Below are 49,186 nucleotides of genomic sequence, written 5' to 3' on the forward strand. Positions count from 1 at the left end.
CCCCCGCCGACTCGGCGTGGAAGAGGACGTGGACCGCGTACGGGTCGTTCGGGTCGTATCGCAAGCTGGCTCGCACCGGCAATGCAGTCGCGTCGGGCGCGACGAGTCGTAGGGATGTCTCGACCTCGACGGTCGATGGTCGGATAGCGCTCATGTCGTACTCCCCCCGGCACCGCTGCGGAGCATGCCGTGCCCCGCCTCTCTTATGTTGAGGCGATTCCCAGTGTTACGCGTAGTGATTCTGCGATCTCACTCTGTAGTGTTTCTGGGCCCGATTTGCCGTCAACCGAACAACGTGCGCGCGATGTCCGGTTTTCAGAGCGTGACCGGGGTCCTTGACGTGACGTGTGGGTCGTACGTCAATTCATTCGGGTAACGTCCAGTGGTTCGTGGGAGTGACGGGTTATCCAGTGATGGGAACGGAAATTGCGCGACAGTGAGGCGGACGGGTCGGGCGTTACGCCTGATTCCGGACCGCTTGCCTCTCCACCGGGTGACTTCCGGCGTGTCGCTGCGCCGGAGCAGGGCTCCGGGACGGGTATTGGAACCCGGGTACTGGCCCGGGTGCTCGGCTGGCGTGAGCGGCTCTACGCGACCCGCATCGGCCGGTTCGGTGTGAAGATCGTGGTCGCGCTCGCCGGCACGCTGGTCATCGCCGTCGGCGTGGTGCTGTTGCCGTTGCCCGGGCCGGGTTGGCTCGTCATCCTCGGCGGCCTGGCGATCCTGGCCATGGAGTTCCACTGGGCCCGCCGGCTGCTGGTGTTCACCCGCCGGCAGTTGCTGCGCTGGACCAAGCTGGTGCGGGACGGCTCCTGGCTGGTGCGGGTCGTCTCGGTCGGCGGCCTGCTCCTCGTCGTCGGTGCGGCGTTGCTGCTCTCGCTCCAGTTGCTTGCCTGACTTCACGACAGCGATCATGCTGCGGTCCAGGATGAGCCAAGGACATCCGTGCCGGGTGACTCGGTAGACCCGCCGATCTGTGCCGGGATCTGTGCCCGGATCTGAGGACGCTGCCTTAACCGATTGTGCGCGTTTCATGTTGTCTGCGTTTCGTGACGCACTGATTCAGCGCCGGGTGCGCGAGAACGGTACGGTGGGAGTAATCTCGCCCGGTATCGGGGCGTAGTATCCCGCTGAACATCTTGGTTCGTGTCCGAATGATGCGGCACGTGTACGCAATTGGCAGCACCTGAGGAAAGGCCACTCATGGCGAAACGCGTCATCCACGAGCTGATCGACGACATCGACGGCAAGCCCGCTGCCGAGAGCATCGTGTTCGCGCTCGACGGCGTGCAGTACGAGATCGACCTGTCCGCGTCCAACGCGGCGAAGCTGCGCGACGCCGTCGCCCCGTTCGTCGCCGCCGCGACGAAGATCGGGCGTGGTGGCGTGGTCAGCACCGTGCGCGGTCGCGACGTGCGTGGCCGGGGCGTCACCCGCGGCGACCGCGACCAGAACCGTGCCATTCGGGAATGGGCGCAGGCCAAGGGGATCGACGTTTCCGACCGGGGCCGGATCAAGCAGGACGTGGTGGACCGCTACCACGCCGAAGCCGGCCGCTAATTACCACGAGTTGAGAAACCGGTCGATGCAGCGTCGCATTCCGGCGAAACGCGTGATCAAGCAGTGATCGAGTCGCGGCCCAGCTGGGTCGCGGCTCGTTCGCAATCACCGCCGGGAAACGAGGGTGGCACCGCCATGGATGGTGCAGGGCAGCAGCCGCTGCACTGCGGCAGCACTCCCGGCAGCACTCCCGGCACCGCCGCTTTCGATGGCTGCGGTGAGCTGGTCCACCGCCTGCCAGCCCATTTCCCGGCGCGGGATACGCAACCGCGTGATCTCCTCGTCGAGCGGCCCGGCGCCGGCCGGCTCGCCCAGCGCCACCACCGACAGGTCGCCCGGCACCGACCAACCCCGGGCCCGGGCCGCCACGACCAGCGCGACCGCGTCGGCGTGCTCCTCCAGGAACACCGCGGTGAGCCGCTCCCGCTCGATCGCGTCCAGCCAGCCGGACAGTGACCCGGCCGGTGATCCGGACAGTGACTCGGCCGGTGACCCGGACGGTGACCCGGACGGTGGCAGGTGCAGCCGGTCGCCACCCGGCGCGAAGCCGCGGAGCCGGTCGGCGTGCGACTCGGCGGGCCCGCCGGTGCCCAGGTAGCCGATGCGGGTGTGGCCGAGTGCGCCCGCCCGCTCGACCAGCGCCGCCACCGCGGCCGGATAGTCGGCGCCGACGCACGGGACCGGGCCGCCGGCGTCGTCCCGCCGGCCGACGGACACGAACGCGTGCCCCTCGCCGACGAGCCGGACCAGGTCGTCCCGGTCGACCCGGCGGCCGAGCAGGATCGTGCCGTCCGCGATCCCGATCCGGCTGTCCGCGTGGAAGATCCGTCGTTGCTCCGCGTGCGACGTGAACAGCAGCAGGTCGCAGCCGAGCTGCTCGGCCCGCTGCTCGATGCCGACCAGGAACGGGTGGTAGAAGTCCGCGGCGGTGCTGGGGAACACCGGCTCATACGTGAACACGCCCAGGATCCGGTTGCGCCCCGACACGAGCCGCCGGGCCACCGGGTCCGCGACGTAACCGGTGGTGCGGATCGCGTCGAGGACCCGTTGCCGGGTCTCGGGCGCGATCCGCACGTCGTCACCGGTGCGGTTGTTGAGCACCAGCGACACGGTCGCCTGGCTCACCCCCGTCATCCGCGCGATGTCCCGCTGCGTGACTCGTCTGCTCACAGGCGAAGGTGTACCACCCTTTCCACCACGGACGCACGCAACCTTTGCGGCCCGGGTGGGCGGTCAACCCTTGAGGCCCGTATGGGCCAGCCCTTCCACGAACTGGCGCTGCGCGATCACGAACACGACCAGGACCGGCAGGGCGGTCAGCGTCGCGGCCGACAGCTGCACGTCCCACATGGGGCCGCCGTACGCGTCGACGTACTGCGTCAGCGCCTGCGGCAAGGTGAACTTCTCCTTGCTCGACAGGTACACCACCGGCTCCAGGAACAGGTTCCAGCTGTTGAGGAACGTGAAGATGCCGACCGCTCCGAGCGCCGGGCGCGCGAGCGGCAGGGCGATGCGCCGGAACGTCTCGAACCGGCCGAGCCCGTCGACGCGGGCCGCCTCCTCCAGCTCCTTCGGCAGGGTTACGAAGAACTGCCGCATGATGAACGTCGCCAGGACGCTCGGCGCGCCGAAGATCGGCACGAGGATCAGCGGCCAGTGCGTGTCGATCATGCCGAACCGGTTGAACAGCTGGAACAGCGGCACGATCGTCACCTCGCTCGGGATGAGCAGCCCGGTGAGCACGACCACGAACAGGGCGTTCTGCCCGGGGAACCGGATCCTGGCGAACGCGTAGCCGGCCAGGGACGCGACGACCATCGTGCCGACGGTGACGATCGCGGCGATGTACAGGCTGTTCCAGTACTGCTGCGCGAACGGCTGCAGCCGGAACACCTCCCGGTAGGCGCCGAAGTGCCACTCGGAGGGCAGCAGCCGCGGCGGGTAGGCGAAGATCTCGCTGGTCGGCTTGAACGACGAGGTCACCATCCACCACGTCGGGAACACGAACGGGATGCACAGGACGGACAGCAGCCCGTACACGACGAGCTTGAGCTTCCTGCCGTTCCGAGTCTTACTGCTCATGGACGACCCACTTCCGGCGCAGCTGCCACTGCACGAGGGTCAGGGCGAGCACGATGACGAACAGCAGGATGGCCAGGGTCGAGCCGTAGCCGAAGTGATGGAACTGGAACGCCTGCTGGTAGAGGTAGTAGACGAGCACGGTCGTCGAGGTGCCGGGGCCGCCCTGGGTGAGCACGGCGATCTGGGCGAAGACCTGCAGCGAGCCGACCACCGTGATGATCGACGTGAGCAGGATCGTCGGGCTGATCATCGGTACGGTGATGCGCCGGAACCTGGTCCACGCCGACGCGCCGTCCAGCTGGGCCGCCTCGTACAGCTCACCGGGTACCCCCTGCAACGCGGCGAGGAACAGCACCATGTTGAGGCCGACGTTCTTGAACACCTGCACCGCGATCACGGACACCATCGCGGTCGGCCCCGTCCGCAGCCAGTTGGGACCTTCGATCCCGACGGCCTGCAGCAGGCCGTTGACGCCGCCGTTGGACTGCAGCAGGAAGCCCCACACGATCGTCCAGGCGACCAGCGACACGACGACCGGGGAGAAGAACAGCGTGCGGTACACGGCGAGCCCCCGCAGCCGCTGGTTGAGCAGCACCGCGAGCAGCAGCGCCAGGCTCAGGTTGAACACCACGAGGCCGACGGAGAAGATCCCGGTCGCGCGCAGCACCGACGGCAGCGACGGGTCGTCCAGCAGCGCCTGGTAGTTGTCGGCGCCGACGAACTCGAAGCTGTCGGCGAGGACGTTCCACTCGTGCAGGCTGTACCACAGCACCATGCACAGCGGTGCGAAGACGAAGACGGCCGAGCCGGCCAGCTGGGGGGCGATGAACAGCCACCCGGCCAGCCGGTCAGCGGTCTTGGAGCTCAGCCTCATGCCTTCGCCAGTTGCGGGGCGATCTTGGCGCACACGCCGGACAGCACCGCCTTGACGTCGGCCTGCGGCTGCCACAGCGGGTCGAGGCTCGCCCGGACGGTCTGCGACAGCTCCGCGAACCCGGCGTGGCTGGGGCCGACCGCGCCCTTGGCGATCCCGTCGACGACGACCTTCTGCAGCTGGTCGGGCTTGAGCAGCGGGTTGGTCTTGGCCAGGGTCTCCGCGGTCTGCTGCGAGGTGCGCGGCGGCGGGAAGTACGCGGCGAGCTTCGCCGAGTTGGCCGGGCTGGTCATGAAGGCCAGGAACTCCTGCGCCGCGGCGGCGTGCTTACCCTTCTTGAACACCCCGATGCCGGCCTGGCCGAACACCGCGTAGTCGCCGACCTTGCCCTTCGGCAGCGGCACCAGGTCCCAGCCGAACTGGTTCTTCAGCAGCGACGCCCGGCTGATCTGGGTGATCGTCATGGCCGCGTCGCCGGCGAAGAAGTCGGCGCTGACGCCGGGGCCGGGCAGGGCCTTGTCGGTGAAGATGGCCTTGTGCAGGGTCGTCATCGCCTCGACCATCTCGGGTTTGTCGAACCCGCAGGTCTTGCCGTCGGCGCTCCACGCCTGCGCGCCCCAGCCACCCCAGAAGCTGGCCAGGTTCTGCCACGACTTGTAGTCGAAGTCCCGCACGACGAGGCCCGCCTTGCCGGTCGCGGCGTTGACGGCGGACGCGGTCTGCAGCGCCGTGTCCCAGGTCCAGTTCCCCGCCGCGATGAGCTCCGCGGGGGTGGGCTTGCCGGCCTTCTTCACCAGGTCATTGTTGACGAACACGCCGAACGGCGAGGTCGAGAACGGATACGCGTACAGCTTCCCCTGCTGCTGCCAGAGCTTCATCGGGCTGGCGCCGAGGTCCTCGAACTGGTAGCCGGGGGTCTTCTTCAGCGTGTCGTCGAGCGGGACGAGGGCGCCGGAGGAGACGAAGTCGGGGGCGGAGTTCTCCAGGATCCAGGCGAGGTCGGGCTGGTTCCCACCGGCGATCTGGGTGGTGAGGGCCGTGGTGTACGTGTCGAACGGCAGCGAGTCGAACTTGATCTCGGTGACGTTCGGGTGCGCCGCCTTGTACTCGCCGGCGATCTCGTTGAACAGCTTCAGGTGGGCCTCGTTGGCGGTCCAGATCGTCATGCGCAGCGAGACCGGGCCGGTGTCCGTGGGTGCCGGGTCGTCGCCCGAGCCGCACGCGGTCAGGCCGAGCAGAGCTGCGGTGGCGACTGCCAGCGCTGTCTTCATTCGCATGGGGGTCTCCTGTTGGGGGGTGTCGTTCAGGAAGCGGGTGTGTGTTTCAGTACGCGGCGACGTCGGGCCAGGCGAGCTCGACGCCGTCGTTCGTCAGGCGGGACTGGAACGCGGCGAGCAGGGCAGGGTCGGCCCGGACGGCGCGAGGGGTGACGCGCCCGCCCCGGTCGGTCTCATTGAGGCAGTACGCGGCGAGCGCGCCGGCGGCCTCGCCGATGTTCCACTCGACGGGGTGCAGCCGGTAGCAGCCGTTGGTGATGTGGGTCGTGCCGAGGTTCTTCGCCGCCGGCAGCAGGTTCTCGACCCGGCGGGGCAGCAGCGCGCCGAGCGGGATCTGGAACGGGCTGGACGGCACGTCGATGTACGTGTCGCCGCCCGTGGACGGGTGCAGGTCGATGCGGTACATGCCGACACCGACCGAGTCGGGGTAGTTGACGCTGCCCTTGTCGCCGCGCACGGCGTGGGACAGGTCCTGCTCCACGACGGTGTAGTCGGCGAGGATGCGCCGCGACTCGCGGACGTACGGCGCCTGCGCCAGCCCCCATCCCACGCCGCCGGTCCCCGTGACGTCCCCACGCAGGCGCAGCCCGGGAAACCCGGTGCCGCCGTCGGGGCGCGGCGCCTCGGTCTGCAGCCAGTACAGCACCGACATCGACAGCTCCCGCGCCCGCGACAGGTGCTCGGCGGCGTCGGGCACGTCGATGACCGGCGACTCGAAGTAGTCGATCATCGGCCAGTTGACGAGCGTGATGTCGCTGGCGTAGGCACCGGGCGTGAACAGGTTCCTGGCCGCGATCCGCCGGAACGTCCACAGGTTCGCGTCACCGGGGTTGACCCGCTGGTCGGCGAGCACCCGGAGCGGGTCGTCGTCCGGGTTCGGGGTGAAGCTGCGCTCGGAGATCTCCAGGGTCCGCGGGTGCGGGGACCGCCACGACAGCAGCGGGCCGCCCCAGAACGGCGGCGTGTACGCCCGCCAGAACCCGTACGCGTCCGGCCGGTCGATCGTGTGGTCGCCGTCGACGTGGTCGACCGCGAAGCACACCGAGACGGCCTGCATGTTGCCGGGCTGCGCGGTTGCCGGCGCGCTCGGCTCGCCCGTGTCGTCCTGCGACTCGAAGCCCGTCACGTACTCGGTGCCGGTCAGCGGCAGCAGCTCGCCGGTCTCGGTCGCGTCCAGCACGTAGCGCGCCGTGATCGTGGTTTCGCCGCCCTCCCGGTGCCTCCCGGTCACGGCGGTGACCCGGTCCCCGTCCGTCTCGGCGGCGGTCGCCTTCCACGGCTGCAGGACGGTGAGGCGGCCGCTGCCACGGTACGGCTGCAGCATCGCCTCCAGCACCGCCTTCGCGACGGCGGGCTCGTGGCAGAGCCGGCTGACGCCGCCGGCGCCGGGGTTCAGGTGCGTCCAGCGCCGGGCCGCGTCGGTGAGCGGGTAGTAACGCCGGTAGTAGTCGCGGATCCCGTCGCGCAGCGCCCGGTAGCTCGCGGTCACGCCGAACTGCTCGACCCACGTGTGCTCGTCCGGCGGCACCGCCTGGCTGGTGAGCTGGCCACCGAGCCAGTCGTACTCCTCGGTGAGCACGACCGTCCGCCCGGCCCGCAGCGCGGCCAGTGCCGCCGCCACCCCGCCGAGTCCGCCGCCCACGACGAGGACGTCCGCCGCCATTTCCTTCACGTGCGCTCCCTGCTGCTGATATCGCTGCTGGTTCCAAGGGTTTCACCGGGGACGAGTTCGCAGGCCAGCAACGTCTGCCGTGCTGGGCCCGGCTCGAAGCCGCCGCCGACGATTTCGGTGAGGTGGTCGACCGCCTGCCAGCCCATCTCGCGGCGCGGCGTCCGGAACCGGGTCACGTCCAGCGGCGGGGGAGTGGCGCCCGCGCGGGTCGGCTCGCCGAGCACGACGACGGACACGTCGGCGGGGACGTCCCGGCCGTGCCCGCGCAGGATCGCGATCAGTTCGGCCGCGTCCGCCGGCTCCTCCAGGAACAGCGCGGTGACGCCGTCGGCCAGCAGCGGCGGGATCGCGTCCGCGAGCGTGTTCTTCCGGGGCTCGTGGGTCGCGTACACGCCGGCGGCCAGGCACGCGTCGGCGAAGCCACGCAGGCGGTCCAGGTGCGACTCGGCGGGGCCGCCGGTGCCGACGTACGCGAGGCGGCGGTGGCCGAGCCCGACCGCCGCGCCGACCAGCGCGGCGGTCGCCGCCCCGTAGTCGGCGCCGACGTAGGGCACGTCCGGGGAGTCGCGCCGGCCGACGCTGACGAAGGGGTGGTGCTCGGCGACGAGCCGCGCCAGCTCGTCCCGGCCGATCGAGCGGCCCAGCACGATGCAGCCGTCGGCGAGGCGCATCCGGTGCGGGCCGGAGGTGAACAGCAGCAGGTCGCAGCCGAGCTGCTCGGCCCGCTGCTCGATGCCGACCAGGAACGGGTGGTAGAAGTCGGCGGTCGCGCTGGGGAACACCGGCTCGTAGGTGAACACGCCGAGGATCCGGTTGCTGCGGTCGGCGAGCCGCCGCCCGACGACGTCGGCGACGTAGCCGGTGGCGCGGATCGCGTCGAGCACCCGCTGCCGCGTGTCCTGGGCGATCCGCACGCCCTTGCTGTTGCTGCCGTCGGTGTCGTTCAACACCAGCGACACGGTCGCCTGGCTGACGCCGGTCATCCGCGCGATGTCGCGCTGCGTGACTCGACGTCCCACGGGGATCTCCTTGGCTAATGCGTATCAGCAAGCTCTGGGCACGAATCGTGCGCCCGGTCTCGCCGGTCCGTCAAGCCGTGGGAGAAGTTTCGTTACCCGTTCGCGTTACTGACTAATACGCATTAGCCCTGTCTGCTTTCCTCCGTTCAGTGCAGTTTTCCGATCATCTGCGCCAGTCCGATCGGCAGGTCGCGGACGCGGATGCCGGTCGCGTGGTGGACGGCGTTCGCGACCGCGGCCGCCGTGCCGACGATGCCGATCTCGCCGATGCCCTTCACGCCCATCGGGTTGAGGTGCGGGTCCTGCTCGTCCAGCCACGCGACCTCGATCCGCGGCACGTCCGCGCTGACCGCCACGTGGTATGCCGCCAGGTCGCCGGTCACGAAGTCGCCGGTGCGCGAGTCGAGCACGGACCGCTCCAGCAGCGCCCCCGACAGGCCCATCGTCATTCCGCCGATGAACTGCGACCGCGCCGTCGTCGGGTTCACGATCCGTCCGGCGGCGAACACGCCCAGCAGGCGGTCCACCCGTACCTCACCCGTCATTGTCGACACGCGCGCCTGGCAGAACTGCGCGCCGTAGGCGTGCCGGGAGAACTCGGGACGGTCCCGGATCTCCAGGGTCGTGTCGGCCCGGACCGCGACGCCGCCCGTCGGCACCCGGCCGCCGTGGTCGCGTTCGATGCGCTCCCGCAGCAGCCGGCACGCCTTCGTCACCGCCCAGCCCCACGACGCGGTCCCCATCGAACCGCCCGCGACGGTCGCCGGTCCGATCGCCGAGTCACCGACGGTAATCTCCACGTAGGCGATCGGCACGTCCAGGGCGTCCGCAGCGATCTGGCGCAGGACGGTGCGCGCGCCGGTGCCGATGTCGGCGGCGTTGACCTCCACGTCGAAGCGCTGGTCGGCGGTCGCCCGCGCCAGGGCCGTCGACGGCCACGTCAGCGACGGATACGTCGAGGCCGCCACCCCGGTGCCGACCAGCCACTCCCCGTCGCGGCGCACCGCCGGCCGCGGGTCGCGCACCACCCGGCCGGAGGCATCCGTCCAGCCGAAGCGTTCCGCCCCTTCCTGCAGGCATTGCACGAGGTGCCGGCTGGAGAACGGGATCTGCTCCTCGGGGTGCACCGCCGGCTCGTTGTCGATCCGGAGCCGCACCGGATCCCAGTTGCCGGCGGACGCCAGCTCGTCGATCGCGGACTCGAGGGCGAACGATCCCGGACATTCCCCGGGCGCCCGCATCCACACCGGCGTCGGGACGTCCAGCGCCACGACCCGGTGCGTCGTGAGGCGGTTCGGCGCGGCGTACATGTGCCGGGACAGCACCGCGCTCTGCTCGACGAACTCGCTCAGTTGCGAGGTCTGGCTGACCGCGTCGTGGCCGATCGCGAGGAGCCGGCCGTTCGTCGCGGCGCCGAGCCGGACCCGCTGGATCGTCGGCGTGCGGTACCCGGCGACCGCGAACAGCTGCTGCCGGGTCAGCGCCAGCTTCACCGGCCGGCCGACGAGCCGTGCCGCCATCGCGGCCAGGACCACGTTGGGCTTCGGCCCGCCCTTGCTGCCGAACCCGCCGCCGACGTGCTCGTTGATGACCCGGACCGACTGCGGTGGCAGCTCGAACAACCCTGCCAGGGTCTCGGACACCGCGGTCGAGGCCTGTGTCCCGTCGAACACGACGAGGCAGCCACGCTCCCAGAACGCGGTGGTCGCGTGCGGCTCCATCGCGCAGTGGTGCTCCGCCGGCGTGCGGTACGTCGCGTCGACCCGCACCGCGGCGGCGGCGAGCCCGGCGTCGACGTCGCCGATCGCGGACCGCGCCGGGTAGCCGGCGTTGACCTGCACCGGCTGGTACAGCGCCGGATGGTCGATGCGCAGGACCGTGTCCGAGGTCATGCCGTCCTCACGGACCCGCACGAGGTCAGCGCCGGCCCGCGCGGCCTCCGGTGACGTCGCGACGACGACGGCGACGACCTGCCCCCGGTAGGCGATCCGCGCCGACTGCAGCACCATCAGCTCCGGGTCGCCGACGGACTCCAGCCGCTGCGCGTTGCCGTGCCACAGCACCCCGAGGACCCCGTCCTCGGCCAGGGCCCGTGACGTGTCGACGTCGACGACGACCCCGCGGGCCACGGTCGACTGGACCACCCACGCGTACGCGGCACCCGGCACGGGATGGTCGACCGCGTACGGCGCCCGCCCCGTCACCTTGTCCCACGCCTCGATCCGCGGACTCGCGGTCCCGACGCTGCGCTGCGCCGCGTCCTGGACACGGCTCTGTGTTGGCTGGCCCTGTGCTGGCTGGCTCTGTGTTGGCTGGCGCTGTGTGCTGGTCACCAGCTCGCCTCCGTCATCCCGCGCAGGACGCCGACCGTCAGGTTGCGGATCAGCGGCACCTTGTAGCCGTTGTCCCGCAACGGTTTCGCCGCGGCGAGCTCCTCGTCCGCGGCCCGTTCGAAGTTGTCGACCGTCGCCGGCGCGCCCCGCAGCGACCGTTCCGCCGCGTACGCCCGCCACGGCCGGTGCGCCACCGCCCCGTACGCCAGCCGCACGTCCTGCACGACCCCGTCCCGCACGTCGAGCGCGGCGGCGACCGACCCGGCCGCGAACGCGAACGACGACCGGTCCCGCACCTTGCGGTACGTCGACATCCGCGCGATCGGGGTCGCCGGCAGGACCACGGCGGTGATCAACGCGCCCGGCGGCAGGTTCGTGTCCCGCTCGGGCCGGTCGCCGGGCAGCCGGAAGAACTCGTGCACGCTCATGCTCGCCGGGCCGCCCTCGGTGAGCAGCTCGACCCGCGCGTCCACCAGCGCGAGCGCCACCGCCAGGTCCGACGGGTTCGTCGCGACGCACTGTTCCGACGCGCCCAGGATCGCCAGGTCGGTGTGCTCGCCCTCGCGGGCCGCGCAGCCGGCACCCGGCCGCCGCTTGTTGCACGACTTCGTGACGTCGACGAAGTAGCGGCAGCGGGTGCGCTGCAACAGGTTCCCGCCGATCGTGGCCCGGTTGCGCAGCTGCGCCGACGCGCCCGACAGCAGCGCGAGGGCCACCGCCGGGAACCTGGTCCGCAGCACCGGATCGGTGGCGAGGTCACTGTTCGCGGTGAGCGCGCCGACCCGCATCCCGCCGTCCGGCAGCGCCTCGATGTCCCGCAACGGCAGGCCGGTGACGTCGATGAGCAGGTCGGGGGCGGTGACGCCGAGCTTCATCAGGTCCACGATGTTCGTCCCGCCGGCCAGGTACGCCGCTCCGGTGCGCGAGATCGTGGCGACCGCCGAGTCCGCGGCCTCGGCCCGCTGATACGCGAACGGTTTCACCGCGCTGCCACCTCTTGCGCTGCGACCTCTTGACCTGCGACCTCTTGACCTGCGACCTCTTGGATGGCCGCGACGATGTTCACATAGGCGCCGCAGCGGCAGATGTTGCCCGACATCCGTTCCCGGATCTCGTGCTCGTCGAGCTTGGCCTCCTCGGCTGCCGCCTCTTCGAGCATGCCGACCGCGGAGCAGATCTGCCCCGGGGTGCAGTAGCCGCACTGCAGCGCGTCGTGGGCGGCGAACGCCTCCTGCATCGGATGCAGCGACGGGCGCTCGTGCGGCTGCGCCGACCCCTGGGCCGGGCCCTGTGCCGCCCGCTGGGCCGCCATCTGGGTCGACATCTTGGCCGCCGTGCCGCTGCTGAGCCCCTCGACGGTCGTGACCGCCGTATCTCGGCAGGTGACCGCGAGGATCAGGCAGCTGTTCACCCGCCGGCCGTCCAGCAGCACCGTGCACGCGCCGCACTGCCCGTGATCGCAGCCCTTCTTCGTGCCCGGCAGCGCCAGCTGCTCGCGCAGCACGTCGAGCAGCGTCGCCCGGTTGTCGACGCGCAGCTCCTGCGGGTGACCGTTGACGCAGAACATGAGGTCGCTCGTGAACTGTCTCTCCACGGTCTCGTGCTGCCCAACCGCGCCTCGCCCATGCGTGCCGGCGCTCGCCCGCCCCCTGAAGTCACCCGAAGTGTGGGACCGTGGGTCGATGGACGGCGCGGTGACCCGAGACGGCTGCCCCGTCGAGCTGTACACGCTGCTCCCGACGACCGGCGAGCCCGCCATCGTCCACGCGGCGATCCCGCCCGGCGCGGAGATCCTCGAGCTCGGCTGCGGGGCCGGCCGCCTCACCCACCCGCTCATCGACCTCGGTCATCCGGTCACGGCGGTCGACAACTCCGCCGACATGCTGGCCCACGTGAGCGGCCCGGCCTCCGCCCTCGTCACCGTCCTCGCCGACATCGAGACCCTGGACCTCGATCGGCGGTTTCCGGCGGTACTGCTGGCAAGTCACCTCATCAACACCCCCGACGACCGGCTGCGGGGCCGGCTGCTCGCCGCGTGCCGGCGGCACCTCGCGGCGGACGGCCGGGTCCTGATCCAGTGGCTGCCACCGGTCTGGTTCGACCGGGTGTTCGCCGACATGCGCCCGGTCACCGGCCGCATCGGCCGCATCGAGGTGACCGACACCCCGCTGTCCCACGACGGCACCGTCCTGCAGGCGAGGTGCACGTACCGGGTCGCCGACACCACAGGGCCCGCCGGTGGTGCGGCGTCCTCCGGCGGGACGGTCTGGTCGCACCGGTTCGCCACGCGCCGGCTGAGTCGCGCCGACCTGCACGCCGGGCTGGCGGGCGCGGGCCTGCGCTTCGAACGCCACCTCGACGCCGGCCGCCACTGGCTCACGGCAGCGGTGTGAACGGGCTTGACCTCAACAGAGCTTGAGGTTCCAGGCTTGTGTCCATGAAGGCGATCGAGGTGACCCGCTTCGGCGGACCGGAAGTTCTGGAACCAGGCACATTCTCCGACCCCGTCCCCCGCGAGGGCGAGGTCCTCGTCGACGTCGACGCGGCCGACACGCTGTGGCTGGAGACCCTCGTCAGGTCCGGCGACGGCGGCGCGTACTTCCCCGTCACACCGCCGTACCGCCCCGGCGTGGGCGTCGCCGGCACGGTGCTGTCCGGCGGCGGCTCGGGGCGGCGGGTGGTCGCGCGGCTGGGTCACGCGGGCGGCGGGTACGCGACCCGCGTCGCCGTCCCGGAGGCCACCCTGGTCGACATCCCCGACGGTGTCGACGCGCGGACCGCGGCCGCCGTCCTGCACGACGGTGTCACCGCGCTCGCGCTCATGGACGTCGTGAAGGTCGTCGCCGGTGACCGGGTCCTCGTCACCGCCGCCGCGGGCGGCATGGGCGCGCTGCTCGTCCAGGCCGCGAAGGCCGCCGGCGCGACCGTCGTCGCCGCCGCCCGCGGGGCCGCCAAGCTCGACGCGCTGCGCGGACTGGGTTCGCCGGGATCGCTGGGCCCGGACGTCGTGGTCGACTACGGCGCCGGCGACTGGACCGACACGGTGTGGGACGCCGTCGGCGGCGTCGACGTGGTCCTCGACGGTGCGGGCGGCGACTACGGCCGTGCCGCGTTCGACCTCGTCGTCGAAGGCGGCCGGTTCTCCGCGCACGGCACCCCCGCCGGCGGGTTCGCCACCGCCGACCCCGAGGTCGCCCGGTCCCGTGGCATCGCCGCGACCGGCCTCGAATCCGTCCGGCTCGACCCGGACCGGTTCCGCACCTACCTGGGCCGCGCCCTGCGGGACGTGGCCGCGGGCCGGTTCACGCCGCTGATCGGGCAGACGTTCCCGCTCGAACGCGCCGCCGACGCGCACGCCGCGATCGAGTCCCGCACCGCGATCGGCAAGACGGTGCTAACAGTCGCATGAGACGGCCCAGCGCGGCGCGGTGAGCTCGTCGGCCGGGCGCCGGTCGGTTCCGGCCGCCGTCTCGAACGTGAAGCCCTCGCGCACCCAGTACTCGTACCCGCCGAGCATCTCCTGCACCTGATAGCCGAGCTTCGCGAACTCGAGCGCCGCCCGCGTCGCGCCGTTGCAGCCGGGCCCCCAGCAGTACGTGACGACGAGCGTGCCGGGCTGGATCGCCGCCGCGGCGTCGGCGGCGATCTGCGCGGTCGGCAGGTGCACCGCGCCCGGCAGGTGACCCTGCGCCCACGCCTGCGCGCCGCGCGAGTCGACGACGACGTACCCGGGGGTGCGCGCCTCGAGCGCCGCGTGGACGTCACTGACATCGGTCTCGAACCGCAGGCGCTCCGCGAAATGGGCGACGGCGGCGGTGTTCTCAATGGCTGTGGTTGGCATGCGTCCATCGTGGGGCGGGGCAATCCGTCGCGACAGTGGCGTGGATGACACCGTTCGCTAAGATACCGCCATGGTGCCGAACCGCAGCGTGTCCGTCCTCGTGTACCCGGGCATGTCAGCGTTCGAGACCGGCATCGTCACCGAGGTGTTCGGGCTGCCGCGCCCCGAGTTCGAGCGCCCCTGGTATCGGCTGGCCGTGTGTGCGCCGAGCGACGCGCCCGTGCCGATGATCGGCGGTGCGACCCTCACCACGCCGTTCGGGCTGGACGAGTTCGCGGCCGCCGACACCGTCATCGTCCCCGGCGTCGCGAACGTCCACTTCGACCCGCCGCCCGCGGTCCTCGACGCGCTGCGCACCGCGCACGACCGCGGCGCCCGCATCCTGTCGATCTGCTCCGGCGCGTTCGCGCTCGCCGCCGCGGGGCTCCTCGACGGGCGGCGCGCCACGACCCACTGGCGCTACGCGGACCTGTTGCAGCGCAGGTTTCCCGCCGTCCACGTCGACCCCGGCGTCCTCTACCTGGCCGACGGCGACGTGTGGACCAGCGCCGGCAGCGCCGCCGGCCTGGACCTGTGCCTGCACGTCGTGCGGGCCGACCACGGTGCCACGATCGCCAACGCGGTCGCCCGCCGGCTCGTCGTCCAGCCGCACCGCGACGGCGGCCAGGCCCAGTTCATCGAGGCGCCGATGCCCGGCCGGACCGACGACGCGGACGACGGTGGCGACGACCGCATCGCCCGCAGCGTCGACTGGGCGCTCACGCACCTCGCCGAGCCGCTCACCGTCGACGTGCTGGCCCGGCAGGCGCACATGTCGGCACGGACATACCTGCGGCACTTCACCCGCACCACCGGCACCAGCCCGATCCGCTGGCTGATCCGGCAGCGCGTGCAGGCGAGCCTGGCGCTGCTCGAGTCGACCGACACCCCGATCGAACAGATCGCGGCGGCCGTCGGGTTCGAGACGCCGGTGACGTTCCGGCACCACTTCACGAACACGATGCGCACCTCGCCGTCCGCGTACCGGCAGGCCTTCCGCGTCAAGGGGCACTGATAGCCTTACGCGCTGTGCGCCTCTGGTTGACGCTCGTCGGCATCGGTTTCCGGCGATGGTCGACCTACCGCCTGGCGGCGTTCGCCGGGGCGTTCACCAACAGCGTGTTCGGCCTGATCCGCGCCGGTGTCATCACCGCGACCATCGCCGCCGCCGGTGGCACGCTCGGCGGCTACGACGCGCTGACCGGCGTCACCTATGTGTGGCTCGGGCAGGCGCTCATCGGCCCCGTCTACTTCTTCGCGTGGACCGAGCTGGCGCAGCGGATCCGTACCGGCGACGTCGCCGTCGACCTGGCCCGGCCCGTCGATCCGATGCTCGCCCATCTCGCCGCCGATCTCGGTCGGGCCGCGTTCGTGTTCCTGCCCCGCGGGTTGCCGCCGCTGGCCGTCGGCGCCGCCGTGACCGGGCTGGCGCTGCCCGGCGACCCGGGCGCGTACGTCCTCGGCCTGCTCAGCGTCGCGTTCGCGGTCGTCGTGTCGTTCGCGTGCCGGTGGCTGGTCAACCTGACCGCGTTCTGGCTGCTCGACCTGCGCGGCCCGATGACGATGTATCTGCTGGTCACCAACATCCTGTGCGGTCTCGCCGTGCCGGTGCAGTGGTTCCCCGGGTGGCTCGCCGCGGCCGCCGCCGTGACCCCGTTCCCGTCGATGCTGCAGACCCCGATCGACGTGCTCATGGGCCACTCCGCCGGCTGGGACGCGGTGCGGCTGCTCGCCGTGCAGGCCGCATGGGCCGCCGGCCTGCTCGCCGCCGGCCGCCTCATCTTCACGCTCGGCACCCGCAAGCTGGTGATCCAGGGTGGCTGACAATCCCTACGTAGTGCTGGTGCGGCTGCGGATGCGGGCGCAGACGGTGTACCGGGGGTCGTTCGCGATCGAGCTCGTCGCCAGTCTCGGCGCGACGATCAGCGGGTTCCTGGAGATCTACGTCATCTTCGCCAACGTGCCGGCGCTCGGCGGGCTCGACTTCCCCGCGGCGGTGCTGGTGTTCGCGATCGGGCACGTGTCGTTCAGCCTCGCCGATCTCGTCGTCGGGCACCTCGACGCGCTGCCGAACTACCTGCGGTCCGGCACGCTCGACGCGTTCCTGCTGCGGCCGCTGCCGGTGCTCGCCCAGCTGATCACCGCGGAGATCTCGTTGCGGCGGTTCGGGCGTACCGTCGCGGGCTCCGCGCTGGCCGTCGTGGCGCTGGCGCACACCGAGGTGGCATGGTCGCCGGCGAAGGCGGCGCTGCTCGCGGTGACGGTGTGCGCCGGCGCGGCCCTGTTCGCGGCGCTGTTCGTCGGGGCCGCGGCCGTGCAGTTCTGGCTGGTCGAGGGGACCGAGTTCACGGCGTCGTTCGTGTACGGCGGCAGCTACGCCGCGCAGTTCCCGACGAGCGTGTTCGGCACACCGGCGCGGGTGCTGTTCACGTTCGTGGTGCCGGCCGCGTTCGTCGCGTACCTGCCGGTGCTGGCCCTGCTCGACATCCCCGGCGCCGCGCCCGGTGGCCTACCCGCCGGCGTGCTCGGCTGGTGCTCGCCGATCGCCGCCGCGGCGGTCTGGACGGTGGCGCTGCTCGGTTGGCGGGCGGGCCTGCGGCACTACACGGGAGCCGGATCATGAGCAGTGCCAGCATGGCGGACCACATCATCGAGGCGGTCGCGCTGCGGCGGGTGTTCGGGGCGAAGACGGCGGTCGACGGGTTGACGTTCAGCGTGCCGCGGGGCGCCGCGGTCGGATACATCGGTGCGAACGGGGCCGGCAAGTCCACGACGATCAAGATGCTCACCGGCATCCTCAAGCCGACCTCCGGATCGGCGCTGACCTGCGGCCTCGACCCGCTGCGGCACCGGCGGCAGCTGGCGCGGCGGATCGGGGTCGTGTTCGGCCAGCGCAGCCAGCTGTGGTGGGACCTGCCGCTGCGGGACTCGTTCGTGGCGCTGGGCGCGATCCACCGGCTCGGGCGGGACGCGGTGCGGGACCGCACCGACGAGCTCGTCGACCGGCTGGACCTCGGGGAGTTCGTGGACACGCCGGTGCGGCAACTGTCGCTCGGGCAGCGCATCCGCGGTGAGGTCGCGGCGGCGCTGCTGCACGGGCCGGAGCTGCTCATCCTCGACGAGCCGACGATCGGCCTCGATGTGCTCAGCAAGGAGCGGCTGCGGGTGTTCCTGATCGAGCAGCGCTCGCTGCACGGCACGAGCCTGCTGCTCGCGACCCACGACATGGGCGACGTGCGGCGGCTCACCGAACGCATCCTGGTCGTCGACCACGGGCGGCTCGCGTTCGACGGCACCCTGGCCCAGCTGGTCGAGCAGGTCGGCGCCGAACGCCACGTGGTCCTCGACCTCACCGACCCGGCGCCGCCGCTGGACGGCATCCCCGGCACGCGCCTGGTCGGCCATGAGGCCGGCGGGCTGCGGCAGCGGCTGTCGTTCGCGCCGGGGGAGACGACGGTCGCGGCGATCCTGGCCGCCGTGGCGCAGCGCGCGGTGCAGGTCCACGACCTCACCATCGAGGAACCCGACATCGAAGCGGTGGTCCGGCGGCTGTACGCGGGCTAGTACAAATGTCACGGCCGGCGTGCGACGGACGCATCTGCCGGCTCCGGAGCCCGCGCCATACCGTCGAGCCATGGCCACAGTCGAGCTGGACAGGGTGTCGTACACCTACGAGAACGCCTCTGGGAATGCCACTGGGAACAGCGCGGACGGGTTCGCGGTGCGGGACGTGTCGCTGCGGATCGAGCCGGGTCAGGTCGTCGCGATGCTCGGGCCGAACGGTGCCGGCAAGTCCACGACGCTGCTCCTGCTGCTCGGCATGCTGCGGCCACGGACCGGCACCGTCCGGCTGTTCGGCGAGGCCGTGACGGGTGCTGTGAACAAGGCCGTCGCCGGCGGCCGGATCGGTGCCATGCCGCAGGCCGGTGGGGTGCCGCCCCGCTCCAGCGTCCGCGATCTGCTGGAGTTCCTGCACGCGGTGTATCCGCGGCCGATGCCCGTCCGCGAGGCCCTCGCGCTCGCCGACCTGGAAGGGCTCGCCGGGCGCACCGTGGAGCGGCTGTCCGGCGGGCAGCAGCAGCGGCTCCGGTTCGCGATGGCCGTCATCGGCCGGCCCGACCTGCTGATCCTCGACGAACCCACGGCGGCGCTGGACGTCCAGTCCCGGCGCGCGTTCTGGGCCGCGATCCGTGAGTACGCCGCGCACGGCCGCACCGTCCTGTTCTCCACGCACTACCTGGAGGAGGCCGACGACAACGCCGACCGGATCGTGGTGCTCGACCGGGGACGGGTGATCGCCGACGGCACCGCCGTGAGCGTGAAGCAGATGGTCGGCGTCCGGACCGTGAGCGTGGCCGCATCGGATGCACCGCACGCCTTTGACCGCCTGCCCGGCGTCGCCGCGGTCACGCGGCTCGGTGGGCGGGTCGTGCTCACCACCACCGACTCGGACGCGACGGTGCTCGCGCTCGCCGCCGCCGGACTCCTGCGGGACCTCGAGGTCGTCGGCGCGGGCCTGGAGGAAGCGTTCCTGACCCTGACCAACACGGCGCTCACCGATGCGGCGCCGACCCTCGAGAGGATCTGACGTGCGCGCGTATGTGCGGCTGGAGTTGCGGCGGCTGGCCCGGATGCCCGGGCTGCTCATCTTCGCGGTGCTGATGCCGTTGCTGAGCTACCTGCTCTTCACGAACCTGCACGGGCTCACCGGGCAGGACCGGGACGTGGCCGCGACGTACACGATGGTCAGCATGGCCGGGTACGGAGCGATCGGCGCCCTGCTCAACTACGCCTCCGGGGTCGTGGTCGACCGGTCGATCGGGTGGATGCGGCAGCTGCGGCTCACGCCGCTGTCGCCGGTCCGCGTCGTCGTCGGCAAGGGGCTCGCGGCGATGGTGACCGCGATCGTCCCGGTGGTCGCATTGTGCGTCGCCGGGGTGCTCGTGAACGACGTGCGGCTCGGCCCGGTGCAGTGGCTGGCGATCGTGCCGCTGCTGTGGTTCGGGGCGCTGCCGTTCGCGCTGCTCGGCCTCGGCATGGGATACCTGGCGACCGCGCAGACGGTGCAGCCGCTCAACCTGCTGGTGTACCTGGGGATGTCGGTCGTCGGTGGGCTGTGGCTGCCGCTGGACGCGTTGCCCGGCTGGGTCGCGGCGGTCGGCCGGTGGTTGCCGACCCACGCGTACGCCGACATGTCGTGGCAGGTCGCCTTCGGCGGTTCGCCGACGGTCACGGACCTGCTGACGCTCGCCGGCTGGATGGTCGCGTTCACCGGCCTCGCCGTCGTGGGGTTCCGCCGATCGGTCCGCAGCACGGCCAGCTTGTAGGGTGTTGATCATGCCAGGCAAACGCTGGAGGCCGGCGGTGTCCGGGCTGCTCTGGGTCGGTGTGTGGATGTTTCCGCTGCTCGAACCCGCCGGTACGATCCACCGCGGGCCGGCCGGGGTGGTCGCCGGGGTGGGGCTCGGGCTGTTCGCGCTCACGTACACGGTGATCACGACGCTGGGCTTCGACCACCGGGACGACCTGAGCCGGGTCTCGACCGCCGGGTTCGCGGTCGTGGCGGCGCTCGGGGTGGGGCTCGCCGCCGCGTACGGCGAACACTGGCTGACCTTGATGCTGTTCGTCGGGACGTGCGGCATGGCGGTGTACGCGGGCCGGGAACGGGTGCACGTCGCGGCCGCCGTGCTCGCGTCGGTGGTGGCCGTGACGGTGCTGCTCGGACTGCTGCACGGCGCGCTCGAGCAGGCGCTGATCACCGTTGTCGGCACGCTCCTCGCGTCGGGGCTGGCCGGCGCGGTGCGCCAGATGCAGCGGCTGATCCGTGAGCTGCGGCAGACCCGGGACGCCCTCGCGACGGCGGCGGTCGCGGAGGAGCGGCTGCGGTTCTCCCGCGACCTGCACGACCTGCTCGGCCACACGCTGTCGGTGATCGTGGTCAAGGCGGAGGTGGTGCGCCGCATCGCCGAACGGGACCCGTCCGCGGCCGCCGCGCAGGCCGCCGACATCGAGGACATCGGGCGCCGCGCGCTGGTCGAGATCCGGGAGGCGGTCACCGGCTACCGGGAGGCCGGGTTGACCGCCGAACTGACCCGCGCGAAGGGGGTGCTGTCCAGCGCGGGGATCGCCGCGACGGTGCAGCGGACCGCGGACCCGCTGCCGGACGACACCGACCGGCTCCTCGCGTGGGTGCTGCGCGAGGCGACGACGAACGTGGTCCGGCACAGCGGCGCGCAACGCTGCGACATCGAGATCTCCACCACGGACGGCGCGGCGGCGCTGAGCGTGGTCGACAACGGCGCGACCCCTGGCAGCGCGTCCCCGGGCAACGGGCTGCGTGGCCTCACCGAGCGGCTGGGGGCCGCCGGTGGCACCCTCGAAGCCGGCGCCCGCGACGGTGGCGGGTTCGCGCTGGTCGCGAGGCTGCCACTGGGACGGACGTGGTGATGACGATCAGAGTGCTGCTGGCCGAGGATCAGGGCATGATGCGGGGCGCGCTCGCGCTGCTGCTCGGCCTGGAGCCGGATCTCGAGGTGGTCGCGCAGGTCGCGACCGGGGACCAGATCGTCCCCGCCGCCGAACGGGTCCGGCCCGACATCGCGCTGCTCGACATCGAGATGCCGGGCGGCGACGGGATCACCGCGACCGCGCAGCTGCGCCGGCGGCTGCCCGGGTGCCGGGTGCTGATCCTGACGACGTTCGGGCGGCCCGGCTACCTGCGCCGCGCGATGGAGGCCGGCGCGAGCGGCTTCCTGGTGAAGGACGGCCCGGTCGAGGAGCTCGCCGCGGCGGTCCGCCGGATCCACGCCGGTGAACGCGTCGTCGACCCGGCCCTCGCCGCGGCGGCCCTCGCCGCCGGGCCCGACCCGCTCACCGACCGGGAACGCGACGTGCTGCGCGAGTCGGCGGGTGGCGCGACCGTCGCGGACATCGCCGCCAGGCTCCACCTGTCGGAGAGCACCGTGCGCAACTACCTGTCGGCGGCGATCACGAAGACCGGCACCCGCAACCGCATCGAGGCCGTCGGCGTCGCCCAGTCCAACGGCTGGTTATGAGAGCTACGGCAGGATCGCGTCGACGTAGCCGCCGTCGACGCGCACCGCTGCGCCGGTCGTCGCGGACGCGAACGTGGAGCTCAGGTAGACCACGAGATTGGCGATCTCCTCCGGTTCGATCAGCCGCCGCAGCAGCGAGTTGGGGCGGTGCCGGCGCATGAACTCACGCTGCGCCTCGTCCCAGGGCAGGTCGCGGTCGACCAGTGAGTACACGAAGTCCTCGACGCCGCCGGTATGGGTCGGGCCGGCGATGACGGAGTTGACGGTGACGCCGGTGCCGGCGGCGTCCTTCGCGAACCCCCGCGAGACCGCGAGCAGCGCCGTCTTCGACATGCCGTAGTGGATCATTTCGGCGGGGATGGCGACGGCGGAGTCGCTCGCGATGTACTGCACCCGGCCCCACCCGCGCAGTTTCATCCCCGGGAGGTAGGCGCGGGTGAGCCGGACGGCGGTGAGGACGTTCGTCTCGAAGTACGTGCGCCACTCGTCGTCGGTGATCTCCAGGGCCGGCCGGGAGCCGAAGATGCCGAGGTTGTTGACGAGGATGTCGACGTCGGGCAGGGCCTGCAGGGCGGTGCGGGTGCCATCGTCCGTGGTGACGTCGGCGGCGACGGCCACGAACTCGGCGTCCGGCGCCTGCTCCCGCAGCGTGGCCACGGCCCGGCTGACGGATTCGGTGGTGCGGCCGTTGACGCCGACCCGGGCGCCGGCGCGGCCCAGGCCGAGCGCGATCGCGGCGCCGATGCCCTGGGTGGAGCCGGTGACGAGTGCGGTGCGACCGGCAAGCTCGATCTTCACGCCGTCAATCGTGCCACCGTCGGGCCGAGGCGCGAGTGGTGTTGCGGCTGTTGCCAGTGGCGGAGCATCGGGGTGACGTCCCAGCCGAGCTCGCGGCAGCGGTACGCGGCGTCGGTGCACCGGGCCGTCCAGCTCTGTGCCGCCGCGTTCTGTACCCCTGCGTTCTGTGCCCCTGTGTTCTGCGTCGTGAACAGCTCGTCGCGCAGGTCCTGCAGGACGCGGATCGAGTGCTCGAACGCGGGCACCTCGCGGTCGCGGTCGCTCAGCGCGGCCATCCAGTCCACGTCGCGGCCGTCGCAGACGGTGCAGGCGCAGCCGAACAGGTCCGGGTCCGCATGACGGCGGTGGGCCCGGGCGATGGCGCCGATCCGGCGGTACGACAGCGTCGGGCGGAACACCGCTGACGGCGCCGCGGGGCGGAACCCATGGGGCGGCCCGGCGGCCGGGGGAGGGCGCGGCGTCAGGTGGCGCAGGGCGGCGACGGTGCCGACCGCGGCGGCGCGCGCGCCGTGGCACAACGCGCCGAGGGCCGACACGTCGCAGCGCAGCAGCAGCGTCGGCACACCGCAGTCGAGGACCGCCAGGAGCCCCTCGACCACGCCGGGCAGGGCGAACGGGTCGCGGTTGGCCTCCAGCACCAGGGCGACGGGAGCGCCGGCGGCGCGGATGTGGCCGGTCAGGACGGTGCGGTGCAGCCGGTCCTGCAGCCAGATCGGGTGCAGCGGCAGGACGGCGATCGTGTCGGGCAGCATGGCGGCGCGGTGCAGGATGCCGGCGAGCCCGAGTTGGTCGCCGCTGTCGACGTACCCGGAGTCGGTGAGCACCGGCAACCCCAGCTCCCGCTGCCGGCGCAGCCACCGCGGGTTGAACGGGGCGCTCGCGGGCAGTCGCGCCTGCCCGGCGTAGCGGGCCGCGTCGAGCAGCAGCGGTGCCTCGAACCGGCGCTGGCGCAGCAGGTACGCCGCGGTGGCGAGCAGGCCCGCCTCGTCGCGCTGGTACGGCGAGATGACCAGGCCCGCGCCGGGACGCTCGGCGATCGGCGCGCACCGCAGCGCCTGGTTGGCCGAGCAGTGCACCAGCAGCGTGCCGTCTCCCAGCATCCGTCAATCCCGTCACTATTGGTTCATCGAGCGTAACCAATAGTGCGGGATTCACGAACATTCACGTTCGTACGTGTGTGCTATCTGGAAAACTCAGCGCAGCGCCGGGTAGCCGCCCAGGGGGTTGCCCTGCGCCTCGGCGCGCACCGCGGCGGCCGCGGCGGTGACCGAGCCGGCCGTGGCGACCCGGTCGACGATCGCGGCGACGACCTTCGGCGTGGCGAACGACGTGCCGCTCCACGCCGCCCAGCCGCTCGCGAACAGCTCGTGGTTGATGTACGTGCTGACGATGTCCGCGCCGGGTGCGGCGACGCTGACCCACGGCCCGGTGTTGCTCCACTCGCAGATCGCGGTGCCGTCGTGCGCGGCGACGGCGACGACCTGCGCCGCCCACCCGGCAGTGCCTCCGGCCGTGCTGAACGCGGCCGGCCAGAAGGGGCGGTCGGCGATGCCGTTGTTGCCGGCGGCGGCGACCACGACCCGGTCGCCGCCCGACAGGAACGTCTGCAGGGCGGCGGACAGCGCGGCCGGCGGCAGGTCGCCGACCGAGAAGCCACCGAGGGACAGGTTGAGCACGTCGGTGTCGGTGAGGCCGGTGATCGCGACGGCGAGGTCGGCCTCCGTGCACACACCGAAGCTGTCCAGGATCTTCACGATGCGGACCTGCGCGCCGGCGGTGTCCTGCGCGACGACCCCGGCGATGAAGTTCGCGTGGCCCACGTCGGAGTCGAGCATGCCGTCGGCGTCGCCGTCGAGGACGGTCTCGTGGTTCTCGGGCGTCGCCGTGTAGCAGCCGGCCGGCAGCGGGCTGTCCAGCCAGATACCGGTGTCCATGACGACGACGCGCACCGGCGAGGTGGTGCCCGACGCCTCGGCCGGTTTCGAGGGCGTCAGCTTCGCCGGCGGGGCGTCCACCGCGACCGGCGGGCCGAACGGGCCGCCGTGCTCGTGCGGCGTGGACATGAAGACGTGGTTGGGGCCGACGACCGAACCCTGCGGCAGCTGACCCCGCAACCGGCGGACGGCGGCGGAGACGTCGAGGCCGGACGTGCGCAGGCGGCGCAGCCCCGCCGACGGCTCGTCCTCGGCGATCTCACTGGTGCGGTGGCCGAGTCCGGCCAGGGTGCGGTGGGCGATCGCGGTGCCGGAGTCCTGGACCAGGATCTCGTCGGCGACGAACCGCACCGTCCGACCGGCGTGCGTCTCGGTGCGCAACCACGGCAGCCCCGACAGCCGTTCGTCGCGGGTCTGCAGCCACCGTTCGAGACGTTCTCGTGCAACGGACATGCTTGCTCCTCAAGGCGGTCAGCATTGGCCAGTCAGCATCGGCTACTCATCATCAGACGGACCGCTGACATGAGACGCCGCCGGCTGCCCGTGATACACATCGGGGGTGTCCTCCACGGCCGACGAACTGGCGCAGCGGCTGTTACCGATCGTGATGGCCGATCCGGGCAAGGCCAAGGTACTCGCCGACGCGGCCCTGCGGGACGCCCGGCGCGCCGGTGACCGCGCCTCGCAGGCGGTGGCGCTGCGGACGCTGGGCCTGGCCGCGCGCGCCCGGCACGACGCCGCCGACGCCGCCCGGCACCTGCGCGCGTCGATCGCCGTCGCGCGGCGCCACCGGCTGACGCAGTACGAGGCGGAGGCCCGGATGAGCCACGCCCTCATCCTCGACGACCTGGGCCGGCCCACCGCGGCGCTGCGGGAGATCGACCGTGCCATGGCCGACCTGCAGGGGCAGCGCCGCGCCCGGGCGACCATGCAACGGGCCCTGATCCTGCGCCGGCTCGGGTTCGACCAGAAGGCGATGGAGCTGTACCGGGGTGCGCTGCGGGCGTTCCGCCAGTCCGGTGACGAGGTGTGGGAGGCCCGGACCCTGACGAACCGCGGGGTGCTGCACGGGTTCCGGGGCAATCTCCGCCTCGCCGAGGCCGACCTGCGCGCCGCGCAGACGTTGTACAACCGGCTCGGGATGGCGACCGCGGCCGCGCAGGTCGAGCACAACCTGGGCTTCGTCGCGGCGCAGGCGGGCGACGTGCCGACGGCGCTGTCGCGGTACGACCGGGCGCACGACCGGCTGTGGAACACCGGCGTCGACCCGGTCAGCCTGCTGGACCGCGCGGACCTGCTGCTGTCGGTGCGCCTGCTGCCGGAGGCCGACACCGCGATCCGCGCCGCGATCGCGGCCTGCACCGACGGGCATCTCGACTCGGTGCTCGGTCAGGCGCACCTGATGATGGCCCGGCTCGCGGCCGCCCAGTCCAGGGCGACCGAGTCCAGGGCCGCCGCGGCCGCCGCCCGCAAGGTGTTCACGCGGCAGAAGCGCGGCGTGTGGATCGCGCGGGCCAGGGTCGCCGAGCTCGCGGCGGTCGCCGCGTCCGGCCGGGCGCACCGGGGCACGCTGCGGGACCTGCGCACCGCCGGGCAGGCCCTGGTGGCGGCCGGCTGGCCGCAGCCGGGCTGGGAGGCGCTGCTGGACGCCGCCCAGCTCGCCGTCGACCTCGGCGAGTGCGGGACCGCCGCCGAGCTGCTCGACGAGGCCGCCGCCGCGTCGAAGTACGGTCCGGCGCCGCTGCGGGTGCGCTGGTGGCACGTCCGGGCCAGGCTGGAGCTCGCGCGCGGCACCGGCACGGCCGCGGCCACAGCCGCGGCAAGGGCAGCGACAGTGGGGCTGCGGATCGCCGACGAGTACCGGGCCAGCCTCGGCGCGACCGAACTGCGGGTCCGCGGCAGCGTCGAGGCGGCGGCGCTCGCCGGGCTGCGGCTGCGGCTCGCCCTGGACCACGGCGGCCCGCGGGAGGCGCTCACCTGGGCGCAGCGCTGCCGGTCGGCGGCGCTGTCCCTGCCGCCGACGCACCCGTCCAGCGACCCTGTCGTCGCCAGGCATCTCAGCGAGCTGCGCCGCATCACCGGCGAGCTGGCCGCGGCGCCGGCGGGCCCGCAACGCGCCGGGCGGCTCCTGCGCCGGCAACGGTCCCTGGAGGCGGAGATCCGCCGCCGCTCGTGGCGGGTGCCGGGCTCCGGGCCGACCGCGCGGACCGACGTCCCGTTCGCCGACCTCGTCGCCGCGCTCGACGGGCGGGTCCTGCTGGAACTGCTCGCCATCGACGGCGTCCTGCACGCGCTCGTCGTCGGCGGGCACCGGGTGACGCACCGCGTCGTCGGGCCGATCGCGCCCGTGACGACCGAGCTCGAGCACCTGCGGATCGCGCTCAGCGGCCAGATCCTCGGCCACGGCGGCACCAGCGCCGCCCGCGCCGCCCGCGGCGTCGAAACCCTCGACCGGCTGCTGCTCGACCCGGTAGCTGACCTGATCGGCGAACACGGGCCGTTGGTGCTCGTGCCGACGGGGGCGTTGCACGCGATGCCGTGGACGATGCTGCCCCGGCTGCGTGGCCGGTCGATGACCGTCGCGCCGTCGGCCGCGATCTGGTGGCGGGTCGCGACGCAGCCGCGGACGCCCGGGCCCACGGTCCTCGTCGGCGCGCCGTCCGCGGCGCAGGCGACCGCCGAGGTCGAGCAGATCGCCGCCGACCAGAACGCCGGCCGGAACGCCGGCCGGAACGCCGGCCGGAACGCTGTGGGGAGCGCCGCGCCGACGGTGCTCGCCGGTGAGCGCGCCCGGGTGGCGCCCGCGCTCGCCGCGCTCGACGGGGCCGCGATCGGGCACATCGCCTCGCACGGCGAGTTTCGGGTGGACAACCCGCTGTTCTCGTTCCTCATGCTGGCCGACGGCCCGCTGACCGTGTATGACCTGTCGGTCCTGCGCCGCCCGCCCGCACTGCTCGTGCTGTCCGGCTGCGACACGGGACTGGCCGAGGTGCATCCGGGCGACGAGCTGATGGGTCTGGTCTCGGCGCTGCTGAACATGGGCACCGCGACGGTGGTGGCGAGCACGGGGCCGGTCGACGACGGCGCGACGCGGTTGCTGATGCGCGACCTGTACGCGCACCTCGCCGAGGGCCATCCTCCGGCGACGGCGCTCGCGCTGGCACAGTCGGCGGCACACTCGACGGCCCGGTCGGACCCGGCGTTGCGCGCGAGCACCGACAGTTTCGTCTGCTTCGGCGCGGGCTGACGTTTCCGAATCTTTTTCTGATTCGGGTCACGGAATTGTCGGACCCCGGCTCTACGATGTGCCGCATGCGACGCCCGTGGACCCCGCTGACGGCAGCCGTGGTGCTGCTGATGCTCGGTGCGCTCGTCGCGTGGGGCGTCGGCGGCGCCCTCGGGTTGTCGTTCAGCCCGGCGGACGTGCCGGCCGAGCGGGCCGTCGCCGAGCCGTTGACGCCGCTGGTCGCGGCGCCGCGGATCGACACGATCAGCGTCCAGCACGACCCCCGGCTCGCCCTCGCCGCCGCCGCCGTCGCCGACGCGCTCGTCCGGCGCGGCCAGTCCCGCCCCACGATCACCCAGGAGCCTGGCACCGGCCCGGCGTCCGGGGCCGGGCAGCTGCGGGTCGTCGTCGGCGGGGCGCCGTTCGACCCGCCGGCGTATCCGGCCGAGGCGTACCGGCTCCGGGGTGACGGCACGGCGATCGTCGTCGAGGCCGCCGGTGTCAGCGGCGCCGCCGCGGGCCTGTATGCCGTCGCCGACCGGATCCGTTCCGGGACCGCGGTGCTGCCCCAGCCGGGCGCCGGTGACAGCGCAGGCGTCGTCGCGCCGAGGCTGGGTCTGCGGCTCACCGACGTCGGGTCCGTCGGCCGGGAGCCCGACCCGGCCGCGTTCGCGGCGGGCACCGACTACTCGCTCAACACCGACATCGTCGGCAAGGCCCTGCTGCCCGCCGCGCCGTGGGTGGACCGGGCCGCCGTCGACCGGATCGACGGGCAGTTCCGGCAGTTCGTCGAGCACTCGCTCGCGCAGGGCTACAACGGCGTCGTCGTCCCCGGTTTCTTGGAGTACGTGACGTTCTCGCTCGTCGGCGACGGGCACACCGTCTATCCCGAAGGCGACGACCACGTCGCCCGCGCGCGGGCGCTCGTCGCCGCGTTCGGCCCCGTGTTCCGCCACGCCGCCGACCTCGGCATGCGGGTCTACCTGCTCACCGACATGCTGGCCGTGTCGCCGCCGCTGGAACGCTACCTGCAACGGGAGTTCGGCGGCAGCACCGGTGGGGCGAGGCTGTCGGACCCCCGGTTCTGGCAGGTGTACCAGCTGGGTCTCACCGAGTTGTTCGAGGCGATGCCGTTCGTCGCCGGCCTGATGGTCCGCATCGGTGAGGGCGGCGACGTCTACGCCCAGTCCGGCTGGGACTACTCGTCGAAGATCGCGGTCACCAGCGTCGAGGCCGTCCGCGCCATGCTGCGGGCGCTGCTGTCCGTCGCCGGCACCGCGGACAAGGACCTCATCTTCCGCACCTGGAGCGTCGGCGTCGGCGCCGTCGGCGACCTGCACACCAACCCGGAGTCCTACGACGAGGTCCTCGGCGGCATCGACGACCCGCACCTCATCGTGTCGACGAAGTACACGCTCGGCGACTTCTACTCCCACCTGCCGTTCAACGGCACCCTTACCGGTGGCACGCAGCGGCGGATCGTGGAGTTCCAGGCCCGGCGCGAGTTCGAGGGGTTCGGGGCGCTGCCCAACGACCTGACCGGACTGCACCAGCAGGCGCTGCGCCGGTTCCTCGCCGCCAACCCGCACGTCGAGGGCATCTGGACGTGGACGCAGGACGGCGGACCGCTGCGGGCCGGACCGATGACGCTGTACCTGAGGGCCGGGTTCTGGCAGCTGTACGACCTCAACGCGTACACCCTCGGACGGCTCGCGCAGGACCCGGACGCGCCGGCGGCGCAGCTGACCGCGGACTGGGTCAGGCAGACGTTCTCGAACGACCCGGCGACCGTCGCGGCCGTCTGCGAGATGTTCGCGATGTCCCGGGAGGCGGTGACGAAGGGGCTGTACATCGGGGCGTACGCGGACCGTTCCGTGCGTGCCCTCGGCCTCGAACCGCCGCCGATGATGTGGATCTTCGAGTGGGACATCGTCACCGGCGACTCGGCCGCCCTCGACAGCATCTACGCGGTGGTCCGCGATCAGGGCGTCGATGCCGATGCCGCGGTTGATGCCGCGGTGGCTGAGGGGGAGCGGGCGGTGGAGCTCGCCGGCCGCATGCGGGCCGCGGTCGCCGCGACCGACCCCGCCACCTGGCACGACCCGGTGCTGCGGGCGAGACTCATCGACACCCTCGTCTACGAGGCGGACCTGTTCGGCACGCTCGGGGCGTACCGGACCATGGTGCTGCGGCACGTGCAGTGGCTCGACACCGGCGACCGCGCCGCCTACGACGCGTGGCGCCAGGCCGAGAGCCGTTACCTGGCCACCCGCGCCGCGCACGTGACGCGGTACGGCGGGGACGTGGACCTGCCGGCGTACAACTTCACCGCCGCCGACCTGGGCGCCGCCCGCGCCGACCGGGACCTCGCGATGGCGTGGCTGGCCAGGGCGCTGCTCGTGGCCCTCGTCGCGGTGATGGCGACGGGTGCGCTGCGGTCCGGCCGGCGTCGGCTCGGGTTGCGGGCGCTGTGGGTCGGCGCGACGCGGCCGTGGCGGCTCGCGGACCTAAGCAGCACAGGCAGCGGCAGCACAGGCAACGGCAGCACAGGCAGCACAGGCAGCACAGGCAGCGGCAGCAGCGGCAGCACAGGCAGCGCGCCGACGCGCGCCGACCGGGTCGTCGTGATCGCCGTGCCGGCGGTGGCGCTGGTCGCGAGCCGGCTCGTCCACACCTGGTTCGCGGCGCCGGCGCACCTCGTCGTGACGCTCGGCGCGTGGCTGCTGTTCGCCGGCACGGCCAGGCTGCTGATCGGCCGGCGGGACCCGTTCCACCTGTGGGCGGCGATCGGTGGGGTGGCGCTGCTGCGGACCGTGCTGCTCCTCGCCGTCCTCGCCGTGCGCGGGCCGGGGCACTACTGGCTGGAGTTCTGGACCGCGCCGACGGCCAGATCCGGCTACGTCTGCGTGGCGTTCGCGGCGTTCGGCTGGCTGTTCGTGGCCACGGGTCTCGTCCTGCGCGACCGCTACGGGTTGCGCCGCCGCCGGGTGACGGGGGCGCTGCTCGTCGCGGCCGGGGTGCCCCTGGCGCTGCTCGGCGGGCTGGTCGCCGCGATCGGTCTGGAGCGGGCGCTGACGATCTGGAACGACCAGCTGGCGCTGCTGCCGTGGGGGCTGTCACGGATCCTGGGGATCACCGTGTATCTCGGCATCCCGGCCGTCCTGCCCGCCGCCGCAGGGGTCGCCGGGCTGCTGCTCATGGCGCTCGGTGGAGCGTGTTCAGCACCGTCGCCGCGTCGGGCATGGCGGCGAGCTCGGCGCGTACCGCCGCCGCAGCCGTCGCGAACGAGTCCTCCTCCAGCAGCCGGGTGACCCCGTCGGTGACCGTGGCCCCGGTCACCTCGGCCGGGTGCAGGGCCAGGCCGGCGCCCGCGAGCTCGATCGCCTCGGCGTTCATGAACTGGTCGCCGCCCTGCGGCAGCACCAGGTGCGGCAGGCCGTTGGTGAACGCGCCGAACATGATCCCGGCGCCGCCCTGCGACACGACCGCCGCGCAGCGGGGCAGCAGCAGCGTGTGCGGCAGGTACGGGGCGAGCAGCACGTGCGCCGGCTGCCGCCCGAACCCGGCGGGGTCGACGTCCGGTCCGACCGTCGCGACCACGTTCACCGGCAGCGCCGACAGCGCCGACAGCGCCGCGATCGCGGTGTGCAGCACGTTGCGGTTGTCGTGGAACACCGTGCCGAGCGTGACGTGGACCGTCCGCTCGAACGGCAGCGCGTCCACCGCGTCCGGCAGGCGCTCGCCGGGCCCCGGGGTGCCCGCGACCGGCCGCAACGGCACGGCATCCGGCCAGATCCGCTCTGGCGCCGAGCCTGTCGCAGGGCCCGCCACCGAGCCTGCCGCCCGGCGCAGGCTCGGCGGGCACAGCTCCAGGTAGGTCGCCGCACGGTGGTCGCCGCTCGTGCCGAACTGTGCGAACAGGTCGTCGAGGATCGGGCCGAGCGCGCCCCACAGCTGGATCGGCGGCATGATCCCGATGCCGTGCACGACGTGCCGCGCCCCGGTGACGGCGGCGGCGACCGGCCCGGAGAGTTCGGTGTCCTCGGAGACGACGAGGTCCGGCTTCCAGTCCACCGCGAGGGGCACGAGGTCCGCGGCGCGGGAGCGGGCGGTGTCGGCGAAGTACGTGAGCCAGTTCGTCCCGGGACCACCACCCGCCTCGCGGTGCGTCGGCCCGACCGCCCACGTGGTGACGCCGTGCCCGCCCAGCTGCCCGCCCAGCTGCCCAGCCAACCTCCCGACCATGTCGGCGCCGGTGGCCACGACCACGTCATGGCCGGCGGCCCGGGCGGCGAGGACCAGCGGCAGCATCGGATTGACATGACCGAACATCGGGCACGCACTGAAGAGGATCCGCATACCCCGTGCACGCACGCGAGGCGGCAGCGGTTCAGACGTTCAGCGGTTCAGACGTTGCGCGGTTCATGTCGAAATCGCGGCCGGCTGCTCGACGCGTCAGTGAGCGCACGATCCGAGGCGCTCCTGACGACACCGAAGGGCTCCGATCATGACTGTCACCACCAGCACCGCCCCCATCAGCACCGCCCCCACCAGCACCGCCTCCACCAGGCTCGTTGCCGCCGCGGTCCTCGCCGCGCCCGTGTTCACCGTGGCCGCCGTCGTGCAGGCGGCGACGCGCGACGGGTACGACATCACCCGCCACCCCGTCAGCATGCTCGCGCTCGGTGGGCTCGGCTGGGTCCAGACCACCAGCTTCGTGGTGACCGGGCTCCTCAGCGTCGCCGGCGCGGCCGGCGCCCGGCGGGTGCTCCAGGGCGGCCGGGGGCGCACGTGGGGGCCGATCCTGCTCGCGCTGATCGGGGTGGGGTTGCTCATCGCGGCGGTGTTCCGGATGGACGCGAGCGACGGGTTCCCGCTCGGCACTCCGGCCGGTCGCCTGACCACGATGAGCGGCCACATGATCCTGCACAACGTCGGCGGCAGCCTGTCGTTCTTCTCGATGATCGCGCTGTGCTTCGTGCTGGCCGCGAGGTTCGGCAGCGCGGCTCAGGCAGGCCGGCGCGGCTGGGCGGGGTCGGGGCGGGTCGCCGGGGTGCTGTTCGCGCTCGGTCTCGGCTGGGCGATGACCGGCGGTCAGGGCGGCGCGCTCACGCTGTTCCTGGGTGTCGCCGTGGCCTGGAACTGGATCGCCGCCGCCCTCACGGTGCTACAGCGCGGGGCTGGTCACGGCGCGCGGTGAGCGTCCCAGGAGCAGCAGCCCGGCGAACAGCAGGACGGCGGCGACCGGGATCAGGTCGAGGTTCACGCCGATCGCCGCGAACGCCGCCACCACGAGGACCGGGCTCCACACCGGAATCAGCCGCGCGAGCACCAGCAGCACCAGCAGGGCGAGCAGGCCCACCTGGAACAGGGCGGGACCGGCGATCTGCAGGCCGTCGGGCAGCGCGGGGAACGACGGGAACAGGTCCCCGACGATCACCCACAGGAAACAGGCGGCGCCGAACACCCCAGCGGCCGTCGCGGCCAGGGCAACGCCTCGGCGGACGGGTGTGGCGGGTGCCGGGCGCAGGGCCCGGTACCCGTGCACGGTCAGCACCCCCAGCAGCACGAACGATATGAGGAAGCAGACGTGGCCGACGTTCCACAGGGCGCCGTCCTTGTCGTGGTGGCCGTCGCGGCCGTCGATGAGCCGCAGCGTGCCGTAGACGAACAGCAGGACGGGCGCGCCGAGCCGGACCAGCGGGGACGTCAGCGGGGAAGCGGCGGGAGTCACGTGGCGAGTCATACGTGCAGACTCGCAACCGCCGATGCGCACCGGCATCAGGGCGGAGCCCGGACGGCACCCCGATGGGCCGACCCTGAGCGTTCTCTCAGGGTCGGGGGCTAGCCCTGACGCGGCTCCTGATGCAGCGCGACGCGGTCGGCGGCGGCGCGGCCGGAGTCCCAGCCCTCGTCGCTGTCGACGCGGGTGCCGCGGCCGCGCACGGTGCGGGGGAACACGCGCTCCATCGTCTCGCGGACCTGCGCGTCGCGGGCGGCGAGCACCGGGAGCAGATCCTGCGGCGCGGCGGTCGCCGGACCCTCGCCCGGTCCGGCGCCGGCCGCGGCCTCCGCGACCGCGGCCTCGCTCGCCCGGGTGAGCCGCTCGCCGATGCGGACCGCGAACCCGACGAGGAACGACTGGCGGAACGTCTTCAGCCGGGCGCGTCCCGCCTTGCCGTTCGCCTGCACGCCCAGGGGTTCGGCCGCCGACATGGCCCGGTTCGCCTGCACGAGCAGGGACGTGTGGAGCAGGTCGACGGCGTCGATGTCGCTGTCGAAGCCGAACACGGTCGCGAACCCGAGCTCCGGCGACCACACCGCGTGGCAGCGGTTCGCGCGGGCGACGGCGTCGAGGAGGGAGGCCTTCTCGCTCTCATACGGGTGGTCGACGCCGATCCGGCGCGCGAACGGCACGACCGTCGACGGGGCGCCGTCGGCCCCGCTCCGGGCGACGAGCAGCGCCTCGTCGATGCTGTGCCGGGCGACGAGCTCCTGGGCCTTCGCGGTGTAGGTCTCCGCCTCGGCCGGGTACGTCGTCGACTCGGCCTTCGCCAGCAGCGCGCGCACCCGGTCGAGCATCCGCACGTCGACGGCGCCGGCCCGCTTCGAGCCGGACTTCTTCGAGGAGGCGGCGGCCACGGCCGTGCCGGGAACCGGGATCAGCACCTCGATCGCCGGCAGCGTGCGCAGGATGCCGAGCAGCACCAGGACCGTGTCGAGGATCTCGATCCGGTCGACCCGCCACCGGGCCGGCAGCCGGTCGAAGTAGACGTTGTCGGCCGGCCACCAGACGGTGGCGCCGAGCGCGTCGGCCTGGGCCCGCCAGCGGGGGTCGACCGTGGCGGGCCGGAAGCCCCGCAGGTGCGCGGCGACGGCGTCGGTGACGAGCACGGTGTGCGGCACGGTGCCGCGGCGACCGACGACCCGGTGCAGCTCACCGGGCTGCCAGCCACGCTCGAACAGCCGCCTGCAGGCCGACTGCAGGGCGGCGAACAGCGCCGGGTCGACCTCCGCGGCGGGCGCGACGGTCAGCGTGTCGAGGCCACGCTCGTATCCGACGCTGCCGTTGAGCACCGCCCTGATCTGGTCTGCCGCTGAGGCTGTAAGCACTGCGCAAGGCTACCCGCGGCCCACTGATAGGCTCCCGTCGCTGTCCGGCTGGCCCGCACATCAAGCCACGAGTCGAGAAGGTGTCATGGCTTCACGCGTCGTAGTCATCGGATCCGGAATCGGTGGTCTCACCGCGGCGATCGCGTTGCGGGCCGAGGGCCACGAGGTCGAGGTGTACGACCAGGCGACCACGTTCGGCGCGATCGGGGCCGGGGTGTCGCTCGGCGCCAACGGCACCCGGCTCATGGACCGCCTCGGTCTCGGCCCGGCGCTGCGGGAGGTCGGCTCGGACCTGCACCGCATCCAGTTCCACGAGTGGCGCACCGGTGAGCTGTTCTACGAGCACCCGATGGGCGACTGGTACACGGGGCGCTTCGGCGCGCCGTTCCTCGGCCTGCACCGGGCCGACCTGCAGCAGGTGCTCCTGGACGCGTTCGGCAGTGACGGGGTGCGGCTCGGCAGGCGCTGCGTCGCGATCGACGAGACGCCCGACGGCGTCGACGTGACGTTCGCCGACGGCTCCAGCACGCACGCCGACCTGGTGATCGGCGCCGACGGGGTCCGCTCGACCGTCCGGCAGCACGTCGCCGGGCCCGATGAGGCGGTGTTCGCCGGGATGAGCTGTTTCCGCGGTCTCGTCCCGGTCGACAAGGTCCCGGGCGGCGACCGGATGGGGCTGACGTTCTTCCTCGGGCCGGTGAGTCACCTGGTGGTGTATCCGGTGCGGCGCGGCGAGCTCATCAACTTCGTCGCGTACACGCGGGACGAGGCCTGGACCGACGAGTCGTGGTCGGCGAAGGGCGACGCGAGCCAGGCGGTCGCCGCGTTCGAGGGCTTCAACGACACGGTGCTCGCGATGCTCGGCGCCGTCGAGGACACCGGCCGCTGGGCGTTGTTCGACCGGGAGCCGCTGCGGCAGTGGAGCACCGGGCGGGTCACGCTGCTCGGCGACGCGGCGCACCCGATGCTGCCGCACGCCGGGCAGGGCAGCAACCAGGCCGTCGAGGACGCGGCGGTGCTCGCGCACTTCCTGGGGCAGCCGGATCTGCCCGTCGGTGCGGCCCTCACGGCCTACGAGACGGTCCGCAAGCCCCGCGCCCGGCAGCTGCAGCTCGGCTCCCGCGGCAACGCGAAGTGCTTCCAGGTGCCCGACGGCCCCGAGGCGCAGGCGCGCAACGAGCGCCTCGCCAACCTGCCCGACATGGTCAGCTGGATCCACCAGTACGACGCCCACGCGGAACTGCAGGGAGCGACGGCGTAGCGGGTGCGGTGATCCCGGGTGGTGCGGTGCGCAGCGCGACGAGCACCGCCGCGGCCAGGTAGGTGCCGGCGGCGATCAGCACGGCGGTCGCGAAGCCGCCGATCGCGCCGAGCACCGCGACCCCGAGGGCGCTGCCGACCTGGCGCATCGTGTTGAGCAGCCCGCTCGCCACCCCGGCGTGGCCGTCGGGCGCGACCTGCAGCGTCAGTGACGTCGCCGCGGTCATGGCGGTGTCGATGCCGAACCCGATCACGAACAGCGCGGCGAGGACGGCGGGCAGCGGACCCGCCGCGCACAGCGCCAGCGCGACGAACCCGGCGGCGCCGGTGAGCAGGCCGATCAGCATCGCCGTGCGCGGACCGGACCGGTGGGTGGCCCAGCCGCCGAACGGGGACCCGACGACGGCGCCGGCGGCCTGCACGGCCAGGGCGACCCCGGTCAGCAGCGGCGACAGGTGGCGCTGCTGCTGCAGGTACAACGTGACCAGGAAGAACTGCCCGTAGAAGCCGAAGTTCAGGGCGAACCCCGTGATCACCGTCGCCCGCAGCGCGCGGTGGCGCAGCAGGTCGGGGCGCAGCATCGGCGCGCGGCCACGTTGCGCGACCCGCCGCTGGAGCGCGACGAACAGCCCGAGGACCAGCGCGCCGGCGACGGCGAGGTCGGCGCGGTGGGCGATGCAGCCGGCGACGAGCAGCGCCAGCCCGCACGTCGAGGTGACGGCGCCGCGGACGTCGACGCGGGCGCCGGGGACCACGGGCGGGTCGACCAGGCCGCCGCTGACGCCCAGGACGAGCACCGCGAACGGCACGTTGAGCAGGAACAGCGCGGGCCAGCCGGCCACGCTGAGCAGCGCGCCGCCGAGCAGCGGGCCGGCGGCGGCCGCGACCCCGCCGAGGCCGCCCCACAGGCCGATGATGCGGGCCTGCGCCGCCGGCTCCGGGTAGGTGGAGCGGATCAGGGCGAGCGAGCTCGGCATGAGCACGGCCGCGCCGACGCCCTGCACGACCCGCCCGGCGATCAGCCACGCGCCGCTGCCACCGCCGGCGCACATGATCGAGCCGATCGTGAAGATCGTCACGCCGGCGCGGTAGGCCCGCCGCGCGCCGAACCGGTCGGCGAGCGAACCGCCGGCGAGGACGAGTGCCGCGAACACCACGGTGTACGCGTCGACGACCCATTGCAGCGTCGCGGTGCCGCCACCGATCGACGGCAGCGCGACGGTCACGATCGTGCTGTCGAGCATGACCAGGAAGAAGCTCAGGCATACCGCGACGGCTTTCATGCGCGGGGCGGTGCTGTGTCGGTCAGCGCGTCGGCGCACGCGGCGACGAGGCAGGTGAGGCTGTCCACGACCGGGGTGACCCGGGCCAGCCCGTCGCGCAGGACCGTCAGGTCGGTGCAGCCGAGCAGCACCCCGTCGGCGTCCGCCCCCGCCACCGCCAGCTCCGCCGAGCTGACCGCGGCCGCGAGGTCCAGCGGGTCGCGGTGAGTGCTTCCGCTCGTGCCGACGCAGCGCTCGACGAGGGCGACGACGTGGGACTGGTCGGCGGGGCGCAGGATCTCGATGCCGCGCAGCCGGGCCGCCGCGTATGCCTCGTGGTCGACGCTGGTGCCGGTGGCGAGCAGCACCAGGCGGCGCAGGCCGCGGGCGGCGGCGGCGTCGATGGTCTCGTTGACCATGTCGATGAGCTTCAGGTTGCGCCCGGCGAGCAGCGGCCGCAGGTGCCGGTGGAAGGTGTTGCACGGCATCGCGACGAGGTCGCAGCCGGCCCGTTCGAGGGTGTCGAGCGCGGTGACGAGCAGCGCGTCGACCTCGGCGTCGATGCCGGCGTCGTTCCCGGCACCGTCAACGTTCCCGGCACCGTCAACGTTCCCGGCACCGTCAACGTTCCCGGCACTGTCAACCGCACCGGCGGAGCCGGCGAGGACCGCGTGGACGAGGCGCATCGGCATCGGCTGGCTGTGCACCAGCAGGTCCGGCCACGCGCCCGTGCGGGCCTGGACCTCCGCGACGAGCAACCGGTAGAACTCGATCGTGGCGACCGGACCGACGCCACCGATGACACCCAGCAAGCACCCACCCCCGTGGCCGCAACCATACCCGCCCGTCGATATCTGGGCGGGTACGGCTGCGACCGCGGGCTCAGTGCAGGGCGATCTCCGGGTACAGCGGGAAGCCGGAGAGCAGGTCGGACGCCTGGCCCGACACCTTCGCCGCGACCGACTCGTCGAGGGTGTACTTGGCCTTCGAGTCCGCCGCGGGCCGGGTGCTGCTCAACACGGTGGCGATGAGCTCGGCGATCGTGTCCATCTCGGCGACGCCCAGGCCACGGGTGGTGAGCGCGGGGGTGCCGATGCGGACGCCGGAGGTGTACCAGGCGCCGTTGGGGTCCTGCGGGATCGCGTTGCGGTTGGTGACGATGCCGGCGTCCAGCAGCGCCGCCTCGGCCTGCCGGCCGGTGAGGCCGGTGGCGGCGCCGCCCAGCTGGGAGGCGTCGATGAGCACCAGGTGGTTCTCGGTGCCGCCGGTGACGAGGCGCACGCCGCGGCGCTGCAGCCCCTCGGCGAGCGCGGCGGCGTTGTCGACGACCCGCTGCGCGTAGTCGCGGAACGACGCGGTGCGGGCCTCTGCCAGGGCGACCGCCTTGGCGGCCATGACGTGCGGCAGGGGACCGCCGAGCACCATCGGGCAGCCGCGGTCGACCTGGTCGGCGAGCTCCGGCTGGCACAGGACCATGCCGCCGCGGGGGCCGCGCAGGGTCTTGTGGGTCGTGGTGGTGACGATGTGGGCGTGCGGCACGGGGTCGAAGTCGCCGGTGAAGACCTTGCCGGCGACGAGCCCGGCGAAGTGCGCCATGTCGACCATGAGGGTCGCGCCGACCTCGTCGGCGATCTCCCGCAGCGTCGCGAAGTTCACCTTGCGGGGGTAGGCCGAGTAGCCGCCGACGATGATCATCGGGCGGAACTCGCGGGCGGTCTCGCGCAGCGCGTCGTAGTCCAGCAGGCCCGTCGTCGGGTTGGTGCCGTAGCTGCGCTGGTGGAACATCTTGCCGGAGATGTTCGGCCGGAAGCCGTGGGTCAGGTGGCCGCCGGCGTCCAGGGCCATGCCGAGCATGCGCTGGTCGCCGAAGTCGTGGCGGAGCTGCGCCCAGTCACTCTCGGTGAGGTCGTTGACCTGGCGGACCGACTTCTCGCGCAGGAACGGTGCCTCGACCCGCTGCGCCAGAACCGCCCAGAAAGCGACCAGGTTCGCGTCGATCCCAGAATGTGGTTGGACGTACGCGTGTGACGCACCGAACAGTTCACGGGCGTGCTCGGCCGCGATCGACTCGACGGTGTCGACCTGCTGGCAGCCGGCGTAGAAGCGGCGGCCGACGGTGCCCTCGGCGTACTTGTCGCTGAGCCAGTTTCCCATGGCCAGCAGCGTGGCGGGGGAGGCGTAGTTCTCGCTGGCGATGAGTTTGAGCGACTCGCGCTGGGCGGTCAGCTCGCGGGCGATGGCGTCCGCGATCCGTGGCTCGACGGCCCTGACCACGTCGAGGGCGGCATTGACCGCGACCGATTCCGAACTCTGGGCGTTCATGACGCCACGGTAACAGGCTAGAATTCAGGGTCGGGGCGAGAGGCGCTGCGACGGGTCATCGACGATCCGCCACGCTCGACCTGGTTTCACTCACCGTAAGGGCGCCTTCCGTCTGACCCACGGAAGGTGGATCCCATGGCGATTGCAGATCTCCGCAAACTCCTCGACGAGCGGGTGGTCGTGCTCGACGGCGCGTGGGGAACCATGCTGCAGGCGGCCGGTCTCACGCCCGAGGACTATCGCGGTGATCTGATCGCCCCGGACCACGTCCAGGACGTCACCGGCGACCCGGACCTGCTGATCCTCACCCGGCCCGACGTGATCCTCGACGTGCACCGGCAGTATCTCGCCGCGGGCGCCGACATCACCACCACCAACACGTTCACCGCCACCAGCATCGCCCAGGCCGACTACGGCCTGGAGTCGCTGGTCCGCGAGATGAACGTGCAGGGTGCGCGGCTGGCCCGGCAGGCGGCGGACGAGTTCTCCACGCCGGAGCGCCCGCGGTTCGTCGCCGGCTCCGTCGGCCCGCTCAACGTCACCCTGTCGCTGTCGCCGAAGGTCGACGACCCGTCCTACCGGGCCGTGACGTTCGACACGGTCAAGGCCACCTACGCCGAGCAGATCAGCGCGCTCGCCGAGGGCGGCGTCGACCTGCTGCTCATCGAGACGATCTTCGACACGCTCAACGTGAAGGCCGCCGTCGCCGCCGCGCAGGAGGTTGCTCCGCAGCTGCCGCTGTGGATCTCGGTGACGATCGTCGACCTGAGCGGCCGGACCCTGTCCGGGCAGACCGTCGAGGCGTTCTGGCGCTCGGTCGAGCACGCCCGGCCGCTGATCGTCGGCGTCAACTGCTCCCTCGGCGCCGCCGAGATGCGTCCCCACGTCGCGGACCTGGCCCGCTTCGCCGGCACCTACGTCGCCGCGCACCCGAACGCCGGCCTGCCCAACGCGTTCGGCGGCTACGACCAGACCCCGGCGGAGACCGGCAGCCTGCTCGCGGGCTTCGTGTCCGACCACCTGGTCAACGTCGTCGGTGGCTGCTGCGGCACCACTCCCGCCCACATCGGCAGCATCGCCGACGCGGTCCGGGGGCTGGCGACGCGCCACGTGCCGGCGCCCGCCCCGGCGACCAGGTTCAGCGGCCTCGAGCCGTTCGAGATCGGCCCCGACACCGGCTTCGTCATGATCGGCGAGCGGACCAACGTCACCGGTTCGAAGCGGTTCCGCCGGCTCATCGAGGCCGACGACCACCAGGGCGCGGTCGACGTGGCCCTCGAGCAGGTCCGCGGCGGCGCCAACCTCCTCGACGTCAACATGGACGCCGACCTGCTCGACAGCGAGCAGGCGATGACCACGTTCCTGAACCTCATCGCCACCGAGCCCGAGGTCGCCCGAATCCCGATCATGATCGACAGCTCGCGCTGGAGCGTCCTCGAAGCCGGCCTCAAGTGCGTGCAGGGCAAGGGCGTCGTCAACTCGATCAGCCTCAAGGAGGGTGAGGAGCCGTTCCTGGAGCAGGCCCGGATCATCCGCTCCTACGGCGCCGGCGTCGTCGTGATGGCCTTCGACGAGCTCGGCCAGGCCGACACGACGCAACGCAAGGTGGACATCTGCGGCCGGGCGTATGACCTGCTGGTCGACCGCGCGGGCTTCGCACCCGAGGACATCATCTTCGACCCGAACGTCCTCGCCGTCGCCACCGGCATCTCGGAGCACAACGGCTACGCCAAGGCGTTCATCGACGCGCTGCCGCTGATCAAGCAGCGCTGCCCCGGCGTGCGCACCAGCGGCGGCATCTCCAACCTGTCGTTCTCCTTCCGCGGCAACGACGTGGTGCGCGAGGCGATGCACTCGGCGTTCCTGCTGCACGCGGTCCGCGCGGGCCTCGACATGGGCATCGTCAACGCCGGCCAGCTCGCCGTGTACGCGGACATCCCCGCCGACCTGCTCGAGCTCGTCGAGGACGTGATCTTCGACCGGCGTGAGGACGCGACCGACCGGCTCGTCACGTTCGCCGGCACCGTCAGCGGCTCCGGCACCCAGCGGGTCGTGGACCTGTCGTGGCGGGAGGCCCCGGTCCGCGAGCGGCTGTCCCACGCCCTGGTGCACGGGATCGTCGACTTCATCGAGGCGGACACCGAGGAGGCGCGCCTGGAGGCGAAGCGTCCCCTGGAGGTGATCGAGGGTCCGCTGATGGACGGCATGAAGGTCGTCGGCGACCTGTTCGGCTCCGGCAAGATGTTCCTGCCGCAGGTGGTCAAGAGCGCCCGCGTGATGAAGCGGTCCGTGGCGTACCTCGAGCCGTACATGGAGGCCGAGAAGGAGGCCGCCCGCGCCGCGGGCACCGTGCAGAGCGGCCGCAGCGGCCAGGGCAAGGTCGTCATGGCGACCGTCAAGGGCGACGTGCACGACATCGGCAAGAACATCGTCGGCGTCGTCCTCGGCTGCAACAACTACGAGGTCATCGACCTCGGCGTCATGGTTCCCGCCGCGAAGATCCTCGACACCGCGGTCGCGGAGGGCGCCGACGCGATCGGCCTGTCCGGCCTCATCACCCCGTCGCTGGACGAGATGGTCGCGGTCGCCGCCGAGATGCAGCGCCGCGGCCTGAAGCTGCCCCTGCTCATCGGTGGCGCCACCACGTCGCGGCAGCACACGGCGGTGCGGGTGGCTCCGGCGTACGAGGGCAACACCGTCCACGTGCAGGACGCCTCCCGGGTCGTCGGGGTCGTCGCCGGCCTGCTGGACGCGAACCGGGTGGAGCAGCTCACCGCCGACAACCGCGACGAGCAGGAGCGCCTGCGCCGCCAGCACGCCGAGCGCCGGCACACCGCCCTGCTCACCCTCGCGCAGGCCCGGGCCAACGCCTCGGACGTGTCCTTCGCGGACGTGCCGGTGCCGGACTTCACCGGTGTACGGATCGTCGAGCCGCCGTTGCAGACGCTCCGCGAGATGATCGACTGGCAGTTCTTCTTCCTGGCCTGGGAGCTGAAGGGCAAGTACCCGGCGATCCTGGACCAGCCGGTCGCCGCCGAGCTCTTCGCCGAGGGCAACACCCTGCTCGACGAGATCATCGCCAATGGCTCCCTGACCGCCCGTGGCGCCTACGGCTTCTGGCCCGCGGCGTCGACCGGCGACGACATCGTCCTGGACAACGGTGTCACGTTCCCGATGCTGCGCCAGCAGACCGAGAAGCCCGACGGCCGCCCGAACCGCTGCCTCGCGGACTACATCGCACCCGCCGGCTCCGGGGATCACCTGGGCGGGTTCGCGGTCGCCGTCCACGGCGCGGAGGAGCTCGCCGCCCGCTACGAGGCCGACAACGACGACTACCGCGCCATCATGGTCAAGGCCCTCGCGGACCGGCTCGCCGAGGCGTTCGCCGAGTACATCCACCTCGAGGCCCGCCGGGCCTGGTTCGAGCCCGACGCCACCCCGGCCCTGGAGGACCTGCACGCGGAGCGGTTCCGCGGCATCCGCCCGGCCCTGGGCTACCCCGCCAGCCCCGACCACTCCCTCAAGCAGGCCCTGTTCGACCTCCTCGAGGCCGACAAGCTCGGCCTCGACCTGACCGAGTCGTTCGCGATGACCCCGGCGGCGGCCGTCAGCGGCCTGATCTTCGCCCACCCGGACTCGCGGTACTTCACGGTCGGCCGCATCAACCGCGACCAGGTCGAGGACTACGCGACCCGCCGCGGCCTGCCGGTCGAGGAGATCGAACGCTGGCTGCGCCCCAACCTCGCCTACGACCCCACCTGAGCCATCCGCACCACCTGAACACCGTCGCCCCCGGGCCTGGGCCGCACCCGCGGCCCGGGCCCGGTCGTCGTCTCAGATCCAGCCCTGCTTGGCGGCCGCCACACCGGCCTGGAAGCGGCTCTCCGCACCCAGTCGGTCCATCAGCTCGGACATCATCCGGCGCACGGTGCGCAGTGACACGCCCAGCTTGCGGGCGGCGTGCTCATCGGTGTGGCCGGCGGCGATGATCGCGATCAGGGCCTGCTCCTGCGGCAGGCAGCCGTTCGCGTCGGTCGCGGCGTCGTCCCCGAACGGCGTGCCGGTGGCCCAGATGTGCTCGAACAGCGCGCAGGTCGCGGCCAGCACGCCTGGATTGTCCACCTCGATGGCGCCGTCGGCCGCGTCGTGCGGGTTGAGGGGCAGGATCGCCACCTGCCGGTCCACGATCACCATCGGCATCGGCAGGGTCGGCACCGTGCGCATCTGACCGCCGAGGCCGACCAGCCACCGTGCCGCGGCCAGGGTGTCCACGTCGTTGCGGAAACTCTCCCGGCAGATCGCGCGGATGGCGACGCCACGCTCGAGCGCCCGCTGGTTGAGCGGTGCGCTGGCCGTGCGTGAGTCGGGCCGGTCCGCCGCACCCGCGTTCATGGACAGGCACTCGCTCGTCGCGCTCGTCGCGAGCTGCTCCATCCGGGCGCGGACCGCGTCGACACCGTCGAGGCGGATCAACGACCGGTCGGCCCGGCTGCCGGCGCGTTCCACGGCGATGGCCGTGATCGCGGCGCGGGTCACCTCGATCTGCCGTTGCCGCTCGGCGGCCTCCGCCTCGGCCCTGGCGAGCAGTGCCGCCAGGCCCACCTCCGGGCTGACCACCCGCACCGCGCCGTCGCCCCGTGCGGACGGGTTGAGCAGGGCGAGGTCGGCGAGATCGTCCAGTGCCGCGCGCACCTGCCGCTCGGTGAGACGGGTCTCCTGTGCCAGTTGACCGACGTCCAGCTTCGGGTTGGCCAGCATCGCCCGATATACGGCTTCCGCGACGGTTGAAAGCCCCAATAGCTCCAGCAATTCATCCCCCATGATCCATGCCAGGCCACCCAGTATGGCGATCGGTCGATGCCTGGACAAGGCCCGTCGGGTGCCCTTTGTCGACCTGGCAGCAAAATGCCACGCACCTTGGTGCCAGGCCGGAACTGGTGACTTCCCGGCCGCGGTCGAGCAGAGTTGTGCTCAGCAAGGAACACGCCGATCCGGCGGGAAACGAAAGCCGATCCTTCGGAAAACGAAACAGGAATACCTCACGGGGATGGAGTCTGTCATGTACGCATTCACTGACATCGATGGCCTGGTTGTCGAGATCCTTGAGAACGGATTCGGGTGGTGATTCCTGGATGTATCTCCTGACGTTTTCTCTCGAGCACACGGAGCCGCCCGAAATGGAACCGGACCTGATCGCCGAACTCCTCTGGTTGCAGGTCCTGCAGGCGGATCGCATCGAACACATCCGCGCCCGGGCCGGGCCGGAAGGCTTCCGCGTCGCGCTGTTCGTCAACGCCGAGTCGGCCACCGAGGCGCAGACGGCGGTCCAGCACTTCTGCCGCCGGGCGATCACGAACAACCCGCAACTGCGCGGCTTCGGAGTCCGCGACCAGCTGTGACACCGCCGCTCAACTACCGAAAGGAGACACCGGTGCGATCGCTCGCCGGAACCGCCCTCGCCACGCTGGCCCTGGCCGGCCTGGCCACCCTGACTGGATGCTCGGCGTCCGGCGGAGCGCCCACCACCGCGGCGCCGGCCGCCAAGACCCCGGCCGTGGCGCACGCCCCGCTCGGCCAGAGCCCCATCGCCGCAGTGCCGTCCGCTGGATCACCGGCTGCTGGATCACCGGCTGCTGGATCACCGGCTGCTGGGTCATCGGCCGCCGGATCGCCCGCCGGCAAAAGCACGGGATCGCCACGGTCCGGGCTCCCGGGTACACCGACAGCCGCCGTTACCGAAACCACCAAGCCGGTCAAAAAGCCGGTTCCGTCCACCTTTGCACAGGCCTGCACGCCGGCCGCTCTGCTCGCCTTCGTCCGCAGCCAGTCCGGTGGACCGCCCGGCGGTTTCACCAAGGTCGAGGTCTACAACTGCGTCGACACCTTCGCCCGGCTGTACGCCGGCGACGAACACGACAACGGTGACCAGTTCTTCCTGCAATTCGTGGAGAACCGCTGGCAGGTCCTCGCGCACGGATTGTCGATCGACTGCGGCGACGCGAAGCCGCAACTCATCGAAGCCTGCTCCGCATTCGAATAGCCCCACCAACCCCTCTTCGAACAGCCTCTGAAAGGAAACGACCATGACCATTCCTCGTTCGATTCGACGGATCGCGATGCGGCGAGCCCTGAACGCCGCGCTCTCCATCAGCCTGGCCGGCGGCCTCGGCTCCGCCGCCGTGCTGCTCACCACGCCGGCCGCGGCGAACGCCTCCGCCATCAACGGCACGATCGCACGGTCCGAGACGCTGTCCCGCTCGCAGTACTGGGTGGACCAGCACGTCACCTACACGCAGACCGGCACCTGGGCCAACGACGGCTACGGCAAGACCTACCGGCGGGACTGCTCGGGCCTCGTCTCGATGGCCTGGCACCTGTCCAACAGCTACGTGACCGGGGACTTCCAGCACGCTCATGACTCGACCCATCCGTGGACGGGGGTGCCCGGCGGCCTCGACGGCTTCCAGCCCGGCGACGCCATGGTGAAGTCCGGCCACATCGAGCTCTTCGTCAAGTGGGTCAACACGGCCAACCACGGCCAGGGCGCCTACGTCTACTCGTTCAACAGCGACGGCGAGACGGTCCAGAACCCCTACGCCAACAGCAGCTTCGGCAACCTGGGCAAGAACTCCTGGTCGGACCTGCAGAACTACTCGCCCATCCGGTACGACCGGATCACCGCCGACGCGACCACGACCGACATCGGCCTCGGGACCTCGATCTATAGCGACGGCTATCTGCAGGTCTTCGCCACCGACGCCCGTGGGGTCCTGCGGCACCTCTACATGACGAACGACGGCATCTGGCACGAGACCCCGCCGATCGCCACCGGCGTGACCGGCGCACCGGCCACGACCATGTACTCCGACGGCAATCTCCAGGTGTTCGTGAAGGGCACGAACGGCGACCTCCGGCACTTCTACATGACGGGCGACGCCGTCTGGCACGAGACCCCGCCGATCGCCACCGGGATCAGCAGCGCGCCGACCGCGACCACGTACTCCGACGGCAACCTCCAGGTCTTCGCGACCGGCACGTCGGGTCAGTTGCGCCACTTCTGGATGAAGCCCGACGCCACCTGGATCGAGACCCCCGCGATCGCCACCGGGATCAGCGGCGCGCCGGCCACGACCATGTACTCCGACGGCAACCTCCAGCTCTTCGCGACCGGCACGTCGGGCCAGCTGCGCCACTTCTACATGACGAACGACGCCGTCTGGCACGAGACCCCCACGATCGCCACCGGCCTGACCAGCTCCCCGGCAACGACCACCTACTCCGACGGCAAGCTCCAGGTCTTCGCCAACGGCGCCTCGGGTCAGCTGCGCCACTTCTGGATGAAGCCCGACGCCACCTGGGTCGAGACCCCCGCCATCGCCACCGGGGCCACCGCCGCACCGGCGACGGTCACCTACACCGACGGCTTCCTGCAGGTCTTCACCACCGACAGCACCGGCCGCCTGCGCCACCTCTACATGTCGAGCGACGCCGTCTGGCACGAGACCCCGGCCCTCATCGACGACCTCGACTGACCATCCCGCGGACCAAACGACTCAAGGCCAGTCCCGGATCTTCCGGGACTGGCCTCTGACCTGTGCGTCTACGGTGGGCGATACTGGGATCGAACCAGTGACCTCTTCGGTGTGAACGGCACCTTTGGACCCAGTTGATCAGGATGACGTCGACGTAGAACTGCAATGTCGGTCGTCGACGTTCGTAAGCGTCCACTGCCGTTCATGCCTGTTGTCACTCACTTTGTCACTCGGCGGTGGCCGCCTGCACTCATATTGATCTAGGACGAAGCTCCGGGACCAACCAGGAAGTCCCGGCGCACGCTCGCGCTCCCCGCGCTCTGCGTGCGTGCCCTGACCAGCCACAAGGCCGACCAGGACCGCGCCCGGGAGAAGGCCGGCGACGACTGGCAGGAAACCGGCCTGGTCTTCACCAGTCAGGTCGGCACCGCACTCGACGCGGCGAACGTCCGGCGGGCGTTCCGCCGGGTGGTCAAGCTGGCGGGGCTGAACCAGAAGGAGTGGACGCCCCGGGAGCTGCGGCACAGCTTCGTGTCGCTGCTCTCCGACAGCGGCATGAGCCTCGGCGAGATCGCCGACCTGGTCGGCCACGCCGGCACGACCGTCACGGAGAAGGTCTACCGCCACCAGCTGCGCCCGATCCTGTTGAACGGCGCTGTTGCGATGGATCGAATCTTCGAGCCTAAGCACTGACCCCAGCTGGCGGGGTATCGCAACCATGCGGCGGTACCCCGCCACTTCGCCAACGGTTCTGCCACGAATTGCATGCGGCGTAGACGTAGAGTCCATCCGTCGAAAGATGGCCAGTCCGATCGAAGTTGACCATCGACATGGCCGCGTCCGTTTGAAGTTGGCCAGCGATGCAATGCCGGGCGGGAGCCCGCGCATCCGTGAGCGCCGGTGGCGAAGCTTATGATCATGCGATCTGGGACGGGGGCGGCATGGACATCGACGGGTTCTGGGCGATTATCGAAGGCTCGGGGCGGGGCACCGATCCCATTGAGCGGGGTGAGCGGATCGAGAGAGCACTGGCCGAGTTGAGCGTGGAGGATCTGCTCGACTTCCAGGATTACCTCGACGAGCAGATGAGCCGGGTGGACGGCGACTTGATGGGCGAGGCCGCCACTCTGATCCTGTGCGGCTGCGGCGACGACAGTTTCTGCCGTTTTCAAGCGTGGCTGGTCGGCCTAGGACGAAAAACCCTGGACCGAGTGGCTGACGACCCAGACCTGCTGGCTGACGAACCTGAGGTGCAACGGCTGGCCGAACGGCATCCGCGAGACTGGACGAACGAGGAGTACCCCTGGTTCGAGAAACTCGAGTTCGCCGCCGTCCACGAGTACGAGCGGCGTGAACTGGATCCGGGCCAGATCTACGACGCGCTAAGGGCCCGCGACGTCCGAGACACCACGCCGCACCAGGACCGGGAGGCGGGCGACCGCGACCCGAATGAGGCGCTGCCCCGGCTGACCGCCATGTTCGGGGGCCGGATGTGGGATTAACCCGGTAGCTCAACTTGGCGGCTGTTGGCTCTCACCGCCATCAGCCCGTAGTCACGCACTTAGTCATCCAGGAGTACGAAAGAGGCCGTTTCCGACTGGCGGAAACGGCCTCTGACCTGCGGTGGGCGATACTGGGATCGAACCAGTGACCTCTTCGGTGTGAACGCCACGATTGCCGCGCGTCAAGTGCCGAAACCCGTTGCGGTGCAAGGGTTCTAGGTCCGCGAGTGTTCACGGTTGTGCGTGACCGTTCGTCCCAGTGACCCCCCGGTTAACCCCCTGGAATGACTGGAACAGAGGGGGTTGCCGAACCCTCTGTTCCAGCGCTTTTCGGTTGGTGGGCGTTCAGGGTTACTCGTGATCAATGTGTCCCCGGTATATATGCAGCTAGAAGGTAATTCGGGACACGAGGGACACCCAGCACTACCCCTACAAAGATGATTCCGTTTTGCGGATGTGATCAAGGTTGTGGCGGGCGCGCAGGG

The 49,186-nt window shown here is 71.9% G+C and carries 42 protein-coding genes and 1 pseudogene (1 of these 43 cut by a window edge); 22 read left to right on the plus strand and 21 right to left on the minus strand.

The annotated features are described in order from the left end of the window. Positions 1-154, minus strand: the start of a protein-coding gene (locus tag Dsi01nite_RS47030; RefSeq protein WP_033356715.1) for an SsgA family sporulation/cell division regulator. The gene continues 278 nt to the left of window position 1, outside the view; only the first 154 of its 432 coding nucleotides appear in the window; the start codon lies at positions 152-154; its stop codon lies beyond the left edge, outside the window. A gap of 410 nt (positions 155-564) precedes the next feature. Between Dsi01nite_RS47030 and Dsi01nite_RS47035 the strand changes: the two genes are divergently transcribed. Next, positions 565-897, plus strand: coding sequence for a TIGR02611 family protein (locus Dsi01nite_RS47035; RefSeq protein ID WP_239136776.1), 333 nt, complete (start codon positions 565-567; stop codon positions 895-897). Between the two features lie 306 nt (positions 898-1,203). Next, positions 1,204-1,560 carry a histone-like nucleoid-structuring protein Lsr2 gene (locus tag Dsi01nite_RS47040; protein ID WP_203852988.1) on the plus strand — a complete coding sequence of 119 codons (357 nt, stop codon included), beginning with the start codon at positions 1,204-1,206 and terminating at the stop codon, positions 1,558-1,560. Between the two features lie 105 nt (positions 1,561-1,665). On the opposite strand, the gene Dsi01nite_RS47045 is transcribed toward Dsi01nite_RS47040, so the two are convergent. The 9 genes from Dsi01nite_RS47045 to Dsi01nite_RS47085 form a co-directional block, all read right to left on the minus strand. After that, complete coding sequence (locus Dsi01nite_RS47045; protein ID WP_239136778.1) at positions 1,666-2,730, minus strand: LacI family DNA-binding transcriptional regulator; 1,065 nt, start codon at positions 2,728-2,730, stop codon at positions 1,666-1,668. 63 nt (positions 2,731-2,793) lie between these two features. Beyond that, the gene (locus Dsi01nite_RS47050) at positions 2,794-3,642 is read right to left on the minus strand and encodes a carbohydrate ABC transporter permease (protein WP_203852989.1); all 849 of its coding nucleotides are present in this window, start codon (positions 3,640-3,642) and stop codon (positions 2,794-2,796) included. Continuing rightward, positions 3,632-4,516, minus strand: a complete 885-nt coding sequence (locus Dsi01nite_RS47055) for a carbohydrate ABC transporter permease (protein ID WP_203852990.1) — start codon at positions 4,514-4,516, stop codon at positions 3,632-3,634. The genes Dsi01nite_RS47050 and Dsi01nite_RS47055 overlap by 11 nt, the downstream gene beginning before the upstream one ends. Continuing rightward, positions 4,513-5,793 carry an ABC transporter substrate-binding protein gene (locus Dsi01nite_RS47060; protein ID WP_203852991.1) on the minus strand — a complete coding sequence of 427 codons (1,281 nt, stop codon included), beginning with the start codon at positions 5,791-5,793 and terminating at the stop codon, positions 4,513-4,515. The genes Dsi01nite_RS47055 and Dsi01nite_RS47060 overlap by 4 nt, the downstream gene beginning before the upstream one ends. Positions 5,794-5,839: 46 nt before the next feature. Next, on the minus strand, positions 5,840-7,456 hold the full coding sequence (locus Dsi01nite_RS47065) for an FAD-dependent oxidoreductase (protein WP_203853026.1): 1,617 nt from the start codon (positions 7,454-7,456) through the stop codon (positions 5,840-5,842). A gap of 5 nt (positions 7,457-7,461) precedes the next feature. Beyond that, positions 7,462-8,484 (minus strand): LacI family DNA-binding transcriptional regulator, encoded by a 1,023-nt coding sequence (locus Dsi01nite_RS47070; protein WP_239136779.1) that lies wholly within the window; start codon positions 8,482-8,484, stop codon positions 7,462-7,464. Positions 8,485-8,630: 146 nt separating this feature from the next. Beyond that, positions 8,631-10,817: a xanthine dehydrogenase family protein molybdopterin-binding subunit gene (locus tag Dsi01nite_RS47075; RefSeq protein WP_203852992.1), complete on the minus strand. Its 2,187-nt coding sequence runs from the start codon at positions 10,815-10,817 to the stop codon at positions 8,631-8,633. Continuing rightward, complete coding sequence (locus Dsi01nite_RS47080; protein WP_203852993.1) at positions 10,814-11,800, minus strand: FAD binding domain-containing protein; 987 nt, start codon at positions 11,798-11,800, stop codon at positions 10,814-10,816. Before Dsi01nite_RS47080 ends, Dsi01nite_RS47075 begins: the two co-directional genes overlap by 4 nt. Next, positions 11,797-12,384 (minus strand): (2Fe-2S)-binding protein, encoded by a 588-nt coding sequence (locus Dsi01nite_RS47085; protein ID WP_203853028.1) that lies wholly within the window; start codon positions 12,382-12,384, stop codon positions 11,797-11,799. The genes Dsi01nite_RS47080 and Dsi01nite_RS47085 overlap by 4 nt, the downstream gene beginning before the upstream one ends. Before the next feature lie 115 nt (positions 12,385-12,499). Here Dsi01nite_RS47085 and Dsi01nite_RS47090 point away from each other — a divergent pair, with 115 nt between their 5' ends. Both Dsi01nite_RS47090 and Dsi01nite_RS47095 read left to right on the plus strand, forming a co-directional pair. After that, on the plus strand, positions 12,500-13,210 hold the full coding sequence (locus Dsi01nite_RS47090) for a class I SAM-dependent methyltransferase (protein ID WP_203852994.1): 711 nt from the start codon (positions 12,500-12,502) through the stop codon (positions 13,208-13,210). A gap of 44 nt (positions 13,211-13,254) precedes the next feature. Beyond that, positions 13,255-14,226, plus strand: coding sequence for a zinc-binding dehydrogenase (locus Dsi01nite_RS47095; protein WP_203852995.1), 972 nt, complete (start codon positions 13,255-13,257; stop codon positions 14,224-14,226). On the opposite strand, the gene Dsi01nite_RS47100 is transcribed toward Dsi01nite_RS47095, so the two are convergent. Further along, positions 14,212-14,658 carry a rhodanese-like domain-containing protein gene (locus Dsi01nite_RS47100; RefSeq protein ID WP_203852996.1) on the minus strand — a complete coding sequence of 149 codons (447 nt, stop codon included), beginning with the start codon at positions 14,656-14,658 and terminating at the stop codon, positions 14,212-14,214. The two genes, Dsi01nite_RS47095 and Dsi01nite_RS47100, sit on opposite strands and share 15 nt — an antisense overlap. 70 nt (positions 14,659-14,728) lie before the next feature. Between Dsi01nite_RS47100 and Dsi01nite_RS47105 the strand changes: the two genes are divergently transcribed. From Dsi01nite_RS47105 to Dsi01nite_RS47140, 8 genes are all read left to right on the plus strand, one after another. Beyond that, positions 14,729-15,712 (plus strand): helix-turn-helix domain-containing protein, encoded by a 984-nt coding sequence (locus Dsi01nite_RS47105; protein ID WP_203852997.1) that lies wholly within the window; start codon positions 14,729-14,731, stop codon positions 15,710-15,712. A gap of 14 nt (positions 15,713-15,726) precedes the next feature. Further along, entirely contained in the window at positions 15,727-16,521 is a 795-nt protein-coding gene (locus Dsi01nite_RS47110) for an ABC transporter permease (protein ID WP_203852998.1), read from the plus strand. Then, the gene (locus tag Dsi01nite_RS47115) at positions 16,514-17,320 is read left to right on the plus strand and encodes an ABC transporter permease (protein WP_203852999.1); all 807 of its coding nucleotides are present in this window, start codon (positions 16,514-16,516) and stop codon (positions 17,318-17,320) included. The genes Dsi01nite_RS47110 and Dsi01nite_RS47115 overlap by 8 nt, the downstream gene beginning before the upstream one ends. Then, the gene (locus Dsi01nite_RS47120) at positions 17,317-18,261 is read left to right on the plus strand and encodes an ABC transporter ATP-binding protein (protein ID WP_239136781.1); all 945 of its coding nucleotides are present in this window, start codon (positions 17,317-17,319) and stop codon (positions 18,259-18,261) included. The genes Dsi01nite_RS47115 and Dsi01nite_RS47120 overlap by 4 nt, the downstream gene beginning before the upstream one ends. Positions 18,262-18,331: 70 nt before the next feature. Continuing rightward, positions 18,332-19,285, plus strand: a complete 954-nt coding sequence (locus Dsi01nite_RS47125; RefSeq protein ID WP_203853000.1) for an ABC transporter ATP-binding protein — start codon at positions 18,332-18,334, stop codon at positions 19,283-19,285. 1 nt (position 19,286) lies between these two features. Beyond that, positions 19,287-20,024: an ABC transporter permease gene (locus tag Dsi01nite_RS47130; RefSeq protein WP_203853001.1), complete on the plus strand. Its 738-nt coding sequence runs from the start codon at positions 19,287-19,289 to the stop codon at positions 20,022-20,024. Positions 20,025-20,034: 10 nt separating this feature from the next. Then, positions 20,035-21,144, plus strand: a complete 1,110-nt coding sequence (locus Dsi01nite_RS47135; protein ID WP_203853002.1) for a sensor histidine kinase — start codon at positions 20,035-20,037, stop codon at positions 21,142-21,144. Next, complete coding sequence (locus Dsi01nite_RS47140) at positions 21,144-21,752, plus strand: response regulator transcription factor (protein WP_203853003.1); 609 nt, start codon at positions 21,144-21,146, stop codon at positions 21,750-21,752. Before Dsi01nite_RS47135 ends, Dsi01nite_RS47140 begins: the two co-directional genes overlap by 1 nt. A 3-nt stretch (positions 21,753-21,755) precedes the next feature. On the opposite strand, the gene Dsi01nite_RS57910 is transcribed toward Dsi01nite_RS47140, so the two are convergent. From Dsi01nite_RS57910 to Dsi01nite_RS47150, 3 genes are all read right to left on the minus strand, one after another. After that, positions 21,756-22,550: an SDR family NAD(P)-dependent oxidoreductase gene (locus tag Dsi01nite_RS57910; RefSeq protein ID WP_239136783.1), complete on the minus strand. Its 795-nt coding sequence runs from the start codon at positions 22,548-22,550 to the stop codon at positions 21,756-21,758. Continuing rightward, positions 22,547-23,650 carry a hypothetical protein gene (locus Dsi01nite_RS57915; protein ID WP_239136785.1) on the minus strand — a complete coding sequence of 368 codons (1,104 nt, stop codon included), beginning with the start codon at positions 23,648-23,650 and terminating at the stop codon, positions 22,547-22,549. The genes Dsi01nite_RS57910 and Dsi01nite_RS57915 overlap by 4 nt, the downstream gene beginning before the upstream one ends. A gap of 93 nt (positions 23,651-23,743) precedes the next feature. Then, positions 23,744-24,937: a S8 family peptidase gene (locus Dsi01nite_RS47150; RefSeq protein WP_203853004.1), complete on the minus strand. Its 1,194-nt coding sequence runs from the start codon at positions 24,935-24,937 to the stop codon at positions 23,744-23,746. A gap of 106 nt (positions 24,938-25,043) precedes the next feature. Here Dsi01nite_RS47150 and Dsi01nite_RS47155 point away from each other — a divergent pair, with 106 nt between their 5' ends. After that, complete coding sequence (locus Dsi01nite_RS47155; protein WP_203853005.1) at positions 25,044-27,731, plus strand: CHAT domain-containing protein; 2,688 nt, start codon at positions 25,044-25,046, stop codon at positions 27,729-27,731. 65 nt (positions 27,732-27,796) lie between these two features. Further along, positions 27,797-31,021 (plus strand): hypothetical protein, encoded by a 3,225-nt coding sequence (locus Dsi01nite_RS47160; RefSeq protein WP_239136787.1) that lies wholly within the window; start codon positions 27,797-27,799, stop codon positions 31,019-31,021. On the opposite strand, the gene Dsi01nite_RS47165 is transcribed toward Dsi01nite_RS47160, so the two are convergent. Next, complete coding sequence (locus Dsi01nite_RS47165; protein ID WP_203853007.1) at positions 30,906-32,042, minus strand: glycosyltransferase; 1,137 nt, start codon at positions 32,040-32,042, stop codon at positions 30,906-30,908. The genes Dsi01nite_RS47160 and Dsi01nite_RS47165 overlap by 116 nt on opposite strands. A 175-nt stretch (positions 32,043-32,217) precedes the next feature. Here Dsi01nite_RS47165 and Dsi01nite_RS47170 point away from each other — a divergent pair, with 175 nt between their 5' ends. Further along, a complete protein-coding gene (locus Dsi01nite_RS47170; RefSeq protein ID WP_203853008.1) occupies positions 32,218-32,910 on the plus strand; it encodes a DUF998 domain-containing protein in 693 nt (230 codons plus the stop codon). On the opposite strand, the gene Dsi01nite_RS47175 is transcribed toward Dsi01nite_RS47170, so the two are convergent. Further along, entirely contained in the window at positions 32,878-33,444 is a 567-nt protein-coding gene (locus Dsi01nite_RS47175) for a hypothetical protein (RefSeq protein ID WP_239136789.1), read from the minus strand. The genes Dsi01nite_RS47170 and Dsi01nite_RS47175 overlap by 33 nt on opposite strands. A 110-nt stretch (positions 33,445-33,554) precedes the next feature. After that, positions 33,555-34,823 carry a DUF2786 domain-containing protein gene (locus tag Dsi01nite_RS47180; RefSeq protein WP_203853010.1) on the minus strand — a complete coding sequence of 423 codons (1,269 nt, stop codon included), beginning with the start codon at positions 34,821-34,823 and terminating at the stop codon, positions 33,555-33,557. A gap of 85 nt (positions 34,824-34,908) precedes the next feature. On the opposite strand from Dsi01nite_RS47180, the gene Dsi01nite_RS47185 reads away from it, so the two are divergent. Further along, positions 34,909-36,084 (plus strand): FAD-dependent monooxygenase, encoded by a 1,176-nt coding sequence (locus tag Dsi01nite_RS47185; RefSeq protein WP_203853011.1) that lies wholly within the window; start codon positions 34,909-34,911, stop codon positions 36,082-36,084. Here the strand turns inward: Dsi01nite_RS47185 and Dsi01nite_RS47190 are convergent. The 3 genes from Dsi01nite_RS47190 to Dsi01nite_RS47200 form a co-directional block, all read right to left on the minus strand. Next, the gene (locus Dsi01nite_RS47190; RefSeq protein WP_203853012.1) at positions 36,029-37,366 is read right to left on the minus strand and encodes an MFS transporter; all 1,338 of its coding nucleotides are present in this window, start codon (positions 37,364-37,366) and stop codon (positions 36,029-36,031) included. The genes Dsi01nite_RS47185 and Dsi01nite_RS47190 overlap by 56 nt on opposite strands. Beyond that, on the minus strand, positions 37,363-38,157 hold the full coding sequence (locus Dsi01nite_RS47195) for an aspartate/glutamate racemase family protein (RefSeq protein WP_203853013.1): 795 nt from the start codon (positions 38,155-38,157) through the stop codon (positions 37,363-37,365). The genes Dsi01nite_RS47190 and Dsi01nite_RS47195 overlap by 4 nt, the downstream gene beginning before the upstream one ends. Positions 38,158-38,227: 70 nt before the next feature. Next, positions 38,228-39,667, minus strand: a complete 1,440-nt coding sequence (locus tag Dsi01nite_RS47200) for a glycine hydroxymethyltransferase (protein ID WP_203853014.1) — start codon at positions 39,665-39,667, stop codon at positions 38,228-38,230. A gap of 135 nt (positions 39,668-39,802) precedes the next feature. Between Dsi01nite_RS47200 and metH the strand changes: the two genes are divergently transcribed. Beyond that, complete coding sequence (gene metH, locus Dsi01nite_RS47205) at positions 39,803-43,429, plus strand: methionine synthase (RefSeq protein WP_203853015.1); 3,627 nt, start codon at positions 39,803-39,805, stop codon at positions 43,427-43,429. 72 nt (positions 43,430-43,501) lie between these two features. On the opposite strand, the gene Dsi01nite_RS47210 is transcribed toward metH, so the two are convergent. Then, a complete protein-coding gene (locus Dsi01nite_RS47210; RefSeq protein WP_203853031.1) occupies positions 43,502-44,476 on the minus strand; it encodes a helix-turn-helix transcriptional regulator in 975 nt (324 codons plus the stop codon). Positions 44,477-44,844: 368 nt separating this feature from the next. Between Dsi01nite_RS47210 and Dsi01nite_RS47215 the strand changes: the two genes are divergently transcribed. The 5 genes and pseudogenes from Dsi01nite_RS47215 (at position 44,845) to Dsi01nite_RS47235 (ending at position 48,701) form a co-directional block, all read left to right on the plus strand. Next, positions 44,845-45,066 (plus strand): hypothetical protein, encoded by a 222-nt coding sequence (locus Dsi01nite_RS47215; protein WP_203853016.1) that lies wholly within the window; start codon positions 44,845-44,847, stop codon positions 45,064-45,066. Positions 45,067-45,221: 155 nt separating this feature from the next. Next, positions 45,222-45,707, plus strand: coding sequence for a hypothetical protein (locus tag Dsi01nite_RS47220; RefSeq protein WP_203853017.1), 486 nt, complete (start codon positions 45,222-45,224; stop codon positions 45,705-45,707). Positions 45,708-45,750: 43 nt separating this feature from the next. After that, positions 45,751-47,199, plus strand: coding sequence for a DUF8189 domain-containing protein (locus tag Dsi01nite_RS47225; protein WP_203853018.1), 1,449 nt, complete (start codon positions 45,751-45,753; stop codon positions 47,197-47,199). A 282-nt stretch (positions 47,200-47,481) separates the two neighbouring features. Then, positions 47,482-47,892 (plus strand): annotated as a pseudogene (locus Dsi01nite_RS47230) (site-specific integrase); the annotation flags it as partial. 248 nt (positions 47,893-48,140) lie between these two features. Further along, on the plus strand, positions 48,141-48,701 hold the full coding sequence (locus tag Dsi01nite_RS47235; protein WP_203853020.1) for a DUF4240 domain-containing protein: 561 nt from the start codon (positions 48,141-48,143) through the stop codon (positions 48,699-48,701). The last annotated feature ends 485 nt before the right edge of the window (positions 48,702-49,186 follow it).

Origin of the sequence: Dactylosporangium siamense (assembly GCF_016862795.1) — a bacterium.
GTDB lineage: Bacteria > Actinomycetota > Actinomycetes > Mycobacteriales > Micromonosporaceae > Dactylosporangium > Dactylosporangium siamense.

Coding starts and splice junctions, on each gene's coding strand:
- Dsi01nite_RS47140 (WP_203853003.1), top strand. CDS start 21,144: ATGACGATCAGAGTGCTGCTGGCCGAGGATCAGGGCATGATGCGGGGC.
- Dsi01nite_RS47120 (WP_239136781.1), top strand. CDS start 17,317: ATGAGCAGTGCCAGCATGGCGGACCACATCATCGAGGCGGTCGCGCTG.
- Dsi01nite_RS47095 (WP_203852995.1), top strand. CDS start 13,255: ATGAAGGCGATCGAGGTGACCCGCTTCGGCGGACCGGAAGTTCTGGAA.
- Dsi01nite_RS47100 (WP_203852996.1), bottom strand. CDS start 14,658: ATGCCAACCACAGCCATTGAGAACACCGCCGCCGTCGCCCATTTCGCG.
- Dsi01nite_RS47170 (WP_203853008.1), top strand. CDS start 32,218: ATGACTGTCACCACCAGCACCGCCCCCATCAGCACCGCCCCCACCAGC.
- Dsi01nite_RS47225 (WP_203853018.1), top strand. CDS start 45,751: ATGACCATTCCTCGTTCGATTCGACGGATCGCGATGCGGCGAGCCCTG.
- Dsi01nite_RS57915 (WP_239136785.1), bottom strand. CDS start 23,650: ATGCTGGGAGACGGCACGCTGCTGGTGCACTGCTCGGCCAACCAGGCG.
- Dsi01nite_RS47125 (WP_203853000.1), top strand. CDS start 18,332: ATGGCCACAGTCGAGCTGGACAGGGTGTCGTACACCTACGAGAACGCC.
- Dsi01nite_RS47085 (WP_203853028.1), bottom strand. CDS start 12,384: ATGTTCTGCGTCAACGGTCACCCGCAGGAGCTGCGCGTCGACAACCGG.
- Dsi01nite_RS47215 (WP_203853016.1), top strand. CDS start 44,845: ATGGAACCGGACCTGATCGCCGAACTCCTCTGGTTGCAGGTCCTGCAG.
- Dsi01nite_RS47190 (WP_203853012.1), bottom strand. CDS start 37,366: ATGAAAGCCGTCGCGGTATGCCTGAGCTTCTTCCTGGTCATGCTCGAC.
- Dsi01nite_RS47055 (WP_203852990.1), bottom strand. CDS start 4,516: ATGAGGCTGAGCTCCAAGACCGCTGACCGGCTGGCCGGGTGGCTGTTC.
- Dsi01nite_RS47050 (WP_203852989.1), bottom strand. CDS start 3,642: ATGAGCAGTAAGACTCGGAACGGCAGGAAGCTCAAGCTCGTCGTGTAC.
- Dsi01nite_RS47160 (WP_239136787.1), top strand. CDS start 27,797: ATGCGACGCCCGTGGACCCCGCTGACGGCAGCCGTGGTGCTGCTGATG.
- Dsi01nite_RS47065 (WP_203853026.1), bottom strand. CDS start 7,456: ATGGCGGCGGACGTCCTCGTCGTGGGCGGCGGACTCGGCGGGGTGGCG.
- Dsi01nite_RS47235 (WP_203853020.1), top strand. CDS start 48,141: ATGGACATCGACGGGTTCTGGGCGATTATCGAAGGCTCGGGGCGGGGC.
- Dsi01nite_RS47185 (WP_203853011.1), top strand. CDS start 34,909: ATGGCTTCACGCGTCGTAGTCATCGGATCCGGAATCGGTGGTCTCACC.
- Dsi01nite_RS47200 (WP_203853014.1), bottom strand. CDS start 39,667: ATGAACGCCCAGAGTTCGGAATCGGTCGCGGTCAATGCCGCCCTCGAC.
- Dsi01nite_RS47090 (WP_203852994.1), top strand. CDS start 12,500: ATGGACGGCGCGGTGACCCGAGACGGCTGCCCCGTCGAGCTGTACACG.
- metH (WP_203853015.1), top strand. CDS start 39,803: ATGGCGATTGCAGATCTCCGCAAACTCCTCGACGAGCGGGTGGTCGTG.
- Dsi01nite_RS47105 (WP_203852997.1), top strand. CDS start 14,729: ATGGTGCCGAACCGCAGCGTGTCCGTCCTCGTGTACCCGGGCATGTCA.
- Dsi01nite_RS47135 (WP_203853002.1), top strand. CDS start 20,035: ATGCCAGGCAAACGCTGGAGGCCGGCGGTGTCCGGGCTGCTCTGGGTC.
- Dsi01nite_RS47060 (WP_203852991.1), bottom strand. CDS start 5,793: ATGCGAATGAAGACAGCGCTGGCAGTCGCCACCGCAGCTCTGCTCGGC.
- Dsi01nite_RS47040 (WP_203852988.1), top strand. CDS start 1,204: ATGGCGAAACGCGTCATCCACGAGCTGATCGACGACATCGACGGCAAG.
- Dsi01nite_RS47165 (WP_203853007.1), bottom strand. CDS start 32,042: ATGTTCGGTCATGTCAATCCGATGCTGCCGCTGGTCCTCGCCGCCCGG.
- Dsi01nite_RS47150 (WP_203853004.1), bottom strand. CDS start 24,937: ATGTCCGTTGCACGAGAACGTCTCGAACGGTGGCTGCAGACCCGCGAC.